Source organism: Streptomyces sp. NPDC029044, assembly GCF_040637495.1.
In the GTDB taxonomy this organism is placed as follows: domain Bacteria; phylum Actinomycetota; class Actinomycetes; order Streptomycetales; family Streptomycetaceae; genus Streptomyces.
In genome coordinates this window covers 56414-111049 of sequence record NZ_JBEZWN010000003.1, presented here as the reverse complement: position 1 = coordinate 111049, position 54636 = coordinate 56414, and the positions used below count along the sequence as shown (strand labels likewise).

The 54636-nt window shown below is 71.7% G+C and carries 56 protein-coding genes, 2 tRNA genes, 1 other RNA gene and 2 pseudogenes (1 of these 61 running past the window's edge); 32 read left to right on the top strand and 29 right to left on the bottom strand.

The genetic code is table 11. The features are described 5' to 3' along the window. The first annotated feature begins 157 nt into the window (after nt 1–157). The 3 genes from AB0E85_RS03980 (at nt 158) to AB0E85_RS03970 (ending at nt 2660) form a co-directional block, all read left to right on the top strand. Nucleotides 158–793: a signal protein gene (locus tag AB0E85_RS03980; protein ID WP_361922125.1), complete on the top strand. Its 636-nt coding sequence runs from the start codon at nt 158–160 to the stop codon at nt 791–793. A 343-nt stretch (nt 794–1136) separates the two neighbouring features. Then, on the top strand, nt 1137–2264 hold the full coding sequence (locus tag AB0E85_RS03975) for a hypothetical protein (RefSeq protein WP_361922123.1): 1128 nt from the start codon (nt 1137–1139) through the stop codon (nt 2262–2264). Nucleotides 2265–2393: 129 nt separating this feature from the next. After that, complete coding sequence (locus tag AB0E85_RS03970; RefSeq protein WP_361922121.1) at nt 2394–2660, top strand: hypothetical protein; 267 nt, start codon at nt 2394–2396, stop codon at nt 2658–2660. Nucleotides 2661–2676: 16 nt separating this feature from the next. Here AB0E85_RS03970 and AB0E85_RS03965 read toward each other — a convergent pair whose 3' ends face one another. Continuing rightward, entirely contained in the window at nt 2677–3153 is a 477-nt protein-coding gene (locus tag AB0E85_RS03965) for a MarR family transcriptional regulator (RefSeq protein ID WP_361922119.1), read from the bottom strand. Between the two features lie 97 nt (nt 3154–3250). On the opposite strand from AB0E85_RS03965, the gene AB0E85_RS03960 reads away from it, so the two are divergent. The 8 genes from AB0E85_RS03960 (at nt 3251) to AB0E85_RS03925 (ending at nt 13174) form a co-directional block, all read left to right on the top strand. After that, nucleotides 3251–3640 carry an HGxxPAAW family protein gene (locus AB0E85_RS03960; RefSeq protein ID WP_361922117.1) on the top strand — a complete coding sequence of 130 codons (390 nt, stop codon included), beginning with the start codon at nt 3251–3253 and terminating at the stop codon, nt 3638–3640. Nucleotides 3641–3727: 87 nt separating this feature from the next. Beyond that, nucleotides 3728–4600 (top strand): DUF2797 domain-containing protein, encoded by an 873-nt coding sequence (locus AB0E85_RS03955; RefSeq protein ID WP_361922116.1) that lies wholly within the window; start codon nt 3728–3730, stop codon nt 4598–4600. A gap of 108 nt (nt 4601–4708) precedes the next feature. Then, a complete protein-coding gene (locus AB0E85_RS03950; protein ID WP_361922114.1) occupies nt 4709–5449 on the top strand; it encodes a response regulator transcription factor in 741 nt (246 codons plus the stop codon). Then, the gene (locus AB0E85_RS03945; RefSeq protein ID WP_361922112.1) at nt 5446–7053 is read left to right on the top strand and encodes a HAMP domain-containing sensor histidine kinase; all 1608 of its coding nucleotides are present in this window, start codon (nt 5446–5448) and stop codon (nt 7051–7053) included. The genes AB0E85_RS03950 and AB0E85_RS03945 overlap by 4 nt, the downstream gene beginning before the upstream one ends. 14 nt (nt 7054–7067) lie before the next feature. After that, on the top strand, nt 7068–8462 hold the full coding sequence (locus AB0E85_RS03940) for a bifunctional glycosyltransferase family 2/GtrA family protein (RefSeq protein ID WP_361922110.1): 1395 nt from the start codon (nt 7068–7070) through the stop codon (nt 8460–8462). Continuing rightward, nucleotides 8459–10645, top strand: coding sequence for a glycosyltransferase family 39 protein (locus tag AB0E85_RS03935; protein WP_361922108.1), 2187 nt, complete (start codon nt 8459–8461; stop codon nt 10643–10645). Before AB0E85_RS03940 ends, AB0E85_RS03935 begins: the two co-directional genes overlap by 4 nt. 106 nt (nt 10646–10751) lie before the next feature. Continuing rightward, nucleotides 10752–12248 carry an MFS transporter gene (locus AB0E85_RS03930; protein ID WP_361922107.1) on the top strand — a complete coding sequence of 499 codons (1497 nt, stop codon included), beginning with the start codon at nt 10752–10754 and terminating at the stop codon, nt 12246–12248. Nucleotides 12249–12391: 143 nt separating this feature from the next. Beyond that, on the top strand, nt 12392–13174 hold the full coding sequence (locus tag AB0E85_RS03925) for a TetR/AcrR family transcriptional regulator (RefSeq protein ID WP_361922105.1): 783 nt from the start codon (nt 12392–12394) through the stop codon (nt 13172–13174). Between the two features lies 1 nt (nt 13175). On the opposite strand, the gene AB0E85_RS03920 is transcribed toward AB0E85_RS03925, so the two are convergent. After that, on the bottom strand, nt 13176–13646 hold the full coding sequence (locus tag AB0E85_RS03920) for a PPOX class F420-dependent oxidoreductase (RefSeq protein WP_361922103.1): 471 nt from the start codon (nt 13644–13646) through the stop codon (nt 13176–13178). Nucleotides 13647–13656: 10 nt separating this feature from the next. Continuing rightward, a complete protein-coding gene (locus tag AB0E85_RS03915) occupies nt 13657–14010 on the bottom strand; it encodes an STAS domain-containing protein (protein WP_361922101.1) in 354 nt (117 codons plus the stop codon). 216 nt (nt 14011–14226) lie between these two features. Between AB0E85_RS03915 and AB0E85_RS03910 the strand changes: the two genes are divergently transcribed. Both AB0E85_RS03910 and AB0E85_RS03905 read left to right on the top strand, forming a co-directional pair. Then, entirely contained in the window at nt 14227–14949 is a 723-nt protein-coding gene (locus AB0E85_RS03910) for a GAF and ANTAR domain-containing protein (protein WP_361922099.1), read from the top strand. 56 nt (nt 14950–15005) lie between these two features. After that, a complete protein-coding gene (locus AB0E85_RS03905) occupies nt 15006–15707 on the top strand; it encodes a GAF and ANTAR domain-containing protein (protein ID WP_361922097.1) in 702 nt (233 codons plus the stop codon). On the opposite strand, the gene AB0E85_RS03900 is transcribed toward AB0E85_RS03905, so the two are convergent. The 3 genes from AB0E85_RS03900 to AB0E85_RS03890 all read right to left on the bottom strand — a co-directional run bounded on the left by AB0E85_RS03900 (nt 15690) and on the right by AB0E85_RS03890 (nt 19637). Beyond that, entirely contained in the window at nt 15690–16511 is an 822-nt protein-coding gene (locus AB0E85_RS03900) for a YceI family protein (protein ID WP_361922095.1), read from the bottom strand. The two genes, AB0E85_RS03905 and AB0E85_RS03900, sit on opposite strands and share 18 nt — an antisense overlap. Nucleotides 16512–16600: 89 nt before the next feature. Beyond that, entirely contained in the window at nt 16601–19135 is a 2535-nt protein-coding gene (locus AB0E85_RS03895) for an MFS transporter (RefSeq protein WP_361922093.1), read from the bottom strand. A 13-nt stretch (nt 19136–19148) separates the two neighbouring features. Continuing rightward, nucleotides 19149–19637, bottom strand: a complete 489-nt coding sequence (locus tag AB0E85_RS03890) for a MarR family transcriptional regulator (protein ID WP_361922091.1) — start codon at nt 19635–19637, stop codon at nt 19149–19151. 215 nt (nt 19638–19852) lie between these two features. On the opposite strand from AB0E85_RS03890, the gene AB0E85_RS03885 reads away from it, so the two are divergent. Then, the gene (locus AB0E85_RS03885) at nt 19853–20050 is read left to right on the top strand and encodes a hypothetical protein (protein ID WP_361922089.1); all 198 of its coding nucleotides are present in this window, start codon (nt 19853–19855) and stop codon (nt 20048–20050) included. A 516-nt stretch (nt 20051–20566) separates the two neighbouring features. Here the strand turns inward: AB0E85_RS03885 and AB0E85_RS03880 are convergent. From AB0E85_RS03880 to AB0E85_RS03845, 8 genes are all read right to left on the bottom strand, one after another. After that, a complete protein-coding gene (locus AB0E85_RS03880) occupies nt 20567–21469 on the bottom strand; it encodes an RNA polymerase sigma factor SigF (RefSeq protein WP_361922087.1) in 903 nt (300 codons plus the stop codon). 268 nt (nt 21470–21737) lie between these two features. Further along, a complete protein-coding gene (locus AB0E85_RS03875) occupies nt 21738–22595 on the bottom strand; it encodes an RNA polymerase sigma factor SigF (RefSeq protein WP_161366786.1) in 858 nt (285 codons plus the stop codon). Between the two features lie 189 nt (nt 22596–22784). Then, on the bottom strand, nt 22785–23078 hold the full coding sequence (locus AB0E85_RS03870) for a Dabb family protein (protein ID WP_361922085.1): 294 nt from the start codon (nt 23076–23078) through the stop codon (nt 22785–22787). Beyond that, nucleotides 23078–23254 carry a hypothetical protein gene (locus tag AB0E85_RS03865; RefSeq protein ID WP_266460659.1) on the bottom strand — a complete coding sequence of 59 codons (177 nt, stop codon included), beginning with the start codon at nt 23252–23254 and terminating at the stop codon, nt 23078–23080. Before AB0E85_RS03865 ends, AB0E85_RS03870 begins: the two co-directional genes overlap by 1 nt. A gap of 116 nt (nt 23255–23370) precedes the next feature. Continuing rightward, nucleotides 23371–23455 (bottom strand) — tRNA-Ser (locus AB0E85_RS03860). A 45-nt stretch (nt 23456–23500) separates the two neighbouring features. Further along, entirely contained in the window at nt 23501–23932 is a 432-nt protein-coding gene (gene tadA, locus AB0E85_RS03855; RefSeq protein ID WP_361922083.1) for a tRNA adenosine(34) deaminase TadA, read from the bottom strand. Between the two features lie 56 nt (nt 23933–23988). Continuing rightward, nucleotides 23989–24528 carry a hypothetical protein gene (locus AB0E85_RS03850; RefSeq protein WP_361922081.1) on the bottom strand — a complete coding sequence of 180 codons (540 nt, stop codon included), beginning with the start codon at nt 24526–24528 and terminating at the stop codon, nt 23989–23991. Between the two features lie 276 nt (nt 24529–24804). Beyond that, nucleotides 24805–24990 carry a hypothetical protein gene (locus tag AB0E85_RS03845; RefSeq protein WP_361922386.1) on the bottom strand — a complete coding sequence of 62 codons (186 nt, stop codon included), beginning with the start codon at nt 24988–24990 and terminating at the stop codon, nt 24805–24807. 171 nt (nt 24991–25161) lie between these two features. Between AB0E85_RS03845 and upp the strand changes: the two genes are divergently transcribed. Beyond that, the gene (upp, locus tag AB0E85_RS03840) at nt 25162–25797 is read left to right on the top strand and encodes a uracil phosphoribosyltransferase (protein WP_053670486.1); all 636 of its coding nucleotides are present in this window, start codon (nt 25162–25164) and stop codon (nt 25795–25797) included. Between the two features lie 17 nt (nt 25798–25814). Here upp and AB0E85_RS03835 read toward each other — a convergent pair whose 3' ends face one another. Both AB0E85_RS03835 and AB0E85_RS03830 read right to left on the bottom strand, forming a co-directional pair. Beyond that, nucleotides 25815–26432, bottom strand: a complete 618-nt coding sequence (locus tag AB0E85_RS03835) for a LytR C-terminal domain-containing protein (protein WP_361922385.1) — start codon at nt 26430–26432, stop codon at nt 25815–25817. A 133-nt stretch (nt 26433–26565) separates the two neighbouring features. Further along, nucleotides 26566–26862: a type II toxin-antitoxin system VapB family antitoxin gene (locus tag AB0E85_RS03830; RefSeq protein ID WP_003999914.1), complete on the bottom strand. Its 297-nt coding sequence runs from the start codon at nt 26860–26862 to the stop codon at nt 26566–26568. Nucleotides 26863–26968: 106 nt separating this feature from the next. On the opposite strand from AB0E85_RS03830, the gene AB0E85_RS03825 reads away from it, so the two are divergent. Beyond that, complete coding sequence (locus AB0E85_RS03825; protein ID WP_361922383.1) at nt 26969–28570, top strand: helicase HerA-like domain-containing protein; 1602 nt, start codon at nt 26969–26971, stop codon at nt 28568–28570. A 433-nt stretch (nt 28571–29003) separates the two neighbouring features. On the opposite strand, the gene AB0E85_RS03820 is transcribed toward AB0E85_RS03825, so the two are convergent. The 3 genes from AB0E85_RS03820 to AB0E85_RS03810 all read right to left on the bottom strand — a co-directional run bounded on the left by AB0E85_RS03820 (nt 29004) and on the right by AB0E85_RS03810 (nt 31572). After that, nucleotides 29004–29336 (bottom strand): hypothetical protein, encoded by a 333-nt coding sequence (locus AB0E85_RS03820; protein ID WP_361922079.1) that lies wholly within the window; start codon nt 29334–29336, stop codon nt 29004–29006. An 883-nt stretch (nt 29337–30219) separates the two neighbouring features. Further along, nucleotides 30220–30813 (bottom strand): HhH-GPD-type base excision DNA repair protein, encoded by a 594-nt coding sequence (locus tag AB0E85_RS03815; RefSeq protein WP_361922077.1) that lies wholly within the window; start codon nt 30811–30813, stop codon nt 30220–30222. 36 nt (nt 30814–30849) lie between these two features. Further along, nucleotides 30850–31572, bottom strand: a complete 723-nt coding sequence (locus tag AB0E85_RS03810) for a siderophore-interacting protein (RefSeq protein ID WP_361922075.1) — start codon at nt 31570–31572, stop codon at nt 30850–30852. Between the two features lie 96 nt (nt 31573–31668). On the opposite strand from AB0E85_RS03810, the gene AB0E85_RS03805 reads away from it, so the two are divergent. The 4 genes from AB0E85_RS03805 (at nt 31669) to AB0E85_RS03790 (ending at nt 36814) form a co-directional block, all read left to right on the top strand. Further along, the gene (locus AB0E85_RS03805) at nt 31669–33756 is read left to right on the top strand and encodes a penicillin acylase family protein (protein WP_361922073.1); all 2088 of its coding nucleotides are present in this window, start codon (nt 31669–31671) and stop codon (nt 33754–33756) included. Further along, nucleotides 33749–34357 (top strand): GNAT family N-acetyltransferase, encoded by a 609-nt coding sequence (locus AB0E85_RS03800; protein WP_361922071.1) that lies wholly within the window; start codon nt 33749–33751, stop codon nt 34355–34357. The genes AB0E85_RS03805 and AB0E85_RS03800 overlap by 8 nt, the downstream gene beginning before the upstream one ends. Beyond that, nucleotides 34354–34833, top strand: a complete 480-nt coding sequence (locus AB0E85_RS03795) for a cupin domain-containing protein (protein ID WP_361922069.1) — start codon at nt 34354–34356, stop codon at nt 34831–34833. Before AB0E85_RS03800 ends, AB0E85_RS03795 begins: the two co-directional genes overlap by 4 nt. 136 nt (nt 34834–34969) lie before the next feature. Then, nucleotides 34970–36814, top strand: coding sequence for a copper resistance protein CopC (locus AB0E85_RS03790; RefSeq protein ID WP_361922067.1), 1845 nt, complete (start codon nt 34970–34972; stop codon nt 36812–36814). Here AB0E85_RS03790 and AB0E85_RS03785 read toward each other — a convergent pair. Then, the gene (locus AB0E85_RS03785) at nt 36714–37736 is read right to left on the bottom strand and encodes a DUF72 domain-containing protein (protein ID WP_361922065.1); all 1023 of its coding nucleotides are present in this window, start codon (nt 37734–37736) and stop codon (nt 36714–36716) included. The two genes, AB0E85_RS03790 and AB0E85_RS03785, sit on opposite strands and share 101 nt — an antisense overlap. A 149-nt stretch (nt 37737–37885) precedes the next feature. Between AB0E85_RS03785 and AB0E85_RS03780 the strand changes: the two genes are divergently transcribed. The 3 genes from AB0E85_RS03780 to AB0E85_RS03770 are packed head-to-tail and all read left to right on the top strand — an operon-like array spanning nt 37886 to nt 41317. Continuing rightward, nucleotides 37886–40363: a SpoIIE family protein phosphatase gene (locus tag AB0E85_RS03780; RefSeq protein ID WP_361922063.1), complete on the top strand. Its 2478-nt coding sequence runs from the start codon at nt 37886–37888 to the stop codon at nt 40361–40363. 13 nt (nt 40364–40376) lie between these two features. After that, nucleotides 40377–40832, top strand: a complete 456-nt coding sequence (locus tag AB0E85_RS03775) for a DUF4383 domain-containing protein (RefSeq protein WP_361922061.1) — start codon at nt 40377–40379, stop codon at nt 40830–40832. Nucleotides 40833–40849: 17 nt separating this feature from the next. Beyond that, nucleotides 40850–41317: an MSMEG_6728 family protein gene (locus tag AB0E85_RS03770; RefSeq protein ID WP_361922059.1), complete on the top strand. Its 468-nt coding sequence runs from the start codon at nt 40850–40852 to the stop codon at nt 41315–41317. 261 nt (nt 41318–41578) lie between these two features. Here AB0E85_RS03770 and AB0E85_RS03765 read toward each other — a convergent pair whose 3' ends face one another. Continuing rightward, on the bottom strand, nt 41579–41800 hold the full coding sequence (locus tag AB0E85_RS03765; RefSeq protein ID WP_031110278.1) for a hypothetical protein: 222 nt from the start codon (nt 41798–41800) through the stop codon (nt 41579–41581). Between the two features lie 122 nt (nt 41801–41922). Between AB0E85_RS03765 and AB0E85_RS03760 the strand changes: the two genes are divergently transcribed. The 3 genes from AB0E85_RS03760 to AB0E85_RS03750 all read left to right on the top strand — a co-directional run bounded on the left by AB0E85_RS03760 (nt 41923) and on the right by AB0E85_RS03750 (nt 42846). After that, entirely contained in the window at nt 41923–42156 is a 234-nt protein-coding gene (locus AB0E85_RS03760; RefSeq protein WP_361922057.1) for a hypothetical protein, read from the top strand. A gap of 44 nt (nt 42157–42200) precedes the next feature. Next, nucleotides 42201–42425 (top strand): hypothetical protein, encoded by a 225-nt coding sequence (locus AB0E85_RS03755; RefSeq protein ID WP_361922055.1) that lies wholly within the window; start codon nt 42201–42203, stop codon nt 42423–42425. A gap of 76 nt (nt 42426–42501) precedes the next feature. Beyond that, nucleotides 42502–42846: an amphi-Trp domain-containing protein gene (locus AB0E85_RS03750; RefSeq protein WP_361922053.1), complete on the top strand. Its 345-nt coding sequence runs from the start codon at nt 42502–42504 to the stop codon at nt 42844–42846. A gap of 148 nt (nt 42847–42994) precedes the next feature. Here the strand turns inward: AB0E85_RS03750 and AB0E85_RS03745 are convergent, their stop codons facing one another. After that, nucleotides 42995–43540, bottom strand: coding sequence for a hypothetical protein (locus tag AB0E85_RS03745; protein WP_361922051.1), 546 nt, complete (start codon nt 43538–43540; stop codon nt 42995–42997). Between AB0E85_RS03745 and AB0E85_RS03740 the strand changes: the two genes are divergently transcribed. Further along, a complete protein-coding gene (locus AB0E85_RS03740) occupies nt 43539–43913 on the top strand; it encodes a DUF1877 family protein (protein ID WP_361922049.1) in 375 nt (124 codons plus the stop codon). The genes AB0E85_RS03745 and AB0E85_RS03740 overlap by 2 nt on opposite strands. Nucleotides 43914–44192: 279 nt before the next feature. Here the strand turns inward: AB0E85_RS03740 and AB0E85_RS03735 are convergent, their stop codons facing one another. The 5 genes from AB0E85_RS03735 to AB0E85_RS03715 form a co-directional block, all read right to left on the bottom strand. Next, the gene (locus AB0E85_RS03735; protein ID WP_361922047.1) at nt 44193–44618 is read right to left on the bottom strand and encodes a PIN domain-containing protein; all 426 of its coding nucleotides are present in this window, start codon (nt 44616–44618) and stop codon (nt 44193–44195) included. Next, nucleotides 44615–44893, bottom strand: coding sequence for a CopG family transcriptional regulator (locus tag AB0E85_RS03730; protein ID WP_361922045.1), 279 nt, complete (start codon nt 44891–44893; stop codon nt 44615–44617). The genes AB0E85_RS03735 and AB0E85_RS03730 overlap by 4 nt, the downstream gene beginning before the upstream one ends. A gap of 67 nt (nt 44894–44960) precedes the next feature. Next, on the bottom strand, nt 44961–45857 hold the full coding sequence (locus AB0E85_RS03725) for a phosphorothioated DNA-binding restriction endonuclease (RefSeq protein WP_361922043.1): 897 nt from the start codon (nt 45855–45857) through the stop codon (nt 44961–44963). Between the two features lie 74 nt (nt 45858–45931). Beyond that, nucleotides 45932–48100 (bottom strand): helicase-associated domain-containing protein, encoded by a 2169-nt coding sequence (locus AB0E85_RS03720; protein WP_361922041.1) that lies wholly within the window; start codon nt 48098–48100, stop codon nt 45932–45934. An 888-nt stretch (nt 48101–48988) separates the two neighbouring features. Next, nucleotides 48989–49390 carry a nuclear transport factor 2 family protein gene (locus AB0E85_RS03715; RefSeq protein ID WP_361922039.1) on the bottom strand — a complete coding sequence of 134 codons (402 nt, stop codon included), beginning with the start codon at nt 49388–49390 and terminating at the stop codon, nt 48989–48991. 96 nt (nt 49391–49486) lie between these two features. Between AB0E85_RS03715 and AB0E85_RS03710 the strand changes: the two genes are divergently transcribed. After that, a complete protein-coding gene (locus AB0E85_RS03710) occupies nt 49487–49855 on the top strand; it encodes a helix-turn-helix domain-containing protein (protein WP_361922037.1) in 369 nt (122 codons plus the stop codon). Nucleotides 49856–50232: 377 nt separating this feature from the next. Next, nucleotides 50233–50406: a hypothetical protein gene (locus tag AB0E85_RS03705; protein WP_159030674.1), complete on the top strand. Its 174-nt coding sequence runs from the start codon at nt 50233–50235 to the stop codon at nt 50404–50406. Nucleotides 50407–50813: 407 nt separating this feature from the next. Here AB0E85_RS03705 and AB0E85_RS03700 read toward each other — a convergent pair. Then, a pseudogene (locus tag AB0E85_RS03700) lies at nt 50814–51125 on the bottom strand (hypothetical protein); the annotation flags it as partial. A gap of 17 nt (nt 51126–51142) precedes the next feature. Here AB0E85_RS03700 and AB0E85_RS03695 point away from each other — a divergent pair. Beyond that, nucleotides 51143–51865, top strand: a pseudogene (locus AB0E85_RS03695) (site-specific integrase); the annotation flags it as partial. A 79-nt stretch (nt 51866–51944) separates the two neighbouring features. On the opposite strand, the gene AB0E85_RS03690 reads toward AB0E85_RS03695, so the two are convergent. Beyond that, nucleotides 51945–52032: transfer RNA gene (locus tag AB0E85_RS03690), tRNA-Ser, on the bottom strand. A 72-nt stretch (nt 52033–52104) separates the two neighbouring features. Here AB0E85_RS03690 and ffs point away from each other — a divergent pair. Both ffs and AB0E85_RS03680 read left to right on the top strand, forming a co-directional pair. Then, nucleotides 52105–52201: signal recognition particle sRNA small type (gene ffs, locus AB0E85_RS03685), an RNA gene on the top strand. Between the two features lie 47 nt (nt 52202–52248). Next, nucleotides 52249–54636 carry the 5' portion of a DNA polymerase III subunit gamma and tau gene (locus tag AB0E85_RS03680; protein WP_361922035.1) on the top strand. The gene runs 78 nt beyond the window's last position, so only the first 2388 of its 2466 coding nucleotides appear in the window; it begins with the start codon at nt 52249–52251; its stop codon lies off the right edge, out of view.

The window sequence follows — 54636 nt, the reverse complement described above, 5'->3', positions numbered from 1 at the left end:
GCCCCGGAGAGATCCGGGGCCTCTTGCGTTTCGGAGGCGTACAGCGGCGGAGTACAGCAACGGGCGGCCCAAGGGGGTCGGCCGGCTCGCGGACCGGGTCCGCGCAATCCGTATGCGAGCGGGGGTCGCGCAGGTGCGCAGTAGGGGAGGGGAACTCATGAAGATCAAGACCAGCAGAGTGGTGCTCATGACCATGGTCCTGGCGGCGCTGGTGGGGTGCGGGCGCAGCGCAACCGAGGGAACAGGGGACGCGCCGGCTCGGGCTTCAGATGCGCCGTCGTCGGCGCAAGGCGGTCTCTCTCCTGAGGATCTCCAGAGCCGATGGTGGACGTGGGCGATGTCGGAACCCGAAGGCACCAATCCGGTCGCCGACGAGGACGGGAGCGATTGTGAGCGCAACCAGCCGCAGGACGTGTGGTTCCTGGCGGGTACCTTCGGCACTCAGGCCGAGCGCACTTGCAACGTCCCCGAAGGGGTCCCTGTCGCGTTTCCCCTGGTGAACCTGATGGGTGAGCCGGCGGACTGCGCATTCTTCATGAGCAAGGCCAAGGGGTCCGCAGTCCTGGACGGCAAGAAGGTCGGATCGGAGACGAACCGCGGAGAGCCGATCTCTGTGAAGGGCGTTGCCTTCAACCCCGTCACAGGCACCGACGAGCGCCTCACGACCACAGGGTGCGGCCTCTGGGTCCAGTTGCCCCCGCTGAAGCCCGGGAAGCACACACTGACCATCCGTGGTCAGGCCCAGGACTTCGCCGTTGGTGTGGACTACTCCCTGACCGTGGATGCCGCATAGGCGAACGGCGTGCAGGGGACCCCGAGTTCGGGGTCCCCTGGAGAGCAGGTCACGGTTACGGAGCCCTCACTCGACGCACCGGCTCCTCGACCGTCCATCAACTCCACGGCGACTCGCGCCCGTTCGCACTACGATCACGTGGCCGCTGCTGAGCAGGACATCGCGAGGGGACACGGACGTGAGAAGGACTGAGGGCCACGGAGGCCGCCGGCGGGGTCGGGGCGCGGCCGCGCTGGCTGTCGCCACGGTGCTGTTTCCGCTCGCCGCGGGGTGTGGCGGGGGCCATGACGACGACGCCGCCCCTGATGCCAAGGGCACTCAGGCGACTGCCGGACGGCAGGGCGTGGGCGGGAGCGCAGACAAGGGGAGCGGGGACTTCACGGACCAGGGTGTGATCGTCACCGCCTCGTGTTCCGTGCCCGCGAGCAATCCGGCCGGAGTGACGGTCACGGGCTGGGATCCGACGACGTGGGAACGGACCGTCTCCCGGACCTTCACCGTCCCGGCCGAGGCCGTGGTCGCGGAGGCCGACGACGTCGCCTCCCCGCTCGTGGAGCTGTGCGCTGACAACTTCCCCGGTGTCGGCACGTCCGAGGAAGGGCCGCGTGCCGTCGCCGCCACGCGGCTGCGGCAGCTCTTCGACAAGGACTTCTCCCGGATGGCCGTCGTTCTGGTCGATCGTGAGACCGAGGCGACAGGGGTGGGGTACGTCGACACCAGCGGCAAGCTGACCAGGCTGTCCGGTGAACAGGGCGAGGACTTCGCCGACGCGCCCAGGGAGGAGAACGCCGTCTTCGCCCAGGACGGCAGCGCTGTCTGGTTCACCGAGACCGACTCCTCGGACCGTGTGCGGATCGCCAGCCGTTCCGTCTCGGGCGACCACGCGGCGACCGAACAGGGAAGCGGTGACGGCCGCTACATGGACGGGGCCGGCCTCGCGCTCGCGGGTGACCCGGTGCGCGGGCTCTTCGGCAAGGAAGTCCGCGTCAGTCACGACGGGCGCAGGGCGACGACCTTCATCACCGGGCGTGGCTTCAACGTGGCCGACGTGCCACAGCGCAGCGCGCTGTTCAAGGTCGGCGGAGCGAAGGCGGCCGGCATTCCCTTCGAGGCCGACTGCTACCCCTACGGCTGGGTCGACGACGTCACCGTGCTGTGCGGCCCCCGGCTCGACAAGGCCGACGATCCGGAGCGGAGGAACTCCTTCTGGACGCTGGACACTGCTCGGCTCGACGGCACGGCGGATCTCCCGAAGGGCGCCCTGGGTGATCCGATCATCCCGGCGACGGATCGGAAGAACACCGTGCGGGCCATTTCGGCGGACGGGAAGCAGCTGATCTTCGCCTCGCTCCAGGGCACCCGGCTCGACTTCTTCGTCTCCGCCACCTCCCCCGGCGCGACCCCGAAGAAGATCACTGCGGGGAGCGCGGACAAGGCGCTGAGCGTGGGTGACGTCCTGGAGTGGCGGTAAGGGCAGACGCCCACGGCGTCCGCCGGATGCCGGGGTTCTGCCTCTCGGCCTCTCCCTTCTCCGTCGGTGGCGGTCCGCATCGGGGAAGGGGACGCTGGGATCAGGGGCAACGTGATGGAGAGGTACTCCATGGCTCGGTCCAGCTCAGACCACAAGGCGCACACCCCGTTCTTCTCCCGGCCCGCGGTCCGCCGCTTCGCGCCTTTCGTCCTGGTCACCGCCGTCGCTCTGATCTTCATCTTCGAGAACCGCTCGGACGTCGAGATCCGCCTTCTCGTGCCGATCGTGACCATGCCGCTGTGGGGAGCGCTCCTGATCGCCTGGGGCCTCGGTGTGCTCGCCTGTGTCTTCACCGTGCGCCGACGCACGAGCCGGCACTCACGTCGGCCCAGGTAGCGACGGAGGCTCTGGTTCAGTCCGGGCGGCAGTGCTCCTCCAGGTAGTCCGCCGCCAGCGTGCTCGCGCGGGTGAACCAGTCGTGCAGGACCGCGATCTCGTCCGGGGAGTAGTCCGCGAAGAGGTGCGTCAGCCGGGCGTAGTAGGGCTCGTAGACCTCCCGGACCCGGGCTACCGCGTCGGGCTGGGCCGCCACGCGGATGCGGCGGCGGTCGGTGGGGTCGGGGCGGCGGGTGATGTAGCCGGCGCGCTCCAGGCGGTTGAGGATGCCGGTGACCGCGCCCGTGGTGACGTGGACGCGGGCCGCCAGGTCGCCGGCCGTGGGGAGGTTCTCGCCGGCCTCGATCACGTAGGCAAAGCAGGTGAGGTCGGTCACACTCAGGCCCACCTGCTGGGCGATCTCGTGCTGTCCGACCAGGTGAGTCGCGATGAGCTGGTCCATCGCCGAGAGCGCCTGCTCGGGTGTGGCGGCCGGACGCGGCTTCGCTGGCATTCCCAGATCCCTTAGTTCGTGAGATGTTTGGGCTGTAAAAGTCTTAGCAGATGAAGGGTTCGGCGGACAGGAGCCCTGGGGCACGAGGGAGTGACACGTGAGTGCACATCAGTATGACCACGGGCACACGGTCGCGGGGTGGGTCGGCTTCGGCATCGCCAGCGTCGGGGCCGGAGTGGCGGGGCTGGGAGTCGTCGCGGTCTCGGGCGTGCTGATCGCCGGCGGCCTGGCGATCGGGGTCGTGAGCCTGCTCGTCACCTGGGCTCTGCATCTCGCCGGGTGGGGGAAGGGGCCGGGTCTGCGGCCCCGGGCGGAGTGGGGGTGGCGGGTGCGGGACTCGGCGGCTCCGGGCGGGCACGCGGAGTGCCTGGCGTGCCGGCTGGCCGGGCGAGGGCGCGGTGCGCGCGCGGTGGTGCCGGTCATGCCGGCCCAGCGCGGGAGCGAGCCGGAGACCGTCGCCGCAGCCGGGGCCGACTCCGTGCGCTGAAGCCGCTGTCCACAGCCGCTGCCCACCGGGGCTCCCCCATCGGCAGCCGTCCCCCATTGTCAGTGGTGCCGCCTACCCTCGGCAGAGATGGCACAGGCATGGAAGTGCTCGGGACTGCGGTGGTCGGCGGACGGCCCCGTGCTGGTGTGGGACGGCGGGCGGCGCAGCGCGCTGACCTGGGGGAGACGCGTGGCCTTCGGGGTCGCGGAGGGGGGTGTGCGCACCTGCGTGGGGGCGCGGGGGCACACGTGCCCGGTCGGTGCGGCCGTGCCGGGCCGCAGTACGGGGGCGCGGTGCGAGGAGTGTGCACGGCTGGACCGGGCGCACTCCGTGGCGGCGGACACCATCGCCGACGATCCCCGGCCGTACCACGTCTATCTGGCGTGGTTCGGACCCGGCATGGTCAAGGTGGGGATCACGGCTCAGGCGCGGGGTTCGGCCCGGCTCCTGGAGCAGGGGGCCGTCTGTTTCAGCTGGCTCGGCGTCGGTCCGCTCATGGCCGCGCGGCGTACGGAGGAGCTGCTGCGGGCCGCCCTGCGGGTGCCCGACCGGATCCCGTACGCCGAGAAGCGGGCGGTCCGGGCCGCCCTGCCGGAGACCGCCGCCGACCGGGCCCGTGAAGTGGCCGAGCTGTACGAGCGGGCGGTCGCGCTCCCCGCGTGGCCGGAGTCGCTCGTTCGGGAGCCGCTGCGCGTCGTCGATCACGTAGGGGTGTTCGGGCTCGGAGGGCTGCCCGTCGCCGTCGGGCAGGTGAGCGAGCTGGTCGCCGGGGGCGTGGTCGGCGGGGAACTGGTCGCGGCCGCCGGGCCCGATCTGCACCTGGCCACCGGGAGCGGGGTGGTGGTGCTGGACACACGGTTGATGACGGGGTGGGGTCTTGTGCCCGCCGCGGCGGGTGAACTGACCGTGCCGACCCGGCAGTTCAAGGAGGTGGCCGGCGTGCAGGACGGGTTGTTCTGATCCGCCCGGTGCTTTCCCAGGCATTGCCTGAGAGGCGCCTGTGTGTTTCTCAGACAAATCACAGGTTGCCGAAAGCGTGTTCTCAGAGCTCCCCGACATCGTGTTCACATGACCACGACCTCGCCCCAGGGGCGCACCGAACTGCTCAGGCCGGACGGGAGCCCCGTCCGCGTGCTGGTGGTCGACGACGAGATGTCGATCACCGAGCTGCTGTCCATGGCACTGCGCTACGAGGGATGGCAGATCAGGAGTGCCGGTGACGGCACGGGCGCGCTCCAGGCCGCCCGCGACTTCCGGCCCGACGCCGTCGTCCTCGACATGATGCTGCCCGACATGGACGGGCTGGCCGTGCTCGGGCGGCTGCGCCGGGAACTGCCGGACGTGCCGGTGCTCTTCCTCACCGCGAAGGACGCCGTCGAGGACCGGATCGCCGGGCTGACGGCGGGCGGTGACGACTACGTCACCAAGCCGTTCAGCCTGGAGGAGGTCGTGGCGCGGCTGCGCGGGCTGATCCGCCGCTCCGGTGCCGCCGACCGGCGCTCGGAATCCGTGCTGGTCGTCGGCGACCTCACCCTCGACGAGGACAGCCACGAGGTGACCCGGGCCGGGGACGGCATCCACCTGACCGCGACCGAGTTCGAGCTGCTGCGGTTCCTGATGCGCAATCCGCGGCGCGTGCTCAGCAAGGCGCAGATCCTCGACCGCGTGTGGTCGTACGACTTCGGCGGCCAGGCCAACGTCGTCGAGCTCTACATCTCCTATCTGCGGCGGAAGATCGACGCCGGGCGCGAGCCGATGATCCACACGCGGCGCGGCGCCGGATACCTGATCAAGCCCGCGGCGTCATGAACGGCCGACGGCGGCCGCGTACGGAGCAGCGGGCGGGGAGGCGGTGGGCCGCCGGGCCGCGCACGCTGCGGACACGGCTCGTCGTCGCGTCCGTGGTGCTGATCGCGGTGGTGTGTGCGGTGATCGGGGCCGTGACGACGCTCGCGTTGAAGTCCCACCTCTACGAGCAGCTGGACGGGCAGCTCGGCGCGGCCGCGTCCAGGGCCGCTCAGAGCCCGCCCGGGCTACCGGGCGCGGACGGGGAAGACGGGCCCGCCGGGCAGAAGAAGGAGAGCCTCACCGACTTCGTCACGCGGGGGCCCCAGCCGGGCGGCACGGTCGTCGCCAAGGTCGAGGACGGCCGGATCACCGACTCCGCGTACGGTGTGTCCGACGACAACTACCAGGTGAGTCCCCGGAAGCTGAACCCCGCCCAGACCGCCTCGCTCGCCTCCCTGCCGCAGTCCGCGGACGATCCGAGGACCGTCGACATCCCGGGGCTCGGCCAATACCGGGTCGAGTTCAAGAGCGGCGACAGGGGCAGCTACTACGTCGCCATCCCGACCGCCGACGTCGACAACACCGTCAGCACCCTCGTCCTGGTGGAGCTCAGCGTCACCGGTGCCGGTCTCGCCGCCGCCGGACTCGCCGGGTACGTGCTGGTCGGCGTGGCCACCCGGCCCCTGCGGCGCGTCGCCGCCACCGCCACCCGGGTCTCCGAACTGCCCCTGCACACCGGCGAGGTGAACCTCAGCGAGCGGGTCCCCGACTCCGAGACCGACCCGCACACCGAGGTCGGCCGGGTCGGCGCCGCACTCAACCGGATGCTGGACCACGTCCACGGGGCGCTGCACGCACGGCAGCAGAGCGAGACGCGCGTCAGACAGTTCGTCGCCGACGCCAGTCACGAACTCAGAACACCTCTCGCCTCCATCCGCGGCTACGCCGAACTCACCCGACGCGGCAGGGAGCAGGTCGGGCCCGACACCCGGCACGCGCTGGGCCGGATCGAGTCCGAGGCCGGACGGATGACCCTCCTCGTGGAGGATCTGCTGCTGCTCGCCCGGCTCGACGCGGGACGGCCGCTCCAGTTCGAGCAGACCGACCTCGTCCCGCTCGTCGTGGACACCATCAGCGATGCCCGGGCGGCCGGCCAGGACCACAACTGGCGTCTCGACCTGCCCGACGAGCCCGCGCTCGTGTCGGCGGACGCGGCCCGGCTGCAACAGGTGCTGATCAACCTGCTCGGCAACGCCCGCACCCACACACCGCCCGGCACGACCGTCACCGCCCGCGTCCAGCGGCGCGGCACCTGGCTGTGCGTGGACGTCGAGGACGACGGGCAGGGCATCCCGGCCGCGTTGCTCCCGCACGTCTTCGAACGGTTCGCGCGGGGTGACTCCGCACGCTCCCGTGCCACCGGCTCGACCGGTCTCGGCCTCGCCATCGTGCAGGCCGTGGCGAGCGCGCACGGCGGTGCCGTGACCGTCGACAGCGTGCCCGGGCGGACCGTGTTCACGGTGCACCTGCCCGCGCTGCCGCTCCAGCCGCAGCCGGACATGAGCCGGCAGCAGCACTCACAGGCACGCCACAGCGTCACCACACCGGCGCGACAGGGCGCCTGACGACAGTCGGTTCCATGCGAACCGACTCTTCTTCCGGCACCCTGCCGGCGCGGGAGCACCTCCCGGCCGCACCAGCCGGTACGCCTGTCCTGGACGTAGTGATCCCCGTCTACAACGAGGAGAAGGACCTCCAGCCGTGCGTCCGCAGACTGCACGAGCACCTCGACCGGACGTTCCCGTACGCGTTCCGCATCACGATCGCGGACAACGCCTCCACGGACGCCACCCCGCAGGTGGCACGGCAACTGGCGGCGCAGATCCCCGAGGTGACCACCTTCCGCCTGGAGCAGAAGGGGCGCGGCCGGGCCCTGCGGGCCGTCTGGTCCGCCTCGGACGCCCCGGTCCTCGCCTACATGGACGTGGACCTGTCCACCGACCTCAACGCCCTGCTCCCGCTGGTGGCGCCGCTGATCTCCGGCCACTCCGACCTCGCGATCGGCTCCCGGCTGGCCCGCAGTTCCCGGGTGGTGCGCGGACCCAAGCGGGAGTTCGTCAGCCGGGCCTACAACCTCATCCTGCGCGGCTCGCTCCAGGCGCGGTTCTCGGACGCCCAGTGCGGCTTCAAGGCGATCCGCCGGGACGTGGCGCAGATACTGCTGCCGCTCGTCGAGGACACCGGCTGGTTCTTCGACACCGAGATGCTGGTGCTCGCCGAGCGCGCGGGGCTGCGGATCCACGAGGTGCCGGTCGACTGGGTCGACGACCCCGACTCGACCGTGCACATCGTCAGGACCGCGACCGACGACCTCAAGGGCGTGTGGCGGGTCGGCCGGGCCCTGGCCACCGGATCGCTGCCGCTGGACCGGATCGCCCGGCCGTTCGGCGACGACCCGCGCGACCGTGACATCGAGGACGTGCCGAAGGGGCTCGCCCGCCAGCTCGTCGGGTTCTGCGTGGTCGGCGCCCTGTCCACCCTGTTCTACCTGCTGCTCTACAGCGGCTTCAGGGTGTTCACCGGCTCCCAGACCGCCAACGCCCTCGCCCTGCTGGTCTCGGCGGTCGCCAACACCGCGGCCAACCGGCGGCTCACCTTCGGGGTGCGCGGGCGGGGCGGGGCCGTGCGGCACCAGGCGCAGGGTCTGGTCGTCTTCGGTATCGGACTCGCCCTGACCAGCGGCTCGCTCGCGGCACTGAACGCGGCGACCTCCGAGCCCGCCCACTCCACCGAACTGGCCGTCCTCGTCGCGGCCAACCTCGCGGCCACCGTGCTGCGCTTCCTGCTCTTCCGGGCGTGGGTGTTCCCGGACCGGCGCGAGGACGACTCGGCGCGTGCCGCCGCTCCTTCCTCCTCGTCCTCGCACGACACCGCCCCCTTCCGCGCCGGTGCCGTCGCGGACTCCTGGCGGGACGCCACCGTGCAGTTGCTGCCGGTGCGCCCGCACGACACCGATGCGAGGGACTCGCGATGACCGTCCACGTCGACCAGCGGATCACCGGCACAGGCGCGAGCCCCGGCACCCGGTCCCCGGCACCCGAGCCGCACGCCGGTGCCCCGGCCCGGCCCTTCCCGCAACGGCTGTGGCACGGCCGGCCCGAGGATCCCCGCTGGGCCCGCCCGGCCCTCCTCGCCCTGTTGCTGGCGACGGCCGTCCTCTACCTCTGCGACCTGAGCGCCTCCGGCTACGCCAACTCGTTCTACTCGGCGGCCGTTCAGGCGGGCAGCCAGTCCTGGAAGGCGTTCTTCTTCGGCTCGCTGGACGCGGCGAACGCCATCACCGTCGACAAGCCCCCGGCCGCGCTGTGGCCCATGGCCCTGTCCGTGCGGCTCTTCGGCCTCAGCTCCTGGGCGATCCTCGTGCCCGAGGTCCTCATGGGCGTCGGCACGGTGGCGGTCGTGTACACGGCCGTGCGCCGCCGGTTCGGCCCCGCGGCCGGTCTGATCTCGGGCGCCGTCCTGGCGCTCACCCCCGTCGCCGCGCTGATGTTCCGCTTCAACAACCCCGACGCGATGCTTGCGCTGCTGATGGCGGCGGCCTGCTACCTCGTCGTCCGCGCCCTGGAGGACGGCCGTACGAAGTGGCTGCTGTGGGCCGGTGCCGCGATCGGCTTCGCCTTCCTCGCCAAGACCCTCCAGGCGTTCCTGATCCTGCCGCCGCTCGCCCTCGTGTACGGCGTGTGCGCCCCGGTGACGGTGAAGAAGCGGATCGGCCAACTCGCCGCGGCACTCGGCGCGATCGTCGTCTCCGGCGGCTGGTGGGTCGCGGTCGTCGAACTGTGGCCCGCCTCCTCGCGCCCGTACATCGGCGGCTCGCAGAACAACAGCTTCCTGGAACTGACCTTCGGCTACAACGGCCTGGGACGCCTCAACGGCGACGAGACCGGCAGCGTCGGAGGCGGCGGTGGCGGTGGCGGCGGGAACGGCGGCGGCAACTGGGGCGAGACGGGCTGGGACCGGCTGTTCGGCTCGTCCACCGGCGGCCAGATCTCCTGGCTGATCCCGGCCGCGCTGATCCTGCTGATCGCGGGTCTGGTGGCCACGCGCAAGGCCGAGCGCACGTCGGTGACGCGCGGTTCGTTCCTGGTGTGGGGCGGCGCACTGCTCACGACCATGCTGGTCTTCAGCTACATGCAGGGCATCTTCCACGAGTACTACACGGTGGCCCTCGCCCCCTATGTCGCCCCGCTGACCGGCATGGGCGCGGCACTGCTCTGGGAGAAGCGGGACAAGGCGTGGGCGTCGCTGACCCTGGCCGCCTCGATGACGGCGACCGCGGCCTGGGGGTACGTCCTGCTCAACCGGTCCTCCGACTACCTGCCCTGGCTCAAGTGGCTCGTCCTGGTCGGCGGTCTGACGGCGGCCCTCGGCCTGATCTTCGCCGGCCGGCTGGGACGCCGACTGGCCCTGGGAGCGGCCGGGCTCGGCCTCGTCGCCGCGCTGGCCGGTCCGGCGGCGTACACCCTCACCACGGTGAGCGAGGGGCACACCGGCTCGATCGTCACGGCGGGCCCGGCGGTCGCGGGCGGCCGCGGGGGACCGGGAGGTGGCGGCGGTCCCGGCGGTGGCGGCTTCCCGGGCGGCGGCCCGAACCAGCAGGGCCAGGGCCAGCAGGGCCAGGGCCAGCAGGGTCAGGGCCAGCAGGGCCAGAACCAGAACGCCCAAGGTCGGCAGGGCAACGGCTTCCCGGGTGGCGGCCCGAACCAGCAGGGCCGGGGCCAGAACCAGCCGAACGGTGACGGCGGCCGTACGGGCGGCGCGGGCGGCGGCGTCGGCGGCCTGCTCAACGGCGCCAGCGTCAGCTCCGAGGCCAAGAAGCTGCTGGAGACCGACGCCGACCGGTACACGTGGGCCGCGGCGGCCATCGGTGCCCAGAACGCGGCGAGTTACCAGCTGTCCACCGGCGACCCGGTGATGGCGATCGGCGGCTTCAACGGCACGGACCCGTCCCCGACCCTGGCCCAGTTCAAGAAGTACGTGGCGGACGGAAAGATCCACTACTTCATCGCCTCGGACGGCATGGGCGGCGGCATGGGCGGCAGCGGCGACGGGACCGGGACCTCCTCCCGGATCACCTCCTGGGTCGAGGCCAACTTCACAAAGGTCACGGTCGGTTCGGCCACGTTCTACGACCTCACCCGGAAGGCGAGCAGCTGACACGTCCCTGACCGGGCGGAGGGCGGTGGCCGAAAGCCACCGCCCTCCACCGTCCTCGCCGAAACGCTGTTGTACGCCGTATAGGAACTGTTCTACGGTGTACAGCATGACGACGTCCCCCCAGGAAACGGCCCCGCCGCAGACGGTCCACGGAAGCCACCCGCAACGCTGGCTGATCCTCGGTGTCATCTGCCTCGCGCAGCTCACGGTGCTGCTCGACAACACGATCCTCAACGTGGCCATCCCCTCGCTCACCCGCGAGATGGACGCCACGACCGCCGACGTCCAGTGGATGATGAACGCCTACGCACTGGTGCAGTCGGGCCTGCTGCTCACCGCGGGCAACGCCGCCGACCGCTACGGCCGCAAGCTGCTGCTGATGTCGGGCCTGGCGATCTTCGGCGTCGGCTCGCTGGCGGCCGGGCTCTCCCAGAGCCCGGGCCAGCTGATCGCGGCCCGCGCGGGCATGGGCGTCGGCGGCGCGCTGCTGATGACCACGATCCTCGCGGTCGTCGTGCAGATCTTCGACGACCAGGAGCGGGTGAAGGCCATCGCGCTGTGGTCGACGGTCAGTTCGCTCGGCTTCGCGGCCGGCCCGCTGATCGGCGGCGTGATGCTGAACCACTTCTGGTGGGGTGCGATCTTCCTGATCAACATCCCGGTCGCGCTGCTCGGCCTGGTCGCGGTCGCGGCGCTGGTGCCGGAGTCGAAGCACAAGGCCGGTGACCGGCCCGACCTGCTCGGCGCGGTGCTCTCGACCATCGGCATGACGGCCGTCGTGTACGCGATCATCACCGGGCCCGAGCACGGCTGGACCTCCGCGCAGGTGCTGGTCTCCGCGCTGATCGGCGCGGGCGTGCTCGGCCTCTTCGTGCTGTGGGAACTGCGCACCGAGCACCCGATGCTCGACATGCACTTCTTCCGCAACCAGAAGTTCGTGGGCGCGGTCGCGGGCGCGATCCTCGTGGCGTTCGGCATGACGGGGTCGCTGTTCCTGCTCACCCAGCACCTCCAGTTCGTCCTCGGCTACGAGCCGTTGGACGCCGGGCTGCGGACGGCGCCGCTGGCGCTGACCGTCGTCGCGCTCAACTTCACGGGGGTCGGCGCGAAGCTGGTCCTCAAGGCGGGCACACCGGCGGCGATCGCGCTCGGCATGACCCTGGTGTCCGCCGGCCTCGCGGCGATCGCGCTGCTCGGCGGGCACGGGTACGGGGGCATGCTGCTCGGGCTGGTCGTGATGGGGGCGGGTGTGGCGCTGTCCATGCCGGCGATGGCCAACGCGATCATGAGCGCGATACCGCCGGAGAAGGCGGGTGTGGGAGCCGGGATCAACGGGACGCTCGCGGAGTTCGGCAACGGGCTGGGTGTCGCCGTCCTCGGTGCCGTGCTCAACTCCCGGTTCGCGTCGCTGGTCGCCGTGTCCGCGGCGTCGCTGCCGGCGGCGCTGGCGGCGGCCGACAGTGCCGAGGAGAAGGCGCGCATCTCCGATGCCTTCGCCTCCGGCCTGGAGACGAGTCAGCTGGTGGGCGCGGTCGCCGTGCTGGCCGGGGGTCTGGTCGCGGCCGCGTTGCTTCGGCGGGCCGAGCGGGCAGAGTCCGCCTAGGTGTGCTGGTCGTAGCGCGCGGGTGCGGGTCCGTCGTGGTTGGTCGCGGCCCCGCGGCGGAGCCGCACATCGGCACGGCCCCGCGGCCCTGGAAAGCGGCGCATCTAGCATGAGCGGCGTTGGAAGATCGAGGAAGGTGCGCCATGGCGAAAGCCGCCCGGCAGGGTCAGTCGCGGTCCAGTGTCTGGCTGGAGGGCACGGCGCACCGGCGGCGTGGCGGGAGCCAGCCCTCGGGGCTGGACCGGGCACGCATCACCGAGGTCACCGTGCGGCTGCTGGACGCCGAGGGGCTGGCCAAGTTCTCCATGCGACGGCTCGCCGCCGAACTGAACGTGACGGCGATGTCCGTCTACTGGTACGTCGACACCAAGGACGACCTGCTCGAACTCGCCCTGGACGCGGTGATGGGCGAGATGGTCCTGCCCGATCCGGAGGCCGACGACGCCGACTGGCGCGAGCAGATGCGGGCGCTGGCCCGGGGCTACCGGACCCTGCTGGTGCGCCACCCGTGGGTGTCCGCGCTGGTCGGCACCTTCCTCAACATCGGCCCGAACAACCTGGCGTTCTCCAGGGTCGTGCAGCGCGTCATGCGCAGGACGGGGCTGCCCCCGAAACGGCTGACGAGTGGGATCTCGGCCGTCTTCCAGTTCGTCTACGGCTACGGCACCCTCGAAGGCCACCTCTCCACCCGGTCCATGGCCGCCGGCATGACCATCGACGAGTACTTCCAGGACGCCGTGAGCGCGGTGACCGAGGCCCCGCAGGCCGCGGACGTCATGCGGGAATCGCGGGAGCTCATGGAGGCGCGTGGCGGGGAGACGGTGGCGGAGATGCTGGAGCGGGACTTCGAGTTCGCCCTGGAACTGCTGATCGCCGGCATCGAGACGATGGTCGCCCGCGAGACGGAGGCGGCCGGGGAGAGCTGACCTACTCCCCTTCGACCAGCCGCGCCGGGAACCCGCCGGTCGCCACCGGCCCCCACCGCTCCGGTGTGATCCGGATGATCGACTTGCCCTGCTTGAGTATGGCCGCGCGGTACTCGTCCCAGTCGGGGTGCTCCCCGGCGATGTTCCGGTAGTACTCGACGAGCGGTTCGACGGAGTCGGGGGCGTCGACGACCTCGGCCGTGCCGTCGATCTGCACCCAGGGGCCGTTCCAGTCGTCGCTGAGCACGAGCAGGCTCACGCGGGGGTCACGCTTGGCGTTGCGGGTCTTGGCGCGCTCCGGGTAGGTGGAGACCACGATGCGGCCGGAGTCGTCGACACCGCAGGTCAGCGGGGAGCCCTGGGGGCCACCGTCGGCCCTGCGGGTCAGCAGGATCGCGTGGTGCCGGGGGCGTACGAAGTCGAGCAACTCGTCCAGGGAGACGCGGGTGTTCGTCGCGATGTTCGGTGCCATGTGCGGCAGCCTACGACGCCAGGGCTTCGGTGAGGTCGTCGTACACGGGCACGTCCCGGCGCAGGCCCGTCAGCTCCAGGACGCGGTTCGTGATCCCCTCCGGCGGGGCCACCAGACGCACCACGGCCCCGGGCGGCAGCCGGCGCCGTACGTCGTTGATGAGGCGGATGCCCTGGGAGTCCATGAAGGAGGTCGTGCTCAGGTCGAGGACGAGGACCTCCAGCCGGTCACCGCGGGCCCCGGCCGCGGACAGCACGAGCGGCAGCAGCTCCGCCGCGTTGCAGAAGTCGATCTCGGCGGGCAGCGTGAGGTGGACGCGACCGGGGAGGTCGCGCGGTTCTGTGGGATTCGTGAAGAAGGTCACGGCACTCACCTGGCAGACGTTCGTCCGGTTTCCGGTAAGGCCGCTTCCTGACCCGTGGCGCCATTCCACCATGCGGGGGGTGGGTGACGGAAGCGCCCCGCAGCGGCGTCGGCCGGGCGTCACTTGGAGGCAACCGAACGGTTAGAGTGCTGTCCGTCCTGTGCTCGCAGTCGGGAATGTGCTGCGGAGCTCTCCTGCGCACGGCCATGGCCGTGCATGCCGAAGAGGTTCGTGGTGGCTGCGTCCGAGTTTCCTGATTTGCCCCGTTTTCCGGCTGGCGCCGAGCTGGCCGAGGCCCTCACGGTGGCTTCTCAGCAGCTGCACGAAACCCTCACGCCGCACAGCGCCCTGCGCACGGCGGTCAGGCTGGCGGTCCATCTCATGCCGGGCGCCGAGCACGCCGGCATCTCCGTGATCGAGCGCGGCAACAAGCTCCGCACGCTCGCCTGGACCGACGAGGTCGTGCGCTCCGCCGAGTCCCGGCACACCGGCCGCGAACAGCACGGCCTGTGGGACCAGTTGTGGAACAGCCCGGTGGCGCGCATAACGGACAGCGAGGCGGACGACGGCTGGGACGTGCTCGCGGCGCTGGGGCTGCGCTCCGCGCTGTCGCTGCGGCTTCGCACCGACCGCCGCCGGCTGACCGTCCTCACGGCCTACGCGCGTAAGCCGGGCGTCTTCGACGAGGAGGCCACACGCGTCGGCCGGCTGTTCAGCGCGCACGTCAGCATCGCCCTGGACTCGGCGACCGTGCGCGAGCAGCTCACCGAGGCCATGCACACCCGGGACCTGATCGGTCAGGCCACCGGCATCCTCATGGAACGCCAGGGCATCGACGCGTCCGCGGCCTTCGAGAGCCTGGTGCGGGCCTCCCAGCGGGAGAACGTGAAACTGCGTGACCTCGCCCGCCGGATCGTCGGTGCGCACAACACCCCCTGAGGTGCGGTGGATACGCAGGGGGCGTGTCCGGCCGGTGACGGGATACCCGTACGGTCATGAGCTCCGAAGCGTCCGACACGCTCGACCAGGCGATGGCGCGCAGCAGCGGTCTCGACACCCTGCTGCGTGATCTGACCGACCGCGCCGTGCAGGAGGTGCCCGGCGCGGACGCGTGCAGCATCACCGTGCGCCGCGCGGGCCGGCTGCTCACCCTGGCCGGCAGCGACGGCATGCCCAGCGGCCTCGACCTTCGCCAGTACGAGAACGGCTCGGGGCCCTGCGTGGACGCGGCCGAGACCGGCGAGGAGCAGTACGGCCCGGATCTCGCCGAGGAGTCCCGCTGGCCGTCGTACACGGAGTACGCGCTGTCCACGGGCGTCCGCTGTGTGCTGGCGGTACCGGTCGCCGTCGAGGGCGAGAGCGGCGCCGCGCTCAACTACTACGGGATGACGGCCGGGGCGCTGGACACGGGCCGGGACGCGGCCCGTGCCTTCGCGGCCCGGGCCGGGGACGCGATCGACGTGGCGCTGCGGATCGAACGCCGGCGCCAGTCGGCGGCCGATGTGCGCACCGCGCTGCTCTCCCGCAGCGTCATCGACCAGGCCATCGGCATCCTGATGGCCCGGGAGCGGATCGACGCGCGGATCGCGCTGGAGCGGCTGCGCCGGGTCTCGCAGGACCGGAACGTCAAGCTCCGGGACCTGTGCGGCCAGTTGGTGGCGCGGGTGTCCGCTCCGGACTCACATCGCCGGAAGTGACGCGCCCTGCACGGCCTGGATGTCCAGTTCCACCCTCAGTGTCGTGCCGACGGCGGCGATGCCGGCCTGAAGCACCTGGTTGTAGTTCATCGCGAAGTCCTCGCGGTGCAGTTCGGTCGTCGCGCGGAACGCCGCCCGGGTACCGCCCCACGGGTCCGGGCCCGTGCCGAGGTAGGCCAGATCCAGGTCCACGGGCCGTACGACCCCGTGCATGCCCAGCTCGCCGTGGACGCTCCACCGGTCGGACCCGGCCGCCGTCAGCCCCGTCGACCGGAAGGTGATCTCCGGGAACCGCTCGACATCGAGAAAGTCCGGCGACTTGAGGTGCCCGTCGCGCATGCCGTTGCCGGTGTCGATCGACGCCGCCCGGATCACCGCCTCCACACGCGACGCGGTGACGTCGTCCGGTGCGATCTCGATCGAGCCGGAGAACTCCGTGAACCGGCCGTGCACGCTGGAGATGCCCAGGTGCTGCGCCACGGCGGCCACGCTGGAGTGCACCGGGTCGACGGTCCACGGCCCGGGCGGCGGCAGCTCGGTACCACCCTGGCGCGCCAGCGTCACCGCGCCGACCTCGGCCCGCCCGCTCGCGGTCACGATCACGCTGGAGGCCGCGGGCGCATAACCCACCGCCGTGACGATGACCGTGTACGCCCCCGGCTTCATCGGCGTCGCGTCCCGCACGGCGCCCTCCGCGTCGGCCTCGGCCCGCAGCACCTGCGCACCGGTCATGTCCGCCACCGTGACGACCGCGTGCGACACGGCCCATCCGTCCCGGGTACGGATCCTCGCGGTCAGTCCCATCTCAACTGCTCCTCAGAAAGAAACCGGCCCGCGACAGGGGGCGCACCTCCGCTCAGAGCGCGCCCACCCGCCACGGGCCGGGGTCGTTGCTACTCGCCGGGGTGGGCGAGTTCGATGTCGTGGGCGTCGGTGCCGGCGCCCGCGACCGTCAGGGCGGTGGCCACCGGCGGGTAGCCCGTGGCGATGACGGTGTACTCGCCGCCGTCCAGGTCGGTGAAGGCGTACGCCCCGTCCGTCCCCGTCGTGGCCGAGCCGACGACGTTGCCCGCCTGGTCGACCAGCGTCACCCGGGCGTCGGCCAGCGGCCCGTGCGGGGCGCGGACGACACCCTGGACGCGGGCGCCCGCGTCCAGGTCGATCTCGACCCGGGTGACCCCGGTGCCGCCCACCTCGACGGGCAGGGCGCGCGGCCGGTATCCGGCGGCGTTCACCGCGACGGTCACCGCTCCCGGCACCAGCTCGGCGAAGGAGAACTCGCCCTGCTCGCCCGTGGTCCCGTTGGCCAGCAGGTCCCCGCGCACATCGGTCACGATGACCATCGCGTCCTTGACCGGCTGCCCGCTCTCGGCGGCCCGCACCAGACCGGTCAGCCCGCTGGTGCCGCTGAGCAGGATGTCGTAGGCGACCGGCTCGCCGTTCACCACGACCGTGGACGCCTGCGGCTGGAAGCCGTCGGCGGAGGCGATCAGCACGTACGAACCGGAGCCCGGGGCATCCACCGCGTACGAGCCGTCGGCCTGCGCCACGGACCGGCCCAGCTGACGCCCGGCCAGCGAGATCAGTGTGACGGCGGCCTGCGGCACGGGCGCGGACTCGTTCCCGCGGACGAAACCGCGGACCGGGACACCGCCCTCACCGGACGCGGCCTCCTCGGCACGGGCCACGGTCGCGACGGCTGCGAGCCGCTGCGTCCCCTCGGGCCCGGCCTCCGTGTCGGCCACGGCCCAGCTCGGCACGGCCTTCTCCCCCTCGGACGCCTCGGCGGCGGCCTCAGCCGGAGCCACGGCGGGCGTCTCCGCGTCGACGGCCTGCGCCAGCCCGCCCTTCGTCTTCAACGGGACCTCCTTGATGAACAGCGACACCAGCAGCGCCAGCAGCGCCAGCGGAGCGGAGTAGAGGAACACGTCCGCGACACCGTGGCCATACGCGCTCTCCACGACGGTGCGGATCGGCGCGGGCATCGTGCTCAGGTCGGGGATGCCGCCGCCGCCCGTGCCGGCGTGACCGAGGGCCGCGCCCTTGGGGCCGAGGTCGGCGAGGCCGTCCTTGACGTAGTCGGTGATCCGGTTGCCCAGGACCGCGCCCAGGGCGGAGACGCCCACCGCACCGCCGAGGGACCGGAAGAAGGTCACCGTGGAGCTGGCGGCACCCAGGTCGCCCGGCTCCACCTGGTTCTGCGTGCACAGCACCAGGTTCTGCATCATCATGCCGATGCCGAGACCCAGCAGCGCCATGAAGATCGCTATGTGCCAGTACTCGGTGTCGTACCGGATCGTGCCCAGCAGGCCCAGGCCCGCGGTCACCAGCACGCCGCCGGCGACCAGCCAGCCCTTCCAGCGCCCGGTCCGGGTGATGACCTGGCCGGAGACGGTGGAGGAGATGAACAGACCCGCGATCATCGGGATGGTCATGACGCCGGACATCGTCGGCGACTTGTCGCGGGCCAGCTGGAAGTACTGGCTGAAGAAGACGGTCCCCGCGAACATCGCGACGCCGACGAACAGCGAGGCCAGCGAGGCCAGTGCGATGGTGCGGTTGCGGAACAGCCGCAGCGGGATGATCGGCTCGCTCGCCTTCGCCTCGACGAGGACGAACAGCGCCAGCAGCACCAGCGAACCACCGACCATCGCGTACGTCTGCCAGGACACCCAGTCGTACTTGTCACCGGCGAAGGTGACCCACACCAGCAGCAGGCAGACGGCCGCCGTGATGAAGAAGGCGCCGGCCCAGTCGACCTTGACCTTCCGCTTGACCACGGGCAGGTGCAGGGTCTTCTGGAGCACGATCAGGGCGATCACGGCGAAGGGCACGCCGACGTAGAAGCACCAGCGCCAGCCGAGCCAGTCGGTGTCGGTGATGACACCGCCGACCAGCGGGCCGCCGACCATGGCGGTGGCGAAGGTGGCGCCGAGGTAGCCGTTGTAGCGGCCGCGCTCACGCGGAGAGATCATCGCCGCCATGATGATCTGGGCCAGCGCGGACAGACCGCCCATGCCGATGCCCTGGACCGCGCGGAAGGTGATGAGCATGCCCGGGTTCTGGGACATGCCGGCCGCCGCCGAACCCAGCACGAAGATGACCAGCGCGAACTGGATCAGCAGCTTCTTGGAGAACAGGTCGGCGAGCTTGCCCCACAGCGGGGTGGAGGCGGTCATCGTCAGCAGGGACGCGGTCACGACCCAGGTGTAGGCGCTCTGGCCGCCGCCGAGGTCGCTGATGATCCGGGGCAGGGCGTTGGAGACGATCGTCGACGACAGGATCGCGACGAACATGCCGAGCAGGAGGCCGGTGAGGGCCTCCATGATCTGCCGGTGCGTCATCGGAGCGCCGTCGCCGGAGGAGCCGTGGGAGCCTCCCCCGTGCTTGGCATGAGCCCGCACACCGGCTGGTGTGGTCGTTGCCATGGGCTTCCTTCTCTTACGTGCTTGCGGGTGTACGGGTGGTCTGGTCGAAAGCGGCCGGTGCGGCCCGGGTGCCGGGCCGGCAGTCGAAGCTCTCCCTCAGTCGCGCCATGAGGCTGGTGAGCCGGCCGACGTCCTCGTCGGACCAGTCGCTCAGGCGCTCGGCGAGGACCTCGGTGGTCCGCCGGGACAGCTCGTCGAGCTGTGTGTGGCCGGCGGGGGTGAGGCGCAGGATGCGTGAGCGTTTGTCCGCGGGGTCGGCGGAGCGCTCGATCCAGCCCCGGGCCACGACGTGCGCGACGTGGCGGCTGGTGACCGACATGTCCACCGCCAGCAGCTCGGCGAGCTTGCTCATGCGCATGTCGCCGTGGCGTCCCAGCAGCGTCAGAACGGCCGCCGACCCGCCGGGGCACTCGGCGGGCATGATCCGGCCGAGCTCCCGCTTCACGGCGCCGAAGGCGCTGAACTGGCGGACCAGCTCTTCGTACTGCGCCTGTTCGGCCATGACACCTCCCGCTTTCGTTGCTTAGGGCAACCGTAAGAGCTGTTGGTTGCTGAAGGCAAATAAAACAGGGGGGGTGGGAACAAAAAGTTGGCAAAGGCAAGTATTGCGGGAGTAAACGTGCTGGTGACCGGCCTGGTGGCAGGGGCCGGTCGGGACCAAACGGAACCCCAACCCCCACTTGGGGAGCCCCGGCGTTTTCGCTAGGGTCTCGGGCCATGGCTAACAACCAGGCCCCGCAGGGCAATCACGACCCCGCCGGCAGCACCCAGATGTTCCGCGCGTTCGTCGACGAGGCCCCGCAGGGCCGTCAGGCGGCGGCCCCGTCCAGCGGCGGGCCGCGCATCGGTCTCATCCTCGGCGTCGTGGTCGCCGTGGCGGTCATCGCGGCGGTGGCCTGGCTGGCGATGGCGTAACACGTACGGCGGGATTTACGGGCGGGCCCGTTGCCGGCTGCTCGGCGATGCTGCTGGGGCCGGGTGGGTCCGCAGCCCGGCGGCGCGGGGTGCCGCTCTCTGGCGGCACGCATGCCCGCAGCTGGGTCAGAGCGCGCCCGCACCCGCCGTCGTACGGAAGGGGACGTGTCGGGGGGTGTCCGCCCGCAGCGGTTGTCGCGTCAACGAACAGTCAGTCGGCGTGCAAGCCCATCGCGACGTTCCGAGGACGGACACCCCCCGGCGCGGCCCCGACCCACCACCCGGCGCCACGCGAAGACGCGCACTCCCACCGAGGCGGCACAGGCACAGAGCGCGGCCCCGACTCACCACCCGGCGCCGCGCGCACACAGACGGGCACCCTCTGAACCGGCACAGACATAGGGCGCGGCCCCAAAAGACCGCGCCCCCGCCCTCCGTCAGAACCCGCCCTCCGACAGAACCGGCCCTCCGTCAGAACCGGCCCTCCGTCAGAACCGGCCCTCCGTCAGAACCGGCTCAGTCCGAGATCAGGCCTTCCCGGAGCTGCGCCAGCGTCCGGGTCAGCAGCCGGGAGACGTGCATCTGCGAGATGCCGACCTCCTCGCCGATCTGCGACTGCGTCATGTTCGCGAAGAACCGCAGCATGATGATCCGCCGCTCACGAGGCGGCAGCTTCGCCAGCAGCGGCTTCAGGGACTCCCGGTACTCCACGCCCTCCAGCGCCGTGTCCTCGTAGCCCAGCCGGTCCGCCAGCGACCCCTCGCCGCCGTCGTCCTCCGGGGCCGGCGAGTCCAGCGAGGACGCCGTGTAGGCGTTCCCCACCGCCAGCCCGTCGACGACGTCCTCCTCGGACACCCCGAGCACAGCGGCCAGTTCGGTGACCGTCGGAGACCGGTCCAGCTTCTGCGAGAGCTCGTCACTGGCCTTGGTCAGAGCGAGCCGCAGTTCCTGGAGTCTGCGCGGCACCCGCACCGACCACGAGGTGTCCCGGAAGAACCGCTTGATCTCCCCGACCACCGTCGGCATCGCGAACGTCGGGAACTCCACGCCCCGTTCGCAGTCGAACCGGTCGATCGCCTTGATCAGCCCGATCGTGCCGACCTGGACGATGTCCTCCATCGGCTCGTTGCGGGACCGGAACCGCGCGGCGGCGTACCGCACGAGCGGGAGGTTGAGCTCGATGAGCGTGTCACGGACGTAACCACGCTCGGGGCTGTCCTCGTCGAGCGCGGCCAGCCGCAGGAACAGGGAGCGGGACAGGGTGCGGGTGTCGATGGCGCCCGCAGCCGGAAGGACCGGGACGGGCTCGGCCGGGAGGGCCGGTACGTCATCGATGGGGCCGAGTGAGTCGAGAGCATGGGGAGCTGTCTCGCTCTCCGCGAGCGTGAGCACCTTCGAGCTGCCCTGTTCTGCGGACATGCCACCCCCTTTGGGTCGCGGGACGGTCGCGGCGAACGCCCCCGTCTGAGGAACGCAGCCTTCACCTGAATACCGGAGCCGGAGCTCCGGCAAACGCGCTTCCCGCAGAATGTCACATGTCGGCAACACGCTGTAGTGACATGTCGACATCTGAGACGCGAATACGCCCTGCAAACAAGGGGTCTGACGGCTTATCGGCTCTCAACTGTCGGCAACCGCCCTGATGAGCGATTCCCTCCTCGTGGTGACCTCTCGCTCGCGTTTGCGGTTACGCGTCGATCCGGTTCGCAGACCGCAACCTCTGGAAGCTACGCGCCAGTAGCCGCGACACGTGCATCTGCGAGACGCCGAGCTCCGCGGAGATCTGGGACTGCGTGAGATTGCTGTAGTACCGCAGCAGCAGGATCCGCTGCTCCCGCTCGGGCAGCTGAACGAGCAGGTGCCGTACGAGGTCCCGGTGCTCCACGCCGTCCAGCGCGGGATCCTCGTAACCGAGCCGGTCCAGCAGACCCGGCAGCCCGTCGCCCTCCTGCGCGGCCTCCAGGGAGGTCGCGTGGTACGACCGCCCGGCCTCGATGCAGGACAGCACCTCGTCCTCGGTGATGCGCAGCCGCGCGGCGATCTCCGAGGTCGTCGGAGTGCGCCCGAAGGAGGTCGTCAGGTCCTCCGTCGCGCTGTTGACCTGCACCCACAGCTCGTGCAGCCGGCGCGGCACATGGACCGTGCGGACGTTGTCGCGGAAGTACCGCTTGATCTCGCCGACGACGGTCGGCATCGCGAAGGTCGGGAACTGCACGCCCCGGTCCGGGTCGAAGCGGTCGATGGCGTTGATGAGCCCGATGGTGCCGACCTGGACGACGTCCTCCATCGGCTCGTTGCGGGAGCGGAAGCGGGCGGCCGCGTAGCGCACGAGCGGGAGATTGGCCTCGATGAGCGCCCCGCGTACGCGGTCGTGCTCCGGCGTGCCCGGCTGGAGCTCCTTGAGCTGCGCGAAGAGGACCTGGGTGAGGGCGCGGGTGTCGGCCCCACGGCTCCGCTGGGGAGCGGGCGGGGCGGTTTCCGCGGTGTCCGGGGTTTCCGAGGTGGGTGCCTGAGGTGCGGTACTGGCCAGCACGGTCAATTCCACCTCGTCATCGTCAACTCATCGTTCAACTCTTCCATCAAAAGCGGTCATAGCATCACAAGACATGTGCACTGTGTGCAAGCACCCCATAACTACGTGTTGAGGGATGAATGGCGCATAAATGAACTCACGTCACAGAGAAGCCCCCTGTCGCACTGACAGGGGGCTCGAAGCGACCGGACCGGCCGGGAGTCAGAACTCGTAGTCCGCGATCACCCACGTGGCGAACTCCCGCCACAGCGCGACACCCGCCTGGTGGTCGGGGTGCTCCACGTACCGCCGCAGCGCATCCGCGTCGTCGAAGGCGGAGTTGATGGCGAAGTCGTACGCGATGGGGCGGTCGCTGACGTTCCAGCCGAGCTCCCAGAAGCGGACCTCGGGGATCGTGCCCTCCAGAGCGCGGAAGGCCTCGACGCCCTTCACGACCCGGGCGTCGTCGCGCTCGACGCCCTCGTTGAGCTTGAAGAGGACCAGGTGGCGGATCATCACTTTCCTCCCTTGGCGACCCAGGTGGCGAAGTCGCCGAGGGCCCCAGCGGCGTCCGATATGCCCTGGAACCCTATAAGGACGTAATCGGCCGCTGTCTGCGGGTCCGTGATGATCACGTACAACGCGAAGACCACGAGGGCGTAGACGGCGACCTTCTTCGCGTTCACCGCCATCGCGGCCTCCCCTGTCACTGGTGTCCCATGCAGCGCACATGATCGCACGAAGGCCCGAGCACACGAAGAGGCTGAACGCACGAAGGGCCCCGTCTGACGACGGGGCCCTTCTCAAGCGGTAGCGGAGGGATTTGAACCCTCGGTGACTTGCGCCACACTCGCTTTCGAGGCGAGCTCCTTCGGCCGCTCGGACACGCTACCGAGGGAGACCTTACAGCAAGGAGCCGCATGCTTTGAAATCGGTATTCAGCGGTCCCGGAAGAACGCCGTGAGCAGCCCGGCGCACTCCTCGGCGAGCACGCCCTCGATCACCTCGGGCCGGTGGTTGAGCCGCCGGTCGCGGACGAGGTCCCAGAGCGAGCCGGCCGCGCCGGCCTTCTCGTCGCGGGCGCCGTAGACGAGCCGGTCGACGCGGGACTGCTGGATCGCGCCCGCGCACATCGTGCAGGGCTCCAGCGTCACCACGAGGGTGCAGCCGGCGAGCCGCCACGCGCCGAGGGCGGCCGCGGCCCGCCGCAGGGCGAGGAGCTCCGCGTGGGCCGTCGGATCGCCGCCGGCCTCGCGTTCGTTGTGCCCGGCTGCGAGCACGGTCGTACCGTCCGGGGCCAGGACGACGGCGCCGACGGGGACGTCCCCGCCCCGGACGGCCTCGGCGGCCTCGTCCAGGGCGAGTCGCATCGCGGGCCGCCAGGGGTCGCGGACCGGATCCGGCGGCCCCGCGGTGTCACGACCGGTCAGCGGACGGTCTCCAGGGTCTCCGAGGCGCCCAGGACTTCGGCGATCTCGGTGACGGCGTCCGTCGACATCAGGCGCAGTTCCTTCTCGCTCACGCCGAGGTCGTCCAGGATCAGGGCGTCGCCGACCGGCCCGTGCGGCACGGACTCGGCGGAGCCGGCGGCCCCGGCGCCGTCCTCGGCGTCGTCGTCCTCGTCGGACTCACCGTCCTCGGTGCCGTCGAGGTCGAGGGCGTCGAGGTCGTCCCCGTCGTCCGGATCGCGGCCCAGCAGCTCGTCGGTGAGCAGGATCTCGCCGTAGCTGCTGCGGGCAGCGGCGGCGGCGTCCGAGACGTAGATGCGAGGGTCCTCCTCGCCGTCCACGCGGACGACACCGAACCAGGCGTCCTCCTGCTCGATGAGCACGAGCACCGTGTCCTCGTCGGGGGAGGCTTCACGGGCCAGGTCGGCCAGATCCGACAGGGTCTCCACATCGTCGAGCTCTGTGTCGCTCGCTTCCCACCCGTCTTCGGTGCGCGCGAGCAGTGCGGCGAAGTACACCGTGACTCTCCCACTGGTCTGAGGCGTGCCGGTTGGGGGTCCCCCCGGCGGAGGTTACGGGCGGGGAGTGCTCGTCCGAGCCCCACCCACTCGGAATCGTGGCAGAAACAAGGCGTTCAGGGGATGTCTTCGGCTCCCTGTGTTGGGGAGTTCTCTTCGCACGCCCGTTGCTGCCACCTGCGGATCGTACGCGGCTTTGCCCCGCTCCACGCACGGTCACCCGCGACAACCTCCGCGCGGTTCGTGATCTTTGCCGGGGGTTTTCCCACCCGTTTCCTACCAGCGGAAGGTGCGCATGCGCATGGCGTGCCGCAGCCGGGCCGTCTTGGCGCGGCGCGGCTGGACGCGGTCGCGCAGCTCCCGGGCCTCTTTCAGATCGCGCAGGAACCGGGCACGACGCCGGCGGCGCTCGGCGTCGGACTCGTCGGTCCCGTCGGGCGTCGGGCTCGCCCCCGGCCACATGCGCGGCAGCGGATCGTCTCGGAATTGCCGGTCCGGCATCAGGTTCACCACCCCTAGTCCGTCCCTTCCGCCTTCCCCCGGACGGGCCGTTTGACGCCGGCGAGCGGGTGACGGACGGACGGCGGGCTCGCCGTGCGGTCCGGGGTACCCCGCCCGGTTAATGTTGTGGACATGCGTCTCCACGTCGTCGACCACCCTCTGGTCGCCCACAAGCTCACCACGCTGCGCGACCAGCGCACCGACTCCGCGACCTTCCGCCGTCTCGCCGACGAGCTGGTCACCCTGCTCGCCTACGAGGCCACGCGTGACGTGCGCACCGAACAGGTCGACATCCAGACGCCGGTCGCGCGGACCACGGGCGTCAAGCTGTCCCACCCGCGGCCGCTGGTGGTGCCGATCCTGCGGGCCGGGCTCGGCATGCTGGACGGCATGGTCCGGCTGCTGCCGACCGCCGAGGTGGGCTTCCTCGGCATGATCCGCAACGAGGAGACGCTGGAGGCCTCCACGTACGCGACGCGGATGCCGGAGGACCTGTCGGGACGTCAGGTGTACGTGCTGGACCCGATGCTCGCCACCGGCGGCACGCTGGTCGCGGCGATCCGCGAGCTGATCCGGCGCGGCGCGGACGATGTGACCGCCGTGGTGCTGCTGGCCGCCCCGGAGGGCGTCGAGATCATGGAGCGCGAGCTCGCGGGCACGCCGGTGACGGTCGTGACTGCCTCGGTCGACGAGCACCTGAACGAGCACGGCTACATCGTCCCGGGCCTCGGCGACGCGGGCGACCGCATGTACGGGGCGGCCGAGTAAGGGGTACGGAGGGCCTCTCAGCAGCCCTTCTTCGTCGTGGGCGCCGGCTCGGGCGTGGCCAGCTCGGTCAGCGCCCGGTCGGCGTCCGGCTTTTTCGCCAGCTCCTTGAAACCGTCCCCGATGACGAGGTCGACGGCGGCGCCCTTGCGGGCCGCCTCGGTACGCCGTTCGGCGCCCGGGAGCTGGGTGCCGAGCACGGGCAGTGAGGTGTCGAGCGCGGCGGCGGGGCCGAGCAGCAGACCGGTGCCCTTGACCTTCTTGTCGTACTGCTCGGTCGCGTTGCCCACGTCGCCGATCTTGAAGCCGCGCTTCTTGAGTTCGTCGGCGGTCTTCTTCGCCAGGCCCGCGCGGGTGGTGGCGTTGAGCACGTTGACGGTGATCGTGCGCGGCTGCGGCAGGGGCTCGGCGCTGGGCGGGGGGCTCGCCTTGGTCGTGGTGCCGCAGTCCGTCCCGTCGCCGGCCGCCGAAGCCTTTCTGCCGCCGCCGGTGAAGACGTCGATGAGCTGGAGCGTGCCCCAGCCGCCCACGCCGAGGACGACGACGGACGCGACGGTCAGGACGACGAGCCTGCCGCGCCGCCGGGGCCGGCGCATCCGGGGGTACTTGTTGCCCTTGATGCGGTACTTGCCGCCCATGCCGGGGGGAGTCAGCATGCTCATGAGCGCAGCGTAGTGCGCCCGGGCGGCGATGCCTACTAGATGATCATTCGACGTCGCCCGGCGGAACCCGAAAGGGCCAACCCGCGACCGCCGGGGACCAGCCGAGCGATCAGTCGAGCTCGAGCACGCGCGCGTGCAGCACCTGGCGCTGCTGGAGCGCCGCCCGCACCGCGCGGTGCAGCCCGTCCTCCAGGTACAGGTCGCCCTGCCACTTCACGACGTGCGCGAAGAGGTCGCCGTAGAACGTGGAGTCCTCGGCGAGCAGTGTTTCCAGATCGAGCTGACCCTTGGTCGTCACGAGCTGATCGAGGCGGACCGGGCGCGGCGCGACGTCCGCCCACTGCCGGGTGCTTTCCCGGCCGTGGTCGGGGTACGGCCGGCCGTTTCCGATGCGCTTGAAGATCACACGGAAAGCCTACCGGTCAAGACCTTCCGGGCGCAGCCATGGCGAGCGAGTGCGACGCTGAAAAAATCAACACAAGGCGGTACGAACCCGGAACAGGGGCGTGAACATGCCGGACCGCGAGACCATGCCGTCGGCCTCCGCCCCGGAGGTGTCCGGGCGCGCCGCCGCCCTTCCCCAGGAGGCCCTGCGGATCGCCTCCGGCTACGCCTTCTCCGGTCCGGCCCTCCAGCTGGGCGCCCTGCTGTGGGACGGCCAGTGCCTGCCGGACGCGCAGGTCCGGGTGCCGCTGGCGATGCTCAACCGACACGGGCTGGTCGCCGGCGCCACCGGCACCGGCAAGACCAAGACGCTCCAGCTCATCGCCGAGCAACTGTCCGCCCAGGGCGTGCCGGTCTTCCTCGCGGACATCAAGGGCGACCTGTCCGGGATCGCCGCGCCGGGCCGCCCGGACGCGCGCGTCGAGGGCCGGGCCGCGGACGTGCACCAGCGCTGGACGGCGACCGGGTTCCCGGCCGAGTACTACGCCCTCGGCGGCATCGGCCGCGGCATCCCCGTCCGGGCCACGGTCACCGGCTTCGGCCCGGTGCTGCTGTCCAAGGTGCTGCGGCTGAACCGGACCCAGGAGCAGTCCCTCGCGCTGGTCTTCCACTACGCCGACAGCAAGGGCCTGGAACTGGTCGACCTCAAGGACCTCAGGGCGGTCGTGGCCTTCCTGACCTCGGACGAGGGAAAGCCGGAGCTGAAAACGGTCGGCGGTCTGTCGGCGGCCACGGCCGGGGTGATCCTGCGCTCCCTCACCGCCTTCGAGGCGCAGGGCGCGTCCGGGTTCTTCGGCGAGCCGGAGTTCGACACGGGTGAGCTGCTGCGTACGGCGGAGGACGGGCGGGGCGTGGTCTCCGTCCTGGAGCTGAGCGCCGTACAGGAGCGGCCGCAGCTGTTCTCGACCTTCCTGATGTGGCTGCTCGCCGATCTCTTCCACGACCTGCCCGAGCTGGGCGACGTCGACGAGCCACGGCTGGTGTTCTTCCTGGACGAGGCGCACCTGCTCTTCGACGACGCCTCCGAGGCGTTCCTGGAGTCGATCACGCAGACCGTGCGCCTGATTCGCTCGAAAGGAGTCGGGGTCTTCTTCGTGACGCAGACCCCCGAGGACGTGCCCGCCGAGGTCCTCGCCCAGCTCGGCAACCGCGTCCAGCACGCTCTGCGCGCCTTCACGCCCGACGATCAGAAGGCCCTGAACGCCACGGTGAAGACCTTCCCGAAGTCGCCCTACGACCTCGAAGAGGTGCTGACCGGCCTCGGGACGGGCGAGGCGGTGGTGACGGTGCTGAGTGAGAGGGGCGCGCCCACTCCCGTCGCCGCGACCCGGCTGCGGGCGCCCGAGTCGCTGATGGGGCCGCTCGGGCAGGAGGCCCTGGAGCGGGCCGTGGCCGGGTCGCCGCTGTACGAGCGGTACGCCCGGGCCGTGGACCGGGAGTCGGCGTACGAGCGGCTGGAGCGGGGGCAGGGGGCGAAGGGCCCCGACGAGATGCGGGACGCCGCCCCCGGTCGGGGCGAGCCGGAGGGTGAGCAGCCGTCCATGGCGGAGCGGGTGGTCGAGAGCGGCGTCTTCCAGTCGCTGGCCCGGTCGGTGGGGACGCAGATCGGCCGGGAGATCACACGATCACTGTTCGGCACGGCACGGCGTTCGGGGCGGCGCAGGCGCTAAGGCCTGTCGTTCGGATCAGGTCGCGGACGCGGGGCCTGGCACGCGCATCTGCGGCGTTGTCGTCGGTCACCGACGCTCCGCGTCACCAACCTCTCCGACCAGCACACCGAGGGGCGGTGGGCGCGGCGCAGGCGGCGGGCACGCGGCCCAGGCGATGGGGACGGCGGAGGCGGGGGCGCCTCCGCCGTGCGGGTCGCTTCAGCCGCGATCTCTCCCCTGCCCTTGACCCTGTCCCGGTCCCTTCTGGGGCTGCGGCGGCTTCCGGGTGTCCGGCCGGGAGTGGGGGTGGGGCTTGGGGGCGCTGCGGGCGGCTTCCGCGCGCAGGAGGGCGCGCATGACCGCGTACGGGTCTTGGAGCATGGCTGGGTTCCTCGTCGTTCCTCGTCGTTCTGGTTCCGTGCGGGACGGACGGACCGGGGCCGGGCCGGTCCGGTCAGCAGCGCAGGACCTCGGAACGCAGGGGACGGGGGTCGTACGGCGGGTCCGCCGGTACGGGCAGGGGGCGCCGTGCGGTGCGGGCAGGCTCGGGGAGCGGCGCGGGGGCCGGCGGAGCGGCGGTGCGGCGGACGCCCCGGGCGGGTGGGCGCAGGGCCGTGTCGAGGAGGTCGCACTCGACGGTGGTGCTCTCCCCGGAGACGGTCGCCGTGGGGCCGGTCAGGGCCTCGGCGTGGGCGCCCGGCATGAGCAGGGCGAGCAGCAGGACGAGTACCCGCAGCCAGGTGTGCCGGCGGGGGCCGCGGGGTTCCGGCTGCGGTTCGGGGGCCACGGGACGTCATTCCCCCCGCCGGACGCGCGGCTCATCCCGCAGGCCGGGAGATCCGCTCGCTCGGCCCAAGCCGTCGAGGGCCCGGGGGATGCCGCGACAGCGGCACCTCACGCCTCCCGCCTTCCCGCGGCGCGGGGCCGAGGGTGCGGGGCGGCGTATGCCGGAGGCGTCGTGCTCCGGGTCCCAGGGGGAGCCGCCGGGTGGCTCGCTCATGGTTCATGCTGGGATCGCACCGCGGGCAGCCGCCACCTGAGCCGGGCCGGCCGAATGACGCCGACGCGTCGGGCAGGTGCCGGGGTGCTTGCCGCTCCTCGGGGGTGCCCTGTGGGCCGAGAGCTCGCTGCGCTGCCTGCTCCCGCTTGCCGATGGCCCCGGATCGGTCTGTGGCCTGGCGTCCGTGTCCCTCGGCGCGCAGCCTGATCGCGTGCGGCCTCGTGCGGCCTCGTGCGGCCTCGTGCGGCCAGTGGCTCGATGCCCCGCATCCGGCCGCACCCCGCATCCGGCCGCACCCCGCATCCGGCCGCACGTCTGGCCCCGCGCCGCCGCCGGCGCCGCGTGTGCTCGCTGCTGCCGGTGGCTTCGGGTGGGTCTGTGGTCGGTGCGCGGGGTCGGATGTCCGGGGTCTGGTGGCCGGGGTAGCTGTGGCCGTGTGCTCGGTGCTTGCCGGGGGTTCCGGGTGGGTCTGTGGCCTCGGTGCGCGGGTCGGTCGTCCGGTGCCCGCGGGCCGGTGCCGGGGTAGGTGCGGCCGGGTGCTCGCCGTTTGCCGCCCGGGGCCTCGGGCGGGCCAAGGAGGCAGATGCGCCGTGTCGGTCGCACCGCCGGCGGGCCCGCCGCGGGCCCGCCGGCCGGTGCTCGCGTCTGCTCTCCCGCAGGCGCGCGGCGGCTACTTTCCGGTGGCCTTCGACGCCTTGGCCGCTGCCTTCATCTCCTGCTTGTGGGCCCGTACCTTGACCAGCGATTCGGGGCCGGTGATGTCGGCGACCGAGCGGAACGAGTCCGGCTCGCCGTAGGAGCCCGCCGCCTCTCGCCAGCCCGTGGGCTGCACCCCGAGCTGCTTGCCGAGGAGGGCGAGGAAGATCTGGGCCTTCTGCTTGCCGAAGCCGGGCAGTTCCGCGAGCCGCTTCAGCAGTTGCCTGCCGGTGCCGGCGTCCTTCCAGACGGCCTCGGCGTCACCGTCGTAGTGCTCGACGAGGTACTGGCACAGCTGCTGGATCCGCTTGGCCATGGAGCCCGGGTAGCGGTGCACCGCCGGCTTCTGGGAGAGCAGCGCGGCGAAAGCCTCCGGCTCGTGCGCGGCGATCTCGTGCGCGTCCAGGTCGTCGCCGCCGAGCCGCTGGGCGATCGTCGCCGGGCCCTTGAACGCCCACTCCATCGGAACCTGCTGGTCCAGCAGCATGCCGACCAGCGCGGCGAGCGGACTGCGGCCGAGCAGCGCGTCGGCCTCGGGATCCTGGGCGAGGTGAAGGGTGACGTCCATGCCCCGATCATCCCCCGGCGCGGGCCCGGCCGCCGCTCAGGTCGCCCGCCAGTACCCCAGTGCGTGCACCCGCTGCTTGGGCAGGCCCAGCTCCTTGCGGACGTACGCCCCGAGGGCCCGGGTCGTCGCCGTGTCGCAGGCGATCCAGACGTACGGGTCGGCGGTGTCCCGGAGCAGGCCGGGCAGGTCCGACTTCACCCGGTCCACGAGGTGCGCGCCGGAGTCCTGGCGCGGCACCCTGCGCAGCTCGTGCCGGTCCGGGGCGGTGCGGAACGGCAGGTCGTCGTCGCCGCCCTCGAACCAGACGGTGGCCGGGGCGGAGCCCAGGGCGTCCAGGAGGGAGTTGATGGCCGGGAGCGAGGCCGGGTCACCGACGGCGAAGACGTGCGAGGGCGCGGGGCTCGGGTGCTCGAAGCCGGTGCCCTGGACGGTCGCCTCGATCGTGTCGCCGGGCTTGGCCGCCCTGGCCCAGTCACTGGCGCACCCCTCGTGCAGGGCGAACTCCAGCTGGAAGGTGCCGGCCTCGGCGTCCGGGTCGACCAGGGTGTAGGCCCGCTGGTGCGGCTTGCCCGCGTTGTCGAACCACAGCCGTACCCACATGGTGGGGTGCACTCCGGTGGCGGCCAGCAGACCGCCGTCGGTGAAGCGCAGCCGCCGGTAGTCCGGGGTGACGTCCTCGACGTCCGTCACCGTGAACTCGAAGTCCTTGCCGCGCAGCAGTCTGAGGACCGCGCCCTCCCAACCCCGCCCCTGCCCCATCGCTTTTCCGCCCCTTCGCGTACGATTCCGGCCACAGCTGTGACTTAGGCAAGCCTAACCTAAAGAAGATCCAGCCCAAAGGAAAGAGAGCCCGGCGTGACCACCGAGATCTACCGTGATGCCTGGGGCATCCCGCATCTGCGCGCGGGCAGCGCGGCCGGACTCGCCCGCGCTCAGGGCCTCGTCACCGCCCGCGACCGGGCCTGGCAGCTGGAGACCGAGCGCCACCGGGCGCAGGGCACCTCGGCGTCCTTCCTCGGCGGGAGCGCCCTGGCCTGGGACCGGTTCGCCAGACGGGCCCGGCTCGACGACACCGCCAGACACTGCTTCGCGGACCTGGAGAGACGGGACCCCGAGACGGCGCGGTGGGTGCGCGCGTACGTCGACGGGGTCAACGAGGGTCTGGCCGGCAGCACCGCCCCCGAGTTCGCCCGCACCGGTCTCACCCCCGGCCGCTGGGAACCCTGGACCCCGCTCGGCGTCTGGCTCGCCACCCACATCCTCTTCGCCGGATTCCCGGCCAAGCTCTGGCGCGAGCAGGTCGCCGCACACCTGGGCGCGGGCGCCGTGGGCCTCTTCGCCGCCGACGGCCCCGGCACCTCCGGCAGCAACGGCTGGCTGGTCTCCGGCGAGCGGACCGTCACCGGGCAGGCGGTCATCGCCGGGGATCCGCACCGCTGGATCGAGGACCCGGGCGTCTACCAGCAGATCCACCTGTCCTGCCCGGAGTTCGACGTCGTGGGCCTGGCCGTCCCCGGTGTCCCCGGCATCGCCCACTTCGGGCACACCGGCACGGTCGCCTGGGCCATCACCAACGCCATGTCCGACTACCAGGACCTCTACCGCGAGCGGCTGCGGCGCACCGGCGCCGGGGTGGAGGCCCTCGACCCGGACGGGGTCTGGCGGCGGGCGGCCCGGCACACCGAGACCGTCGAGGTGGCGGACGAGGAGCCGGTCGAGGTCGAGGTGATCGAGACCGGCCGCGGCCCGGTGATCATCGGCGGGCCCGAGGGCCTGGACGGCGACCCGGCCGGCCCCTCCGGCCTGCCGGTGGCGATCAGCCTGCGCTACCCGCCCCGCGTCACCGGCGACCTCGGCTTCGCGGCCCTGCTGCCGCTGCTGCGGGCGCGCCGGGTCGCCGACGTGGACCGGGCCCTCGACCACTGGGCCGAGCCGGTCAACGTCGTCCAGGCCGCCGACACCGAGGGCGGCGTCCTGCACCGCGTCGCCGGGCGGGTGCCGATGCGCGCCGGGACCAACTCCCTGCGCGTGGTGCCCGCCTGGGAGCCCGGCCACGAGTGGCGGGGCCGGCACGCGACACCGCGCGCCGGGCTCACCGACGGCGTCGCCGTCATGGCCAACCAGCGCGGCCCGGCCGCACCCCTCGGCGTCGAGTTCGCCCCGCCGCACCGCGCCGACCGCATCACCGCGCTGCTCGCGGGCAAGGAGCACTGGTCCGCCGCCGGCATGCCGGCGATCCACACGGACACCCATCTGGCGTCCGCCTCCCCCCTCCTGGACCGGCTCGCCGCCCTCGACGACCTCACCCCCGAGGCCACCGCCCTCCGGGACCGCCTCCTCGGCTGGGACCGCCGCATGGACGCCGGCAGCGCCGACGCGGCCCTGTACGCGGCCGTGCGCACAGCGGTCGTACGGCGGCTCGCGGCGCACCCGGCGTTCGCCGCGCTCACCACGCCTCCGTCGTACCCGGAGGTGTTCCAGCCCTGGCTGGCCCTCGTCCCCCGGGTCGGCTTCGCCCTCGAACACCTGCTGCGGGCCGGGGAACTGTTCGGCGTCGACCGCCCTGCGGCCGTCCGCGCGGCGATCGAGGAAGTGGCCCTGCGCCCGCCGGCCGGCGTCTGGGGCGACACCCACCGCCTCGCCCCCTGGCGCGCGCTGGAGCCGGAGCAGCCGTACGACGAACCGGGACTGTCCGGCGACCACGACTGCGTGCTGTGCACCTCGGGCGTGCCGGGCCTCACCGACCGCGCCGCCCGGGGCCCGGCCGCCCGGTACGTCTGGGACCTGGCCCGGCGCGAGGACAGCCGCTGGATCGTCCCGCTCGGCGCCTCGGGCGTCCCCGGCTCGCCCCACCACCGCGACCAGCTCCCCCTGTGGCTGGCGGGAGATCTCGTCCCGGTCGTCACCGACTGGACTCAGCTGAAGAAGGAACGCGATGTCTGACCCGTACGCCTCCCGCACGCCCGTCCACGAGCAGGTGGTCGACGGCTTCGGCACCGTCCGCGTCCTGCCGCTCGACCCGGACTCCGACGCCGCCGTCGTCCACCGCTGGGTGGGCGAGGAGCGGGCCGCCTTCTGGGGCATGACCGAGCTGACCGGACAACAGGTCGCCGCGGTCTACGCCCACATGGCCACGCTCGACACCCACCACGCCTACCTGGTCGTCCGGGACGGCGAGCCGGTCGCACTCCTCCAGACCTACGAGCCGGAGGCCGACCGGGTCGGCGAGTGCTACGACGTCCGCCCCGGCGACATCGGCGTCCACCTGCTGCTCGCCCCCGCGGGGCCGGGCGGCGGACAACCCGGCTGGACCGCCCGGCTCGTGGCGGCCATCGCCGCGTACGTCCTGCTCGGCCTGGACCGCCGGCGGGTCGTGGTCGACCCGGACGTGCGCAACGAGAAGGCCATCGCCCGTTTCCTCGGACTCGGCTTCGCCCCGGGCCCGGTGGTGGTCCTGCCGGAGATCGACCTGCCGGACGTGTACCTGCCGGAGAAGAAGGCCCAGCTCGCCTTCCTCGACCGGGAGCTAATGTTCCCCGGGTGACCCCCGAGGACCTCATCGCCCACTACGGCCTGGAGCCGATCCCGGACGAGGGCGGACTGTTCCGCCAGACCTGGGCCGGTCCCGAACGCCCCGACGGCAGGCCGGAGGGCACGGCGATCGTCGCGCTCCTGACGGCGGACGACTTCTCCGCCCTCCACCGCCTGCCGACCGACGAGATCTGGCACTTCTACCGGGGCGACCCGCTGGAGCTCCTCCTGCTCGCCCCGGACGGCACCGCGCGCACGGCCGTGCTCGGACCGGACGTCCTGCACGGCCAGCACGTCCAGTTCACCGTCCCGGCGGGCACGTGGATGGGCGGCAGGGTGGCGGCGGGCGGCTCATGGACCCTGTTCGGCTGCACGATGGCCCCGGGCTTCACCTTCGCGGGCTACGAACACGGAGACGCGGCGGAACTGACCGCCCGCTACCCGGCGGAGGCGGCCGGGATCGCGCGACTGTCCCGGCCCGCTCCTTAGCACCATCCCGTTGAGCGCTACACCGATCCCGTCCGTACATAACCCGGAGCCGTCCAGCCCGACCCCGGAGAACCACGTGGACCATCGGCGGAACGAGAATCGCGATGCCGGACACCCCCGGCGATTCCAAGCCCTGGTGCTGCTGGGCACCGTGCTGGTCCTGCTCCTCGCCGGAGCAGCCCCCGCCTCCGCCCACGCCGCCCTGCGCAGCACCGACCCCGACGACGGATCCGTCGTCCAACGGGCCCCCCGCCACGTCACCCTGACCTTCACCGAGTCCGTGGGCCTGCTCGACGACTCCTTCCGGGTGTTCGGCCCCGACCAGCGCCGGGTCCACACCGGTGAGGCCACGCACGCGGACGGCCGCTCCGACACGGCCCGGATCGGCCTGCCCGGCAAGCTCGCCGAGGGCACCTACACCGTGGCCTGGCGGGTCGTCTCCGCCGACAGCCACCCCGTCTCCGGCGCGTTCAGCTTCTCCGTGGGGAAACGGTCCGCGACCACCGGCCAGATCGACACGGGCCCGACCGAGGACCCGCTCACCCGCGGCCTCTACGACGCCGCCCGCTACCTCGCCTACCTCGCCGCCGCGCTGCTCGTCGGCACGGCCGCGTTCGCGCTGCTGTGCCGGCCCGCGCACACCGCCCCGCTGCGCCGGCCGCTGGTGGCCGCCTGGTGGACGCTGCTGGGCTCGACGGCCGTCCTGCTCCTGCTGCGCGCCCCCTACGAGGCGGGGACGGGCCCCGCCGAGGCCTTCGACGCCTCCGCCCTCGGCCGCACCCTGACCGGCCGCCCCGGCCTGGCCCTGCTCGCCCGGCTGCTCGTCCTCCTGCTGACCGCCGCCTTCCTGATCTGGTGGTCCAGGCGCCGCGACACCGTGAAACGGCCCGTCGCCCTGGCGATCGGCACGGCCCTGGCCGCGGCCCTGGCCCTGACCTGGGCGGCGGCCGAGCACGCCTCCGCCGGGATCCAGGTGCCGGCGGCGATGACGTCGTCCGTGGTGCACCTGCTGGCGACCGGCGTCTGGCTGGGCGGCCTCGTGGCGCTGCTGCTGACCCTGCGCCGCTCGTCCGGCGACGACCTGGTGGAGGTCGTGCCCCGCTTCTCGCGGATCGCCTTCGCCTCGGTGACCGCCCTGGCCGTCACGGGCCTCTACCAGTCCTGGCGCGGCCTTGGCTCCCTCTCCGCGCTGTCCGGCACGTCGTACGGCCGTCTGCTGCTCGCCAAACTGGCCGCGGTGGCCGTGCTGTTGCTGGTGGCCGGGTACTCGCGGCGCTGGACGGCGCGGATCGCGGCACCGGCGGCCCCGGCCCGGGCGGCCGTACCGGCACCGGTCCCGCAGCCGGTCGGCGCGCCCGCAGACGGCCACGAAGCCGCCGAGGGACCCGGGACGGGCGAACCGGGCACGTCCGGAGAGGGGGAGTCACCCGGGGAGCCGGAGTCGCCCGACGGCCCGGCGGGGCCGGGGGCCGGATCCGGCGACCCCGGCGTCCGGCGCCGCCTGCGCCGCTCCGTGCTGGCCGAAGTCGCCGTCGCCGCCGTGGTGCTGATGATCACCACTGTGCTCACGGGCACCCTTCCCAGCCGGGCCCAGGCCGAGGCGGCCCAGCAGGCCCCGGTGGGCGCGCTGCCGCCCACGACCGAGATCACCGTGCCCTTCGACACGGGCACGGGTTCCCTCTCCGGAAGCGGAAAGGTGCTGATCACCCTGGACCCGGCCCGCGTCGGCGAGAACGGAATACAGGCCGTCGTCTACGGCTCCGACAGGGGCCTGGTGGCGGTCCCCGAGGTCCGCATCACCTTCACCCTGCCCTCCCGCGAGGTCGGCCCGATCGACGCCGAACTCATCGACCGGGGCGGCTACTGGAGCACCAACTCCGTCAACCTGCCGCTCGCCGGGAACTGGACGATGAAGACGACCGTGCGGGTGTCGGACGTGGACCAGGTGTCGATGGAACGCCGGGTGCGGGTCGAGCCCTAGGCAACCGCACCGCCGTCGACGGGAAGTCGTCCGCCGGTGGCGCGTCGCCCGCCGGCGGGGCGTGATCCGCCGGCCGGGCGTCGTCGAGGAGCCGTGTCATGACCTCGGCGGCGCTGACCGCGGCGTCGCCGCAGCAGTTGTTGAACAGCACGTGGACCTGTTCGGTCCGCTCGGCCAGCCGGCGCACCCGGGGCAGCCACTCGGCGAGTTCGTCCTCGCCGTACGCGTGCCGGAACCGGTCCTCCTTGCTGCCTCTGCCCCAGGCGGTGCTGCGGCCGTGGAAGCGGACGACGGACAGCCGGGGCGAGGTCACGGGGGTGACCGGCGGGACCGACGAGGCGAGCCTCTGCGTCATGTCGACGGCCACCGCGGCCATGCCGTACCGGGCGAGCAGCGCGCCCGTCGCCTCGGCCTGCCCCGGCTCCCACCAGGAGGGGTGCCGGAACTCGACGGCGAGCGGCCAGCCTTCGGTCCGCTCGGCGCACTCCCGGAGGAAGACCTCCGCCCGCTGTCCGGGCCGGAACCAGGGCGGGAACTGGAACAGCACGCTCCCGAGCCGCCCGGCTTCCTTCAGCGGCTCGATCCCGGACGCGAACCGTGCCCACACCTGATCGAGCACCGCCGGGTCCCGGTGCTCCGCCCGCAGACCGTCCGGCATCACCGCGTCCCGGGTGGGATGCCCGGTGAGCAGTGAGAACGCCTTCACGTCGAACACGAACCCGTCCGGTGTCCGCTCGGCCCACAGCCGGCTGTTCCGCTCGCCCGGCAGCGCGTAGTACGAGGCGTCGACCTCGACGACCCCGAACCGCTCGGCGTAGTGCCGTAACCGTCCCTCGGCGTCCCGCCGGCCGGGCGGATACCAGCCGCTGCCGACCAGTGCCCGGTCGGTCCAGGAACACGTGCCCACCAGGATCTGACCCATGGGGGAGCGGTTACCCGGGCCGGGCGGCGGCAGGCTCCGTTTCTCGGCCGGGGCGGCACGGTGAGAGCGGGAGCAATCGGGGTAACCAGGTGATATCTGTGCATTTCCGGGGTCATGGCTGATTCTCCCCGAGAGTGAGATGACCGATCATGGAGCAGCCCGCCACCGTCGGCCGGGCCACCCGGCCGTCCGGAGAAGAACCCGAAGCCCTCGACACCCTCGTCGGCGCATCCCTCACGGCCCGTGTCACCCTCGACGAACACGGCATCGTGACCGGCTGGAACGCGGGCGCCGAGCGGCTCCTCGGGTACTCGGCCGAGCAGCTGACCGGCCGCCGTGCCGCGGATCTGCTGGCCGAGCCGATCCCGGTGCGCGGCGGTCTGCCCACGCTCGCCGGGCTGCCCCGCTGGAACGGGGAAGTGGCGCTCCGGCACCGAGACGGCCGGAGACTGACGGTCAGGATCCTCGCCCACCACCGACCGGCCGGCGCCGATGCCCCCGCCTGGCTCATCGTCTCCGCCCTGACCGACCGGCAGCCACCGGCCGGTGTCGACGCATCCCTCGTGAGCTGGAGTTTCGCCCAGTCCCCCTGCTGCGCCCAGGCGATCTACGACACCCGGCTCCGGCTGCGCCGGGCCAACGCCGACATGGAACGCGCCACGGCGCTGACCGAGGAGGAGATGCGGGGCCTGCGCGTGTCCGAGATCGTCGACGACGACGCCGGCCTGCGGGCGGAGCGCGCCATGGCCCGGATCCTGCGCACCGGCGAGCCGGAGTACGAGGAGAACTACCTGCGCGCGCCCGGCGAAGGCCACGAGCACGCCTGGTCGGTCTTCATGTCCGCGCTGCGCGACCACGAGGGCGCCATCCGGGGCGTCTGCCTGTCCGCGCACGACATGACGGAGCAGTTCTGGGCCCGCAAGCGGCTCCAGCTGATCGCCGAGGCCGGCCGGCGCATCGGCGGCACGCTCGACGTGACGCGCACGGCCCAGGAACTGGCGGACGTGACCGTCCCGGCCCTGGCCGACTTCGCCAGTGTCGATCTGCTGGCCGCGCTGGACGACGCGCCCGAGCCGCCCGCGCACGTGGTTCCGGCGGACGGGCCGCTGCTGCTGCGCCGGGTGGCACTGAAGTCGGTGACGCCCGGCGCACCGGAGGCGGTCGTGGCGCCCGGCGCGGTGGACTCCTACCCGGCGGGTTCGATGCCCTTCGAGAGCCTGCGCACCGGACGGCCCGCCCTGCACGAGGTCACCGACACCGCGTTCACCGCCTGGCTGGCCCGCGACCCGGCCCGCGCCGCCCGGGTCCGGGCGTTCGGCATCCACTCCGTGATGGCCGTGCCGCTGGTCGCCCGCGGCAGCACCCTGGGCGTCGCCTTCTTCGTCCGGCACCGCAACCAGGAGACCTTCCGGCAGGACGACCTGGTGCTGGCCGGAGAACTGGCCGCCCGGGCCGCGGTCAGCATCGACAACGCCCGCCGCTACACCCGCGAACGCGCCACGGCGGTCACGCTCCAGCGCAGTCTGCTGCCGCAGCGGCTGCCCCGGCAGGCGGCCGTCGAGGTCGCCTCCCGCTACCTCCCGGCGGGCGGGCACGCCGGTGTCGGCGGGGACTGGTTCGACGTCATCCCCCTCTCGGGAGCACGGGTGGCGCTGGTCGTCGGGGACGTGGTCGGCCACGGGCTGGTCGCGTCGGCGACCATGGGGCGGCTGCGTACGGCGGTCCGCACGCTGGCCGACATCGACCTGCCGTGCGACGAGCTGCTGACCCACCTCGACGACCTGGTCGCCCGTCTGAACCAGGAGGAGGAGAGCGACGGCGAGGGGGCGGCGGGCTCCGCGGGGATCTCGGGCGACGTCGGGGCGACGTGCCTCTACGCCGTCTACGACCCGGTGACCCGGCACTGCTGCTTCGCCGGGGCCGGGCATCCCGTGCCGGCCGTCGTCGGCCCCGGGGGCACCGTCGACCTCGTCGAGCTCCCGGCGACTCCCCCGCTCGGCGTGGGAGGCCTGCCCTACGAGGCCACCGAGGTCGTCCTTCCCGAAGGGAGCCTGCTCGCCCTCTACACCAACGGCCTGGTCGAGACCCCCGACCGCGACCTCGACACCGGAGTCCACCGGCTGCGGGAGGCCCTGGCCCGTCCGACGGGCTCGCTGGACACCCTGTGCGACACGGTTCTCGCCGACCTGCTGCCGCAGCGGCCGGCCGACGACGTGGCCCTGCTCATCGCCCGGACCCGCGCGCTCGACGCCCGGCAGGTCGCCACCTGGCCGGTGCCCTCCGACCCGTCCGCGGTCGCGCAGACCCGCAAGGACGTGGTGGCGCAACTGGAGCGGTGGGGGCTCTCCGACGCCGTGTTCGTCACGGAGCTGGTCGTCAGCGAGCTCGTCACCAACGCCATCCGGCACGCCCAGCCGCCGGTCCAGCTCCGCCTGATCCACGACACGACCCTGATCTGCGAGGTCTCCGACGGCGGCAGCACCGCCCCCCATCTGCGGCGGGCCCGCACCTATGACGAGGGCGGCCGCGGCCTGCTCCTCGTCGCCCAGCTGACCGAGCGCTGGGGCACCCGCCAGAGCGCCACGGGCAAGACCATCTGGGCGGAACAGAGCCTGTCCCCCGCGTGAGGAGCCACCGGCCATGACCACACCCGCGTCCCACCGGGCGGCCCGCGCCCCCGTCCAGCAGGCAGCCCAGCTGCTCGGCCTCGTCTTCCTCGTGGTCGGCGTGCTGGGCTTCATCCCGGGCGTCACCACCGACTACGGCTCGCTGGAGTTCGCCTCCCACGAGTCGGGCGCCGAACTGTTCGGCCTGTTCCAGGTCTCGATCCTGCACAACCTGGTGCACCTGGCGTACGGCCTCACCGGCCTGATCCTCGCCGGCACGGCCGCCGGGGCGTACTCGTATCTGCTGGTCGGCGGCGCCGTCTACCTGGTGCTGTGGGTGTACGGCCTGTCCGTCGGCCACGACAGCGACGCCAACTTCGTCCCGCTGAACACCGCGGACGACTGGCTCCACTTCGTCCTGGGCATCGCCATGATCGGCCTGGCCCTCGCCCTCGGCCGGCGGCGCGGCACGCGCGCCGGCGCACGGTGAGGAGCACCGGCGACAGCATGCAGACCTTCCTGCCCTACCCCGACTTCCGCACCACGGCCCTGTGCCTCGACCGCCGCCGGCTCGGCAAACAACGCGTCGAGGCCCTCCAGGTCCTGCGTGGCCTGGTCGTCCCCGGCTACGGCTGGCGCCGCCACCCGGCCGTGAGGATGTGGCTCGGCTACGAGGAAGCGCTGGTCCGCTACGGCCTGGAGATCTGCCGCGTCTGGCGCGAGCAGGGCCACCAGGACACGTGCGCGGCCACGCTCGTCGCCGACCTGGCGGCGACCCGTCCCCACGCCCCGGTCCGCGACCAGCCGCACCTGGCCGCCGAGGGCGAACTCCCGCCCTGGCTGGGGGACGACCCCTTCCACGAGAGCCACCGCTCGGCCCTGGTCCGCAAGGACCCCACGACCTACGCGGCCCTCTTCCCGGGCGTCCCGGACGACTTGCCGTACGTCTGGCCGGCGTCGGACCGCGAGATCTGACAGGGCCTAGGCGGCCCTGCGCCGCGCCGGACGCCTGGTCGCGGCGGGCTGCTCCGGCATGTCCTCGACGAGAGGGAAGGTTTCGGCCTCCCCGAAGTCGGGGGCCTGGAACGGGTTGGTCGCCGGAGGCGGCGACGCCGCGCCGGAAAGGCTCGTCTGCCCTTCCACGGCGGAGAACAGCGAAGTCGGTTCGATGAGAGGTCTCTTTTCGGTTACTGGCCCAAGGCAGGGCCAGGGGTGCCCCGACCGGGCACGGAGGTCCTACAGCTTGGTCATCTTGGCGTAGGGGCTCAGGATCCGCATCTGCGCCGAACCGAAGTCGACGAGCGCGGCGATCCCGTCCTCGATGCCGATGACCCGGCCGAGCCCGTACATGTCGTGCGTGACCTGGTCACCCACGGCGAAGTGCTTGGGAGCGGGTGCGACCGGAGCCTTGAAGGGGCTGGTAGGCAAGTGACGCTTGGGAGCAGCAGGCTTTGTCATTGGCCTCAGTATGCGCCTACTCGGGCCTCTCGCGCTGCGCCTGTCCACGTCCGGTGCCCGAACCGAGACCTCGGGGAACCGTCGGCTGGCCCAAAAAATCGAACACATGATTGAATTTGGCCATGCGAACCTTTCCCGACGACGTCGTCCGGGCGCAACGGGAGTGGAGTGCCACGTACCGGCAGCTCGCCGATCGGCCCGGTTGCACCGAGCTGCGCCGGCGTCTGTACCGGCTGTCGGCCCAGGTGTTCTTCCACCCCTGCTGGCGGCAGCGACGGCCGAGTCCCGCGGCGTGGTGGGAGCTGCGGGAGCTGGGGCGGACGGCCGGGGACGTGTGCGAGCGGCTCCCTCGATGACGCGCCGGCCTGCGGGACCGTACGTCCCGGACGATCCTGAAGGCATGTCCGGACCTCTTCGTGTGATCGTGCATCCGCCGTCGCCCTCGGGCGGCCGGCGCGTCCGCGTGGACGGCGAGATCCTCGGCCTCGCCCACAACGTCGTCGACGTCGCGGAGTTCCTCCGCCGCGCCGGACTGGAGATCGATCCGGCGGACGTGGCGGAGGTGCCGTGGATCGACTGGCGCGGGGTGGGACCGGAGCGCTGGGGTCCGGAGGCGGCCGGCTGACGTGCCGGTCTGCGGAGCGCCCAAAAGTGGCCAGAATGGGTCTTGACCACTCGTCGTGCCACATCGGAGGCACCCCATGAAGGACCTCACGTTCGAGCAGAAGCGTTCGCTGTCCCGCCACGAGGCCGCTGACCAGCTCACGGCACTCGCCAACGCGCTGAGGGAGGGCGGGGACGCCGAGCTGGACCTCGGCCCCGGGACACTGGGCCTCCGGATCCCCGACGACCTCCACAGCGAGCTGGAGATCGAGATCGGCGGGGGCGAGATCGAGCTCGAGATCGAACTGAAGTGGAAGACCGCCCCTGGGCGGGCGACGCCCCCACGGACCGAGACCCGCACGGAAAGGCCCAAGCGGAAGAGCACCCCCACCCCTGCGGGACGAGGCAGGAGCACGAAACGGTCCACCGCGAAAACGCCCTGAGCGGAGCACACGCGTTCTTCGGGGCTGCCCCCACCGTGACGTTCTGACGTTCACCGGGCGGCCGGCGAGCGGTGTCCATTCCACGCCACCCGGCGCGGCCCTGGCGGTTGGCGTCAATCATCGGGCGTATCAGGCATGTTCCTGCCGATCAGGTGTCCGTGCCTTCGGCGGTCGGCAGGAGTGCGGCCAATTCGGCGTCGTCCGGGCGGTGGGCCGCCTCGGCCGCCTCGCGCAGCACGGCCCGGTCGACCTTGTCCACATCAGCGATCAGACGAATCATCACGCCGTCGTCGGGCACCGCGTACTCGTGGCTGCCACCGGCCTTGCGGTACCAGGCGTCGCCGTCGCGCTCACAGGCGACCTGCTTCTCCGACCCCTCGCCCAGCGGCTGCTCCGGGCAGCTCTCCGCCGTCATCGTGCCACGCCCCACGAAGAGGCCGAACTTGCTGCCGGCCTTCTCGGACAGATACGCGGCAGCGAACCCGTTGTCGTACTCGCCGACCGACTCCTGGAACACGGTGTAGCCGGAGACCTCGGTGACATAGACGAGTTCCGGCGCGACGCCCCAGTCGCTCGCGGCGGCGTCAAGATCGGTGCTGTCGGCGGCCGTACCGCCGCTCTCGTCCGCGCCGCACCCAGTGAGGAGAACCGGCAACAAGAGGAGAGGGAGCAGCGCACGCGCGGGTCGCATCATGCGCGCATCCTTCCGCATGGCCATGCCACAGTCACAAGCGTTTTCTGGATTCCCTCAGCCTCCTCGTCGGGGAATCCCCGCTGTCAGTGGCCTCGCCCAGTCTCCGGCCATGAGCATGATCGGTGAGTACCTGCGTGTCACGGCTGCTGAGCTTGACTCGGCGATCCGAGACCCCGACTGGGCTCTGGACTTCGTCGAAGAGGTTCGGGACGCCGAGGAAGAGGCGGAGCCTGCGCCGGCCAAGGCGCGTCACTTACGCGCTGGAGTGGGGGCGCCCCTGGTACGACGGCCTCACGCAGTTCTTCGAGGCTGCTGCCAGGACGGACGACGCGATGCTCGTCTGGCTGGACTGACGGACGAAGCAACGGTCTGACGTCGGGCTCGTCCGCTCCCCGTGCTTCCCCGCTGCCCCCGCTCCTTCCGGCGACTCCTGCGGGACGCCGGCGAACGAGACGGCCGTCCCCATGACGCTCGCCACACCGCAACGACCGTGCGTGGACGTGACGGGGACCATGATCCACAAGGTCGCCCGGCAGGTGGGCGACGAGCTGTGGCGGGGCGTTCTGACCTGGGACGGAGTGGAGAGTCGGACGGTTGATGAACGGCTCTGGACGGGGGTGAATGAGACCAGAAGTGAGACCAGAGTGCCGGGTCACACCTTCTTGACGACGATCGACTCCGGAACCAGCTTCTCCAGGTCGTCCACGTCCGAGGTGAAGACGGTGACCTGCCCCTTCTGCTGGCGCGCGATGACGGCGAGCACCGCGTCGATCGCGTACTTGTGGCCATGCAGCTTGGCATCTGCCAGCAAACGGCGGGCCTGGCGGGCCTCGTCCTTTCCGATGTCGGCGACTCTGAGCCGCGAGAGCACCCAGTCCCAGCGTTGCTCGGTGGTTCTGCCGTCGAACGCCTCGATCAGCGTCATCGGAGATGTCACCACCTCGGCTTCACCTCCGGCCGCGAGGTCGAGCCATGCGATCATCTTGCGGTCGCCGCGCACGGCCAGGGACAAGGCTTCGCAGTCGAGCACGAAGACACGCAGTGGTCGCTGCCCCGGCTCACCGGCCCGCTTCTTCACGCGGCCTCTCCCGCGCCGTGCGTTCCGGCGGCGCGACGGCGCTCGTGCTCGGCGTCGAGATCCTCCAGCTCCTCGAACGCTGCCGTGCGCTCCTCCTCGGTGAGGGAGCCGTGCTCCTCCTGCAGCCAGTCGGCCAGTTCCCGCAGCCGGTCCCGGTCGCGCTTGAAGCGCAGTGCCTCGGCGACGTACGCCGACAGCCCCCGCTCCGCCGCCTCCGCGCGGATCTCGTCCAGGAGATCCTCGGGAATCGTCACCGTCACCTTCTTCGTCGCCATACAAGAGACCATACTCTTGGTGTCGCGCTCCTTACCAGTGCGTTCATGTGACCGCCGGGATCGGCGATCAGACGGTCGTGGCGGCGTGGCGTGGGCTGCCGTGGAAGACCTGGCTGGTGTGCCAGGAGCGGTGGGCGGCGGCGATGGGGCGGACGCCCGGCTGGGGACCTGTGACCGGACGGCCGGCGAGCGCGATGACGTGCTCGCGGGCGGCGGTGCTGCGGCCGACGAAGCTCTGCGAGACCAGGATGCGGTGACCGTTGCCGATGCCGAGGACGCCCTTGTCGAGGAGCTTGTGGTGCAGCGAGCAAAGGCACAGCCCGTTGTCGATGTCGTCCGGTCCGTCGAACGCCCACCAGCGCACATGTGCGGCCTCCAGCCCGACCGGCACCGCGCCGATCCTGCCGTCGTACCCGCAGAAGGCGCACTGGTACTCGTAGGCCGTCAGGACCATCTCCCGCATCCGCCGGTCCCGCTGCCTGCACGCGGCTGAGAGCCGTCCGGTCTCGGCCTCCTCCAGCTCCAGGCCGACGGCTTCGCACAGCTCACCGTGGAGGGAGGGCGGGAAGTTCAGATCGAGCAGCACCCGAGTCATCCGGCCGAGCAGGGAAGGCTCCCGCCGCAGCGCCGCCCGCAGCTGAGGCGTCAGCCGCCCGGCGGCCCCGGTCGCCCGCAGCTCCCTGACCCCGGTTCCGGGGCTACCCGTCCCGCGCTCGGTGCGCACCTCCCACACTCCGTCACTCACCAGGTGATGAAACGGATAAGCGGGCGTCGTCCGGTTACCGGGCCCGTACTCGGCGAGCAGCCGCCGCAGGTCCTGCTCCACCGCGCTGTACCGCAGCTCGCCGTCGGCGTCGTGCTGGAACCGGCTGAGCGCGTACAGGAACAGCAACGGCTTGTGCGGAGCCCGCACCCCACTCCTCGTCCACTGCCTCAGCTGCGCGGTGCGCTCGACCCAGTCCATGACCGGCGATCGTAGTGGCGGCTGGTCGAACAATGATCCGTTGCACGGGGTGGGCCAATGGGCCGTGTCGAGGGCTATGCGGTCATGACGCCGAGGATGCGGGAGAGGGTGAAGGCCCGTTCGTCCTCGCGCAGATGGCACCAGGCATACAGATGGGGCGGGTCGAGATCGAGCTCGCTGAGGGTACGCACGGTTCGGTTGCCCGAGGCGGCGACGTACTCGACCGTGATGGCCGTGCCGGCGTCGACGGCGTGGGCGAGCTGGCGGACATCGCTGTACGTCAGGTTCTTCGCGTACCCGGCGATGATCTCCTCGGTGTCCGTGCCGTAGGGGACCCCGGTGCCGAACGGATCGGGATCCGGAAGCGTCGGCGGGGCGTCCCGCAGCCTGGCGGCCAGGGCGCTCAGGCCGACGTCCACCGGGGTCTGGGTCGGCACAGACCGCCGTCGTTGGCTTGGGAGTGGGGCCGGAGTCGAGGCGGAGGCACGTCGGCGCCGGGTCTTCTCCACGCGTACGGTTCCGTCGGCCTTCTCGGCGACGGGGGCGTAGCCTGCGGCCCGGAGCGCGGCGAGAGTCTTGTCGAGCGGAGTCCGGCAGACCAGCACGGTCGGTGCCAGCTGCCGCAGCCCGAGCTCGGCGAGCTTGCGGTGGGCGGCGAGTTCGGCGAGAAGGGCAGGTTCCTCGCCGTGGATCACGCAGGCCGCGGGGGCGATGCGCACACGGCCGTGAACGCGCGCGGTGTCATGGATCAGATACGACAGTGGCTGGGGGAGGGCGCCGACGGCGACGTCGGCCAGGTCGGCGGTGATGGCGTCGGGCGTACGGCCGGTGTCCAGGGCGCGGCGGATGGTGCCCGGGCTGAACCGCCACACGGATGCCGTGCCGACGGCTTCCCGGTCTGCGACGGCGTCCAGCCGGGCGGCCAGGCGGGCTGACGGTGTGCCCGTGACGACGGCGGTGAGGTCCGCGCCGAAGCGGGCCGTGCTGGTGGCCGTCGGCAGCAGCCGCCGACTGGCTGCGGCCAGTGCTTCGCCGTCATCGGCATGCAAGGCTGCACCGATGCGGGACAGGGAGCCGCGGGCAATCACACCGAGCAGTTCTGCTTCGCGGACCACGGAGGCGAAGGGCGTGGCGTCCTGGGGGAGTTGATGGGCGAACGGACGGTGCCAGGCGACGAGCGGCCCCAGTTGCACGGGGCTCCGCACCCCCTGGTCCTTCGGGAGCGCCAACGCGGCGGCGAGAAGCCCGTCCCGTGCCTGCACACAGCCGCCGCAGGGTGGTGTTCCGGCGAGTGCGGGCAGCGCCTTGCCGTCCTCGTCGCGGGCCTGGGTAGGGGTCAGCGGCAGCGTCCGCCACGCCTGGAGAAGGGTGGTGAGCTGCTCCGCCGGTTCCCGCTCCGCCCAGGCGTCGTAGCCTTCCGTCGCCGCGACCCGGTCACCGTCCCGGGCCAGCAGCCCGGCGTCGTACGCCGTCTCCAGGACGAGGCGTACGACGATGTCGTCGCACTGTGCGGCCTTGCCGATCCGGGACAGCTCACGCGCCCCGACCCCGCCGGACTTCAGTCGGGCCGGCGGAGACGCGGCGCACGCCGCCAGAACCGAGGCGGCGTGGGCGGCGAACGCCGGCGCGGCTGCCGCCGCCTCCCGATCCACCTCCGCCTCGGTGACGGACACCGTCTGCACGATGGGCGGGCACGGCTCGAACGGGGCGTGCCAGTCTGCCCCTCGCAGCGCAAGCGTCACCTCGGCCGGCATGCGTGCGGGCCCGTACCCGGAGTACCGGTCCTGGACCAGCAGTCCTCGCTCCAGCGCCCACCGTGCACCCGGTTCGGAGTCGGCCCGTGGGGCCCCGAGCATGAAGAACTCTGTCTGTTCCTGCTTCTGTTCACCCTGGTGACGGGCTCGCCGCTCAAGCAGTTCCCGAGTGGCCGCAGGCGCTGAAGCGACCACCGCGGCCACCCGCTCCGGATCACTGTGGTGCTCCAGCAGTGTGGCCAGCCGATCTTTCTTGGTGGTGCCGGGAGCTGGGATGCCCAGGGCCACCAGCATGCGCCGCAGTTCCTCGGAGGTCGTGTCCGCCAGTAGCCGGGCGAGCGGCGCGTCCAGCCCCAACGGCGAATCCCACGCCTGCCGCAACGGCGCCGCCATGTGGAGCAGCCCTTGGCCGTCCGGCCAGACGAGCGCGTGATCGGCCAGTGTCTCCAGGGCCGTGTCCAGCCCGCGATCGGTCTCCGTTTCGGTCACGTCCAACAGGTCGGCCAAAGCGGCACGTGGAACGGGTCCCAAGGCCGCCAGCGCCTCAGCCACCTGCACCTGTGGCAGCGCGAGCTCCGCAAGCACCGGTGCCACCGACGCCGGGCGCTGAAAGCGGTCGGCGAGTTCGCCGAACGATCGTGGCTCCGGCGGGGACACGGCATCCGGGCGAGTCGCCAGGACTCGCTCAAGTCGACCGACTTCCAGACCACTCAGCCACGAGGCCAGAGTTGATCCGCTGGGCTTGCCGATGGGGCACCTCACCAAGACGACGCCGTTGCTCTTCGAACCGGAACCGGTCCTGCACACGCCCCAGAATGGCGCACGGCGGGGGACACCCGCGTCCTGCGGCGGCAGGAAGCCGCTTGTGAGTGAAGGCGCTGCCCTGTCGGTCGACCCGTCAGCGGCAAAGCGAGGCGGTGAACAGTTCCTTATGTCGGAAATAAATGAGACCAGAACTGAGACCAGAGCATGCCGAGAACCCCGGCCGCTGAGCGGTCCGGGGTTCTCGTTTCGCCTGTTCAGGCGGCTGCGGAGGATACGAGATTCGAACTCGTGAGGGGTTGCCCCCAACACGCTTTCCAACTGTGGTGGTTGGGCGTGGAGCGTCGTTCGGGCCGGTTCACCTGGGTTCAGGGGCGGTTGGCCACTGGCGTGGGGACGGCTTGAGGTCTCGTCTGAACGGCCGTGAACGGGGCTGAATGAGACGGAAACTGAGACGGTCACGGCCGAGGTGCTCGTGCGACCGTCGGGTGACGTTCGCGTACGAAGCGACCGGTGTTGAGACGTGGGTCACCCGTCGGCCTGAGCCCTCAGGCAACACCGGCCGCTCCACTGCCTTGGGCGGCGGTTCCAACGGCCTTGCCAGAGCCGCCCGGTTCAGCCGGCGCCCCAGAAGGCGTCCTCGGCCTGCTGGTCAGCGGAGAACAGCCATACCTCCGCGATTTTGTCGCCCTCGACCCTCAGCACGTCGATGCCGTCCATCGACATCTCACTGTCTGCACCCTGGGCCGAGAAGTGGATGGGGATCACTACCAGCGCGCCGTTGACCATGGGGGCGCCGGTCAGCTGGAGTTCGAAGGTTCCCTCGGTGGCGGTCATCTGCGCGGCGAGCATCTCGCCCACCGCCGCTCCGCCGCTGTAGGTGCCGGAGACGGCGTTATTGCCGGGCTGGTGCCACACGATGTCGTCAGCGAACAGGCCCGCGACTGCGGCGAAGTCCTTGGCGGACACGGCGTCGACGTAGAGGCGGGCGACGGTGAGCGTGTTGTTGGGCTCCATGATGATTCTCCCCTTCGTCGGGTTGTTGCTGCTGGAGCCCTATACTCACCATCGGTAACCAGTAACCTCAACGTAACCATTGGACAGGTGTGATGCATGCCACAGCGTCCGGAATTCGACGTGATGACCGCGACCTGTCCTTCCCGCACGTCGCTGGCCCGTATCGCCAATAAGTGGACCGCCATGGTCGTTATCGCCCTCAGCGGCGGCAGGATGCGCTTTCGCGACCTGCGTACCGCCGTCGACGGCATCAGCGCGAAGGTCCTCACCGACACCCTGCGGGACCTGGAGCGCGATGGCCTGGTCACCCGCCGCGTCTACGCCGAGGTGCCACCGAGGGTCGAGTACGACCTGACCGCGCTGGGCCACACACTGCACACACCCCTTCAGGCTCTGGGCAGATGGGCCGAGGAGCACATCGAAGAGGTACTCACAGCACGCGAGGAGTACGACGCCCGGAGCTGACGGAGGGACACAGCGCGCCGCATAGCGCAATCAGCTTGGGAAGATCGCGTATGCGGATGGGCGCTGACCTGGCAAGACGGTGACCTGCGCATTCCCCGGTAGCTCGCCGACGCTCCCCGTTGTTCCCCGCCGCAGGTCATCTGACCGGGCACGTGGGGGGCATGGTCACGGACCCCGTTGCGGGGCCGCGGTCCCTCGGTTCGTCTACGAGGAGCTCCGCTCTGTCTGGCTGATCAGCGCACCAGCAGCGCATCGTCGAACGTGATCAGCCTGGTCCGGCATCGGCGAACCTGAGATCATGCCGCGTGCACTGGTGTGGACGACCTGTCCATCTCCGTGGTGCTTTCGACCGCAGACACTCCTGAGGAGAAGCTCTCGTGAAGAAGAACAGCATGACCACTGGCTTACCCCTCGTCATCGGCACCGTGATTGCCGCTGGCGTCCTCGTTCAGGACAACTACGGCGGCGCCGTCTTCGCCGTCGTGGCTGGTGCCGGCGCCTCGCTTGTCCTGCACTTCCGGTCTAGCCGCAACCAGGGGCGCGCTGAGTAGCTGCGAGCCGGACAGCACGAAGCCCAGGACAAAGCACGAGGTCGGCGGAGCGACTTTGGGGTGGAGCTGCCATGGGGCGAGTGATCATGGCCCCGTAAGCTTCCGGCGAGTCGGGCAGTCTGTGGACCTGCCCGTTAAAGCACGACGTTGGGGCCATGATCTTCGAGGCTCGCCCCATGGTGGCTGCCTAAAGTCGTGGAGCCGACCGCCCCAGCCGCAGAGGGTGTCTCCCACTTCATGCCCGCTGCCGCTAGCGCGCCGCCGGGCGCGGCCAGCCGGGGCGCAGACAGGAGGCAGGCCGCGCCGCAGAGGCGGCGCGCGCCCGCGCCGTGCGCGGGCCTTGAACCAGTAGAGAAAGTTGTAACTCAGTCTGTGGTGCGGGGGTTGTCTAGGCCCACCGTCAAGCATCACCTGGGACGGGACACCGTGGTGTGAGGCTTGAAGGCGTGTGCGCAGGCTGGGAGATCGACGCCTTGGCGGCGGGCCAACGGCAGGAAGGTGACTGGCCTGATGGTCCATGTGATGCGGGTGTCGGCGTGGGTCACGGAGACTTCGCAGGGTTCCCTGCGCAAGAGGGCTCGTCGGGTATCGATGCGGCCGTCGTAGAGCCAGGTCCAGGCCTCGTCGCAGGCATCGCTGTCGAGCGCTGGTGAGATGGTGCGCAGGGCGACCGCTGCCCATCTGTCTGCCTGCGGTGCTGAGTAGGCGTCGAACGATGCGTGCAGTACCCGCTGTTCCCCGCCTCGAAGAGGAGGACATCGAGCCGTCCACGATCGAGGAGGTTCAGAGCCTCCTCGTTGAGGCGGCCAAGCTCCGCAACAGTGCGCGCTGGGTCGTCGCCCTGGCGCTCGGCCTCCGGCAAGGGGAGGCGCTCGGGCTCCACTGGGAAGACGTCGACCTGGACGCGGGATACGTCCGCATCCGCAAGAACCGACTACGGCCCAAGTACGCCCACGGCTGCGGGGACGACCCGTGCGGCCGGAAGGCTGGTTACTGCCCGCAGCGGGAGCAGACCCGTCGCGAGCACAAGTCCACCAAGTCGCGTGCGGGACGGCGCACCATCGGCCTGCCCGATCCACTGATCAAGATTTTCCGCCGGCACCAGGAGGCGCAGGAACGTGAGCGGATCGAGGCCGGGGCCGACTGGGAGGGCAAGGGATACGTGTTCGCCTCGCCGACCGGCGGGCCGCTGAGTCCGAACACTGACTTCCACATCTGGAAGCGGCTGCTTCGGGACGCCGGTCTCCGGGACGGCCGTCTCCATGACGCTCGCCACACCGCAGCGACCGTGCTCCTGATCCTCGGCGTCCCGGACGTCGTGATCGACTCGATCATGGGTTGGGAGCCCGGGGGAGCGGCCCGGATGCGCGCTCGGTACATGCATGTGACGGGGACCATGCTCCGCAAGGTCGCGCAGCAAGTCGGCGACGCGCTGTGGGAGCTCCCGGAAACCAACTGAGACGGAAACTGAGACGGACAACGTCGAAGGGCCCCACCGCGAACGGTGGGGCCCTTCGACATCGTGCCCGGTGAGGCACTGGCGGAGGATACGAGATTCGAACTCGTGAGGGGTTGCCCCCAACACGCTTTCCAAGCGTGCGCCCTAGGCCTCTAGGCGAATCCTCCGCTGGGAACATTACATGACCGAGAGGAGTGCTCGCGAACTCGTTCACCGCCCCCGACATCAGGTAACCTTGGCGCAGCCCCTCACGCGGCGCTATCTGACTGAACTCCCCCAGGGCCGGAAGGCAGCAAGGGTAGGTCGGCTCTGGCGGGTGCGTGGGGGGCGTCTGCGTTCCCGGGCCGGGCCCGATGTCAGTGGGCGCCTATAACCTCGTATGCGTGTCGTCTCTCGCTCTGTACCGCCGCTACCGCCCCGAGACCTTCGCCGAGGTCATCGGGCAGGAGCATGTCACCGACCCGCTGCAGCAGGCGCTGCGGAACAACCGGGTCAACCACGCGTACCTGTTCAGCGGGCCGCGCGGCTGCGGCAAGACGACCAGCGCCCGCATCCTGGCCCGCTGCCTGAACTGCGAGCAGGGACCCACGCCGACGCCCTGCGGTGAGTGCCAGTCCTGCCAGGACCTCGCACGCAACGGCCCCGGCTCCATCGACGTCATCGAGATCGACGCGGCGTCCCACGGTGGCGTGGACGACGCCCGTGACCTGCGGGAGAAGGCCTTCTTCGGGCCCGCCCGCAGCCGGTACAAGATCTACATCATCGACGAGGCCCACATGGTCACGTCGGCCGGCTTCAACGCGCTGCTCAAGGTCGTCGAGGAGCCGCCGGAGCACCTCAAGTTCATCTTCGCCACCACCGAGCCCGAGAAGGTCATCGGGACGATCCGGTCCCGGACCCACCACTACCCCTTCCGGCTCGTCCCCCCCGGCACCCTCCGGGAGTACCTCGGACAGGTGTGCCAGAAGGAGACGATCCCGGTCGAGGACGGCGTGCTCCCGCTCGTGGTGCGGGCCGGCGGTGGGTCCGTGCGTGACTCGATGTCCGTCATGGACCAGCTCCTCGCGGGCGCCGCGGCGGACGGTGTGACGTACACCATGGCCACCGCCCTGCTCGGCTACACCGAGGGCTCCCTCCTCGACTCCGTCGTCGAGGCCTTCGCCACCGGCGACGGAGCCGCGGCCTTCGAGGTCGTCGACCGCGTGATCGAAGGCGGCAACGACCCCCGCCGCTTCGTCGCCGACCTCCTGGAGCGCCTGCGCGACCTGGTGATCCTCGCCGCCGTCCCGGACGCGGCGGAGAAGGGGCTGATCGACGCACCCGCCGATGTGATCGAGCGCATGCAGGCCCAGGCCGGCACCTTCGGCCCCGCGGAGCTGAGCCGCGCCGCCGACCTCGTCAACGAGGGCCTCACCGAGATGCGCGGCGCCAACTCGCCCCGTCTCCAGCTCGAACTGATCTGTGCCCGCGTCCTGCTCCCCGCCGCCTACGGCGACGAGCGCTCCGTGATGGCCCGCCTCGACCGGATCGAGCGCGGTGTGAACCACTCCGCGGGCGGCCCGTCCGGTATGCCCGCCATGGGATACGTCCCCGGCCCGGAGGGTCATGGGGGAGCGGCTCCCGCTCCGGTCCAGGCGGGTGGCGGCGCTCCGGGCCAGGCAGGTGGCGGCGGTCCGCTGTCGGCGGGCGGTGACGGCCCGGTGCCGGCGGGCAGTGGTCCGGCGGCGGCCCGTGCGGCGGTCCGTGCGACCGGAGCACCGGGCAGCGGCGGCGCCATGACCGGCAGCGGCGGCGGCCCTGCGGCGGCCGTGCCCGGCTCCGCCCCTTCGGCCGCGGGTCAAGGCGTGCCCCAGTCGTCACCGGCCCAGAGCGCGCCGCCGGCGGCACCGGCCACGCCGCCCCCGGGGCACACCGCACCCGAAGCAACCGGTGCCCCCGCTCCCGGCCAGGAGACCCGGCCCGCCCCGGCCCAGCCGGCCCCCGGCGCCTGGCCCACCGCCGCCTCTGCCGGCAGCGGCGGCCGTCGCCCCGGCGGCTGGCCCACGGCCGCCCCGGGCGCGCCCGCCTCGAACACCCCACCGGCGACCACCCCGCCGACGAGCACCCCCGCCCCCAGCACCCCTCCGGCGGCCCAGCCCCCGACGGCGTCGGCACCCGCCCCAGCCCCTGCCCCCACCGGCGGCGGTCATCTCGATCCCCGCACGCTCTGGCCGAACATCCTGGACGCGGTCAAGAACCGCCGGCGCTTCACCTGGATCCTGCTCAGCCAGAACGCCCAGGTGGCCGGCTTCGACGGCACGACCCTCCAGCTGGGCTTCGTCAACGCCGGAGCCCGGGACAACTTCCTGAGCAGCGGCAGCGAGGACGTGCTGCGGCAGGCGCTGGGCGAGCAGTTCAACGTCCAGTGGAAGATCGAGGCGATCGTCGACCCCTCGGGCGGCTCCGCGCCCCCGGCGCCCGGCGGCGGCCCCTCCGGCTTCGGCGGCGGTGGCCCCTCCGGCTTCGGCGGCGGTGGCGGCCACAACAGCGGCGGCGGCTACAACGCAGGCGGCGGCTACAACGCCGGCGGCGGTACGGCGACGGCCCAGCGCCCCGCCCCGTCCCAGCCGGCACCCCCGGCCGCCCCCGCCCAGCAGTCGAGCGGCGCCGCTCCCGCCGCCACCTCCACCCCGGCCGCGCCCCCCGCCTCCGTCCCCCAGCCCTCCGCACCGCAGCCGCGTCACGTCTCCGCGGAGGAGGACATCCCCGAGGACGACGATCCCGACCTCGAC

Coding starts and splice junctions, on each gene's coding strand:
- AB0E85_RS03980 (WP_361922125.1), top strand. CDS start 158: ATGAAGATCAAGACCAGCAGAGTGGTGCTCATGACCATGGTCCTGGCG.
- AB0E85_RS03970 (WP_361922121.1), top strand. CDS start 2,394: ATGGCTCGGTCCAGCTCAGACCACAAGGCGCACACCCCGTTCTTCTCC.
- AB0E85_RS03965 (WP_361922119.1), bottom strand. CDS start 3,153: ATGCCAGCGAAGCCGCGTCCGGCCGCCACACCCGAGCAGGCGCTCTCG.
- AB0E85_RS03955 (WP_361922116.1), top strand. CDS start 3,728: ATGGCACAGGCATGGAAGTGCTCGGGACTGCGGTGGTCGGCGGACGGC.
- AB0E85_RS03950 (WP_361922114.1), top strand. CDS start 4,709: ATGACCACGACCTCGCCCCAGGGGCGCACCGAACTGCTCAGGCCGGAC.
- AB0E85_RS03945 (WP_361922112.1), top strand. CDS start 5,446: ATGAACGGCCGACGGCGGCCGCGTACGGAGCAGCGGGCGGGGAGGCGG.
- AB0E85_RS03940 (WP_361922110.1), top strand. CDS start 7,068: ATGCGAACCGACTCTTCTTCCGGCACCCTGCCGGCGCGGGAGCACCTC.
- AB0E85_RS03935 (WP_361922108.1), top strand. CDS start 8,459: ATGACCGTCCACGTCGACCAGCGGATCACCGGCACAGGCGCGAGCCCC.
- AB0E85_RS03930 (WP_361922107.1), top strand. CDS start 10,752: ATGACGACGTCCCCCCAGGAAACGGCCCCGCCGCAGACGGTCCACGGA.
- AB0E85_RS03925 (WP_361922105.1), top strand. CDS start 12,392: ATGGCGAAAGCCGCCCGGCAGGGTCAGTCGCGGTCCAGTGTCTGGCTG.
- AB0E85_RS03920 (WP_361922103.1), bottom strand. CDS start 13,646: ATGGCACCGAACATCGCGACGAACACCCGCGTCTCCCTGGACGAGTTG.
- AB0E85_RS03910 (WP_361922099.1), top strand. CDS start 14,227: ATGCCGAAGAGGTTCGTGGTGGCTGCGTCCGAGTTTCCTGATTTGCCC.
- AB0E85_RS03905 (WP_361922097.1), top strand. CDS start 15,006: ATGAGCTCCGAAGCGTCCGACACGCTCGACCAGGCGATGGCGCGCAGC.
- AB0E85_RS03900 (WP_361922095.1), bottom strand. CDS start 16,511: ATGGGACTGACCGCGAGGATCCGTACCCGGGACGGATGGGCCGTGTCG.
- AB0E85_RS03895 (WP_361922093.1), bottom strand. CDS start 19,135: ATGGCAACGACCACACCAGCCGGTGTGCGGGCTCATGCCAAGCACGGG.
- AB0E85_RS03890 (WP_361922091.1), bottom strand. CDS start 19,637: ATGGCCGAACAGGCGCAGTACGAAGAGCTGGTCCGCCAGTTCAGCGCC.
- AB0E85_RS03885 (WP_361922089.1), top strand. CDS start 19,853: ATGGCTAACAACCAGGCCCCGCAGGGCAATCACGACCCCGCCGGCAGC.
- AB0E85_RS03880 (WP_361922087.1), bottom strand. CDS start 21,469: ATGTCCGCAGAACAGGGCAGCTCGAAGGTGCTCACGCTCGCGGAGAGC.
- AB0E85_RS03870 (WP_361922085.1), bottom strand. CDS start 23,078: ATGATCCGCCACCTGGTCCTCTTCAAGCTCAACGAGGGCGTCGAGCGC.
- AB0E85_RS03865 (WP_266460659.1), bottom strand. CDS start 23,254: ATGGCGGTGAACGCGAAGAAGGTCGCCGTCTACGCCCTCGTGGTCTTC.
- tadA (WP_361922083.1), bottom strand. CDS start 23,932: ATGCGACTCGCCCTGGACGAGGCCGCCGAGGCCGTCCGGGGCGGGGAC.
- AB0E85_RS03845 (WP_361922386.1), bottom strand. CDS start 24,990: ATGTGGCCGGGGGCGAGCCCGACGCCCGACGGGACCGACGAGTCCGAC.
- upp (WP_053670486.1), top strand. CDS start 25,162: ATGCGTCTCCACGTCGTCGACCACCCTCTGGTCGCCCACAAGCTCACC.
- AB0E85_RS03835 (WP_361922385.1), bottom strand. CDS start 26,432: ATGGGCGGCAAGTACCGCATCAAGGGCAACAAGTACCCCCGGATGCGC.
- AB0E85_RS03825 (WP_361922383.1), top strand. CDS start 26,969: ATGCCGGACCGCGAGACCATGCCGTCGGCCTCCGCCCCGGAGGTGTCC.
- AB0E85_RS03815 (WP_361922077.1), bottom strand. CDS start 30,813: ATGGACGTCACCCTTCACCTCGCCCAGGATCCCGAGGCCGACGCGCTG.
- AB0E85_RS03810 (WP_361922075.1), bottom strand. CDS start 31,572: ATGGGGCAGGGGCGGGGTTGGGAGGGCGCGGTCCTCAGACTGCTGCGC.
- AB0E85_RS03800 (WP_361922071.1), top strand. CDS start 33,749: ATGTCTGACCCGTACGCCTCCCGCACGCCCGTCCACGAGCAGGTGGTC.
- AB0E85_RS03785 (WP_361922065.1), bottom strand. CDS start 37,736: ATGGGTCAGATCCTGGTGGGCACGTGTTCCTGGACCGACCGGGCACTG.
- AB0E85_RS03780 (WP_361922063.1), top strand. CDS start 37,886: ATGGAGCAGCCCGCCACCGTCGGCCGGGCCACCCGGCCGTCCGGAGAA.
- AB0E85_RS03775 (WP_361922061.1), top strand. CDS start 40,377: ATGACCACACCCGCGTCCCACCGGGCGGCCCGCGCCCCCGTCCAGCAG.
- AB0E85_RS03770 (WP_361922059.1), top strand. CDS start 40,850: ATGCAGACCTTCCTGCCCTACCCCGACTTCCGCACCACGGCCCTGTGC.
- AB0E85_RS03765 (WP_031110278.1), bottom strand. CDS start 41,800: ATGACAAAGCCTGCTGCTCCCAAGCGTCACTTGCCTACCAGCCCCTTC.
- AB0E85_RS03760 (WP_361922057.1), top strand. CDS start 41,923: ATGCGAACCTTTCCCGACGACGTCGTCCGGGCGCAACGGGAGTGGAGT.
- AB0E85_RS03755 (WP_361922055.1), top strand. CDS start 42,201: ATGTCCGGACCTCTTCGTGTGATCGTGCATCCGCCGTCGCCCTCGGGC.
- AB0E85_RS03750 (WP_361922053.1), top strand. CDS start 42,502: ATGAAGGACCTCACGTTCGAGCAGAAGCGTTCGCTGTCCCGCCACGAG.
- AB0E85_RS03740 (WP_361922049.1), top strand. CDS start 43,539: ATGCGCGCATCCTTCCGCATGGCCATGCCACAGTCACAAGCGTTTTCT.
- AB0E85_RS03745 (WP_361922051.1), bottom strand. CDS start 43,540: ATGATGCGACCCGCGCGTGCGCTGCTCCCTCTCCTCTTGTTGCCGGTT.
- AB0E85_RS03730 (WP_361922045.1), bottom strand. CDS start 44,893: ATGGCGACGAAGAAGGTGACGGTGACGATTCCCGAGGATCTCCTGGAC.
- AB0E85_RS03725 (WP_361922043.1), bottom strand. CDS start 45,857: ATGGACTGGGTCGAGCGCACCGCGCAGCTGAGGCAGTGGACGAGGAGT.
- AB0E85_RS03715 (WP_361922039.1), bottom strand. CDS start 49,390: ATGGAGCCCAACAACACGCTCACCGTCGCCCGCCTCTACGTCGACGCC.
- AB0E85_RS03710 (WP_361922037.1), top strand. CDS start 49,487: ATGCCACAGCGTCCGGAATTCGACGTGATGACCGCGACCTGTCCTTCC.